Origin of the sequence: Pseudomonas nitroreducens (genome assembly GCF_024170165.1) — a bacterium.
Lineage (GTDB): Bacteria > Pseudomonadota > Gammaproteobacteria > Pseudomonadales > Pseudomonadaceae > Pseudomonas > Pseudomonas nitroreducens_C.
In genome coordinates this window covers 1-55,057 of record NZ_JALJXP010000003.1, presented here as the reverse complement: position 1 = coordinate 55,057, position 55,057 = coordinate 1, and the positions used below count along the sequence as shown (strand labels likewise).

The window sequence follows — 55,057 nt, the reverse complement described above, 5'->3', positions numbered from 1 at the left end:
GACGTCAAGGCCAAGCGCCTGGACGTCGGCTTCCGCGCCGCCGCCAGCCAGGCCATCGTCGCCTTCGACGACTGCCTGGTGCTGGTGCCCGAGCTGCAGGTCCTCGCCCGCGAGCTGCCGGAGTTGCTGCGTGGCTTCGCCAAGCCGCAGTCGCTGGGCCACGTCGAGCTGTTCCACGGTACTGCCAGCGCGCTGTTGTTGCGGCATATCGAACCTTTGTCCGATAGCGACCGCGCGCGACTGCTGGAATTCTGTTCGGCACGGGATGTGCAGCTGTGGTTGCAGGGTGACGGTGAACCGACGCTTTGCTCCGATGCTGCAGAAAACAGTGGGAACCGCGAGCTCGGCTTCCGGCTCGAAGCCTGGAATCTGACCCTGGCCTACCGCCCCGGCGACTTCGTTCAGGTGAACGAGCCGGTGAACGAGGCAATGGTTGCCCAGGCGCTGGACTGGCTGAAGCCGGGCAGCGACGAGCGCGTGCTGGACCTGTTCTGTGGCCTGGGCAACTTTGCCCTGCCGCTGGCGCGCCAGGTGCGTGAAGTGGTCGGCGTGGAAGGCGTGCAGACCATGGTCGAGCGCGCCGCCGCCAACGCCCGGGCCAACGGCCTGGTCAATACCCGGTTCCATCAGGCGGACCTGACGAAACCGCTTGCCGACGCCCTCTGGGCGGCGGAGGATTTCACCGCCGTGCTGCTCGACCCTCCGCGTGACGGAGCCTTCGAACCGGCACGGCAGATGCGTTCACTGGGCGCGGAGCGGGTACTCTATGTGTCCTGCAACCCGGCGACCCTGGCGCGCGATGCTGGCGAGCTGGCCCGACAGGGCTATCGTCTGAAGCGCGCCGGCATTCTCGACATGTTCCCGCAGACGGCCCATGTCGAGGCCATGGCTTTGTTCGAGGCAGGCTAGGACGGCCTGCGCAATCCGACCGGCCCAAGCAATAAGAAAGGCCGGCGCAGTGAGCGGTGTGTTGTGGCGCACCGTGGGGAAGGGTAGACACGATGGTACAGGTGAGAGCGCACCAGCCGGTCAATACCGACGGCAGCATCAATCTCGAGGCCTGGCTGGACCACGTCCAGACCCTGGTCCCGGGCCTGGATCGCAAGGTCCTGCTGGAAGCCTGCGAGTTCGCTCGCGAGGTGGAGGACAGGGCTGTCAGCACCGCTGACAACTCCTGGGCGGACGGCACTTCCAGCTTCCAGACGGGCCTGGAGATCGCCGAGATCCTGGCGGACCTCAAGCTCGACCAGGAATCGCTGGTCGCTGCGGTGATCTACCGTGGCGTGCGCGAGGGCAAGGTCAAGCTCGAGGACGTGGCGCAGCGCTTCGGCCCGGTGGTCGCCAAGCTGATCGAAGGCGTGCTGCGCATGGCCGCGATCAGTACCAGCCTCAGCCCGCGGCAATCCCTGGTGCTCGGCACCCAGGCGCAGATCGAGAACCTGCGCAAGATGCTGGTCGCCATGGTCGACGACGTACGCGTCGCACTGATCAAGCTGGCCGAGCGAACCTGCGCGATCCGCGCGGTGAAGAACGCCGACGATGAAAAGCGCATGCGCGTCGCCCGCGAGGTGTTCGATATCTACGCGCCGCTGGCTCACCGTCTGGGCATCGGCCACATCAAGTGGGAGCTGGAGGACCTGTCCTTCCGCTACCTCGAGCCCGACCAGTACAAGCAGATCGCCAAGCTGCTGCACGAGCGCCGGCTGGACCGCGAGCAGTACATCGCCACCGTGATGCAGCAGCTCAAGGACGCCCTGGCCGCCACCGGCATCAAGGCGGACCTTTCCGGTCGCGCCAAGCACATCTATTCCATCTGGCGGAAGATGCAGCGCAAGGGCCTGGACTTCAGCCAGATCTACGACGTGCGCGCCGTGCGCGTGCTGGTGCCGGAAATGCGCGACTGCTACACCGCGCTGGGCATCGTGCACACCTTGTGGCGGCACATCCCCAAGGAGTTCGACGACTACATCGCCAACCCCAAGGAAAACGGCTACCGCTCGCTGCACACCGCGGTGATCGGGCCCGAGGGCAAGGTGCTGGAAGTGCAGATCCGCACCCACGCCATGCACGAGGAAGCCGAACTCGGCGTCTGCGCGCACTGGCGCTACAAGGGCACCGACGTCAAGGCCAGCTCCAACCACTACGAAGAGAAGATTTCCTGGCTGCGCCAGGTGCTCGAGTGGCACGAGGAGCTGGGCGATATCGGCGGCCTGGCCGAGCAGTTGCGGGTGGATATCGAACCCGACCGGGTCTACGTCTTCACCCCGGACGGCCACGCCATCGACCTGCCCAAGGGCTCCACGCCACTGGACTTCGCCTACCGCGTGCACACCGAGGTCGGCCACAACTGCCGCGGCGCCAAGATCAACGGCCGCATCGTGCCGCTGAACTACAGCCTGCAGACCGGCGAGCAGGTGGAAATCATCACCGGCAAGCAGAGCGGGCCGAGCCGTGACTGGCTGAACCAGAACCTGGGCTACGTCACCACGTCGCGGGCGCGGGCGAAGATCGTCCACTGGTTCAAGCTGCAGGCGCGTGACCAGAACGTCGCCGCCGGCAAGGCCATGCTCGAACGCGAGCTGGGCCGCCTGGCGCTGCCGCCGGTGGACTTCGAGAAGCTCGCCGAGAAGGCCAACTACAAGACCGGTGAAGACCTCTTCGCCGCACTGGGCGCCGGCGACCTGCGGCTGGCCCATGTGGTCAACTACGCGCAGCAGCTGGTGGAGCCCGAGCGCGGCACCGAGCAGCTCGAGCTCATCCCGCGCAAGCCGAGCAAGATCGGCCACGGCAAGCGCGGCGATATCCAGATCCAGGGCGTCGGCAACCTGCTCACGCAGATGGCCGGTTGCTGCCAGCCGCTGCCGGGCGACCCGATCGTCGGCTACATCACCCTCGGCCGCGGCGTCACCATCCACCGCCAGGACTGCGCCACCGCGCTGCAACTGGCCGGCCGCGAGCCGGAGCGGATCATCCAGGTCAGTTGGGGGCCGGTACCGGTCAGCACCTATCCGGTGGATATCGTCATCCGTGCTTACGACCGTTCCGGCCTGCTGCGCGACGTCTCGCAGATGCTGCTCAACGAACGCATCAACGTGCTGGCGGTGAACACCCGTTCCGACAAGGAAGACAACACCGCGATCATGCGCCTGACCATCGAGATCCCCGGTCTCGACTCTTTGGGCCGCCTGCTCGCACGCATCTCGCAGCTGCCCAACATCATCGAGGCGCGGCGCGATCGCGGTGCAGGTGCCAAGGATGCATAAACTCGAAGACCTGCTGTACCTGATGGCCCGGCTGCGTGACCCGCAGCACGGCTGTCCCTGGGACCTGAAGCAGAGCTACGCGACCATCGTTCCGTACACCCTCGAGGAAGCCTACGAAGTCGCCGATGCCATCGAGCGCGGCGACTTCGACCACCTGCGCGAGGAACTGGGCGACCTGCTTTTCCAGGTCGTCTACTACGCGCAGCTGGCGCGCGAGGAGGGGCGCTTCGAGTTCGACGCGGTGGTCGATGGGATCACCACCAAGCTGATCCGCCGCCACCCTCATGTGTTCCCCGACGGCGACCTGTACGGCGAGTCCGACCCGGCCAAGCTCGCGGAAGCGGCAGTGAAGCAGCGCTGGGAAGAACTCAAGGCCGAGGAGCGCGCCGCCAAGGCCGCCGAGCCGGTGCAGCTGTCTTTGCTGGACGACGTGCCGAATGCCCTGCCGGCGCTGAGCCGCGCCGCCAAGCTGCAGAAGCGCGCTGCCCAGGTCGGCTTCGACTGGGCCGACGCCTTGCCGGTGGTGGACAAGGTTCGCGAGGAGCTGGACGAGGTGCTTGAAGCCATGGCCGGCGGCGACACCGAGGCCCAGGCCGAGGAGGTGGGCGACCTGCTGTTCGTGGTGGTCAACCTGGCGCGCAAGCTCAAGGTCGATCCGGAAACCGCCCTGCGCGCCGCCAACGCCAAGTTCGAGCGGCGTTTCCGCTATATCGAGACGGCACTGCGAGATCAGGGGCGCACGCTGGAAGACAGCAACCTGGAAGAAATGGACGAGCTCTGGGGCGCCGCCAAGCGCGACGAGAAGAACCCGCTCAGCTGTGGATAACTTCTCTCTCCCATAAAAAAGCCCCGCGATTGCGGGGCTTTTTGTTGGCTCTTCGTAGGAGCGGCGCCGGAGCTTACTTGTAGGAGCGGGGGATCAGCCGAACAGCCAGCGCAGGACCAGCACCAGCAACAGAATCGCAAGCACCGGCCGGCCGATGCGGTAGGCCTTGGGGTAGGCGCGCTTGAACACCTTCACCTTGCTACCCACGGCATCGCCCAGGCGAATCAGCACCGAGTAGGCCTGGTTGATCCCGCCGACGCGCTCGCCCTCGACGTTCTGCGGCGCCGTGGCGCGCCCGAGGAAGGCGCTGACTCGGCGGTTGATGCGGGTCAGCAGAGGTGACTTGAGCGGACGCTCGATATCGCAGAAGAGGATCAGGCGCGATTCGTCCGTCTCGTTCTTTACCCAGTGGACGAAGGTCTCGTCGAACATCACGTCCTGGCCGTCGCGCCAGGCGTAGGGCTGGCCGTCGACGAAGATGCGGCACTCGTCGGAGTTCGGTGTGGCCAGGCCCAGGTGATAGCGCAGCGAGCCGCCGTAGGGGTCACGGTGCTTGTTCAGGTGGCTGCGCGGCGGCAGGCGGGTGAACATTGCGCCCTTGACGTTGGGGATGCTGCTGACCAGTTCCACGGTCTTCGGGCAGAGCTGCTGCGCCGAGGGCAGGGGACCGTCGTACCAGGTCAGGTAGAAGCGCGTCCAGCCCTTCTTGAAGAAGGAGCCGAAGCCCGCCTCGTTGTTGTTCAGGGCGTCGCGGATGTAGCCCTCGTCGAACAGCTGCTCGGCTTCCTCGCGGATCATCTGCCAGTTGTCGCGCAACTTGTCGAGTTCGGGGAAGCGCTCGCGGTCCAGGTAGGGCTTGGAAGGCACGCTGGAGTTCAGGTACATCAGCGAGTTGTACGGGGCGAACCAGGCGGAGTGGTTCACCACCTGGCGCAGGAAGGGCAGCCGCACCTTGCCGCGCAGGTGCACGTAGAGGATGGCGACGAGGAAGATGGCCAGTACCGCGAGAATGATGAGCTTCAGCATGGAGGTAACGAGTCCGCTCCAGATGAGTGATTTCGAGCCAGGCACTTGCGCTGCGCTGGCACAGGCCCGAGGATTATACCCCCTGAGGACGATCCCGCCGCACCTATGCGTTGGTCTGGGAGTTGTCCTGCATCACTATGGGCTGTTGGAGAGCCTTGATTCATGAGCATGTCATTGCGTGATCAGTTGCTGAAAGCCGGCCTGGTCAACGAGAAGCAGGCCAAGCAGGCCGGCAAGCAGAAACAGAAGCAGCAGCGCCTGGAACACAAGAACCAGGTGGCCAAGGACGACAGCCAGCGTCAGGCGGCCCTGCAGGCGCAGGCCGAGAAGCAGGCCCGCGACGCCGAGCTGAACCGCCAGCAGCAGGAAAAGGCCGAGAAGAAGGCCAAGACCGCACAGATCAAGCAACTGATCGAAGGCACGCGCCTGCCGAAGCTGGAGTCGGACGACTACTACAACTTCGTCGACAACAAGAAGGTCAAGCGTATCGCGGTCAACGACATGATTCGCGACAAGCTCAGTCGTGGCAGCCTGGCCATCGTCAGCTACGACGGTCGCTACGAGATCGTGCCGCGCGACGCCGCGCTGCGCATCCAGGAGCGCGACGAGCGCCGCATCATCGTTCTCAGCGAGCCCAGCGGCGAGCCGGACGAGGACGATCCGTACAAGGATTACGTGGTGCCCGACGACCTCATGTGGTGAGGTCGTTGCGGCCGCTCAGCCGGTCGCATGCAGCTCTACCCTTCCGAACAGCGCCTGCGCCGACAAGGGCGTAATGGCGTGCAGACGGTCCAGCCGGAGTTCCCGGCTGGCATCGTCCACCCGCACCTCGAGAAACTCCTCCAGCATCCCGCCTGCGCTCCTTCGCGTCTGCGTGGTGAAGGCCTGGGCGTCGAACGCTAGGCCGTCACGCAACTCGATACGCAGCCAGTAGCGGTAGAGGCAGGCGATCTCCATGTAGTCATGGAGATCGCAGTGCAGTGGCTGGTAGTCGCTCATGCCGCCCGGCCTTATTTCAGGTCGGCCAGGGCGGCGCCGAAGTTCAAGTGCAACACCTGCCCATCGACCACCAGCGCCGGTACGGATTTCACCCCGGCGGCCTCGGCTTCGGCCACGCGCGGCGACTGTTCGCCCAGGTGCACGACTTCGATATCGCGGTTCAGCAGTGGCAGCAGTGCACGCTCGGCTTCGACGCAGACGGGGCAACCGGCATGGTAGTAAACGGCTTTGCTCATGGTCTTTCTCCTGAATAGTTATGTATCGATTCGATACCATTTCAGTCTGCGGTCGAAAAGAACCTTCTGTCAAACTGGTTTTTGATCGATACTATCTATCGGAGGGATCAGCCCATGACCGATACGACCCTGTACGACTACCTCGAGCGCCTCGCCAGCCTGATGCGCGCCTGGGCGCGCGAGCAGCCGCTGATGGCCGATCTGCAGCCGATCCAGTTGAGCGCGCTGAACTACCTGGGGCGCTGCAACCGCTATTCGAATACGCCGCTGGGGGTGACGGATTTCCTCGGGCTGACCAAGGGCACGGTATCGCAGTCGCTCAAGGCGCTGGAGGCCAAGGGGCTGATCGAGAAGCGCCCCGATGCCCAGGACCGTCGCAGTGTGCATCTGGAGCTGACGCAGGAGGGCAGGGGGCTGATTGATGCGCTGGTGCCGCCCGCTTTCCTGCGCCGCGCCGAAGAGGCATTGGGAGCGCGCAGCGAGTTGCTGGTCGAGCTGTTGCGTGAGCTGCTGACGACCGTGCAGCGCCAGGAGAACGTGCCGGGGTTCGGCCTGTGCCGCACCTGTCGCTTCCACCGGAAACTGGATGATGGCGCGCTCTGTGGGCTGACGGGGGAAAGGCTGGAAGCGCGCGAGGGCGAGTTGATCTGCCGCGAGCATGCAGAGCCCGCCGACGTGGCGTGAGCCGAGGCCGCGACAGCGGCTTATGCAGGGGGCCGCAGGCCAAATCACGGGCAAGAAAAAGCCGGGCAATCGCCCGGCTTTTTCATTGCGCAGTGCGACTATCAGAAGCGATAGGTCATCTGCGCGGTCAGGCCGTGGGCGCTGTTGTCGTACTTGGCGCTGTACGCCGGCTGCAGTTGCAGGCCAGCCAGTTCCTGGCCGTCCGGCTGGTTCACGCTGGCAGTGGATTCCCACAGGTAGGCGTAAGCCACGTCGAAGGTCATGTCGGCGTTGGGGGAGTAGCCGGCACCCAGGGTGAAGATCTTGCGATCGCCCACCGGGATACGCACGGTACGGTGCTCGTTGGTGGTCGGCGACGGATCGTAGGCGAAGCCGGTGCGCAGGACCCACTGGTCGTTGAACTGGTAGGAAGTGCCGATCGCGGCGGACCAGGTGTCGTGCCAGCTCAGGTCTTCGCCGATGGTGTCGAACGAGGAGATCGGGGCGCCGGTGTTCTGCACCTCGATGGACTTCAGACGGCTCCAGCGCGTCCAGGTGGTGCCACCGTAGACGGTCCAGCGATCATCCAGCTTCTGGGTGATGGACAGGTCCAGGGACTCGGGCAGGGTAATGTCCAGGCTGGCGTCCATGCGCGAGTCGAACAGGCCGCCCGGCGAGTTGGACACGTTGGTGTGGCCTTCCAGTTCGTACTTCACCTTGGAGTGGTAGGTGGCGCCGATGGAGGTGCTGTCGGTCGGGGTGATCAGCAGGCCGACGTTGAAACCGGTAGCGGTGTCGTCGCCCTTGATGCTGATCTTGGTGTCGCCGCCGTTACCACCCAGGGCGCTGTTCAGGCCGCCGGTGTTCAGGTAGTTCTCCAGCTTGCCGTCGATGCGGTTGATGGTCGGACCGAAGCCGACAGCTACCACGTCGTTGAACTTGTAGCTGATGGTCGGCTGGACGGTGATCACCTGGACCTTGCTGTAGGAGCCGTGGGAACGGCCCTGGAAGCCACTTTCGTAGTCGTTGATGATGCCGTAGGGCACGTAGACGCCCAGGCCGACGCTGACCTTGTCGTCCAGCGGGGTGGAGAAGTAGCCGAAGGGAACGGCAGCAACCGGGACGGAGTCGCCCTTGTTGGAGCCCGAGGCAGAGCTGTGGGCGTCGCTGATGTCGTCCTTGGCGGACACCACGGCCAGACCGCCGCTGACTTCAGTTCGCTTGAGCTTGGAAATGCCGGCAGGGTTGCCGTAGATGGTGCTGGCGTCCAATGCCGAGGAAGCGCGGCCCGCGTAGGCGGTACCGGCGCCGCTGGCGCTCTGCTCGTTGATGGCGATGCCGTTGGCAAGCACCTGAGCGGAGGCAGCGCTGATGGTCAGTGCGAGGGTGGTCTTAAGCCATGTTGTTTTCATTGTAAGAGCAACTCCTGTGTTTATCGGCGCGCAAGCTACCAAGATTCCCGGGTCTTGGGTAGTGGTCGGCAGGCGCTCTACCTTGGGCTTCGGGGCTCAAACGAGCGTTCCATCTGAATGATGTCCGTTCGTCGCTGTATGTAAATAAATTCTGACCGATTAGTCACTATTGAAATGAGAAATATTCAGGCTACTCGGCTGAAATTCCCGACGTAGCTGTGCCAGGCGTCGACGAAGTCGTGGAGGCGTCCGTGAGGGTGGAAAACCTGGCGCCAGACGCGGGCCAGCTCCATGGGGTCATCCGTCAGCGGCAGGGGCAGGTGTTCCGCCTCCACCAGCATCCAGGCGATGGCGGTGCTGTAGCGCAGGTTGACCGTGAGTTCCAGGTGCGGTGCGTCGAGGAACGCATGCTGGCTGGCCAGCCCTCGTACGCGGCTGGCCAGCTCGGGGTCCAGCGCCAGGAATCCATCCCAGAGCGTCTGGTGTCGCTGTTCACCAATGCGATACAGCCCGTGGCCATGGCTGTCATCGAGGGCGCTCCCCAGCGCCGACTGACAGGCCGCTGCCCCCAGCAGCAGCGATTCGGCCGCGACACTGTGACGCCCCAGATAGTGCAGGGTAGGGCGGATCACATACTGGCAAAGATCGTTCGCGGCGATTCCCATGACATCCTCGTCATCAATGACCGGCGGGGCTGGGCGTCTTGGCAGCTTCTGATGATTATCCTCGGCCCCGCCGGAAGCGGACTTAGCCGCTCGAATTGAAGTGTAGTGCGATGAAGATGATGTAAAGGTCTGTTTTTAAACTGTTTGGTCGGCGCAGCTTTCCTTCATATTCCTTCTGGCGATTAGATGCTCGGTGGTAACTCCGGCATCGCAGAGAGCTTTTCCTCGGCCTCTTCGTGGCCCTGGTCCGCCGCCTTCTGGTACCAGGCACGGGCCTGCGCGGGGTTCTTCGCCACGCCCCGACCCTTGGCATAGCTTTGGCCCACTTCGTACTCGGCATCCACGTCGCCCTGCTTCGCCGACAGCAGATAAAGGGCGAAAGCCTTCTTGTAGCTGCGGGTCACGCCGGTGCCGTTCTCGTACATGATCGCCAGGTTGTACTGGGCATCCTTGTCGCCCTGGTCGACAGCCTTCTGGTACCAGTACACCGCCTTGGCCGAATCCTGCTCCACGCCATCGCCGTTGTCATAGGCGTTGCCGAGGTTGTACTGGGCGCAGGCGTGGCCCTGCTGGGCAGCCTTGGCGTACCAGTAGGCGGCCTTTTCGTAGTCCTGGTCGTATTCGTCGCTGCCGGAGTCGTACTCCAGGCCGAGGCTGTACTGCGCGCTGGCGTGGCCCGCCTTGGCGGCTTTCACCAGATCCTCGCCATAGAGGTCTGACCACTCGTCCTGAATGGCGCAGGGGGTCGCTTCCAGTTCGGCGGCTTGGGTGGGGATGGCACTGCACAATCCCAGCAACAGGCTGGCGAGCAGGGTTTGGCGGATGCGCGAGGGCATGGGTTCACTCCTTTGAAGAATGGGCACGAGTCTGACCGATGCCCTGACACCTATCCATAGGAACGGAAGGCAACGGTGTGCAGCGCCTTCCGTTTTTGTCGCCGGAGCGAGGAGATCAGTCGCCCTTGGCCACCGGGCGGCGGGCATCGGTGATCCATTCGCTCCAGGACCCGGCATACAGACGACCCAGCGGGTAGCCGGCCAGGCTCAGGGCGAACAGGTTGTGGCAGGCGGTGACGCCGGAGCCGCAGTAGGCCACCAGATCCTCGGCGGGGCGTCCGCGCAGCAGGCCGGCAAAGCGCTGGTGCAGGTGTTCCGGGCGCAGGAAACGGCCGTCGTTGCCGAGGTTGTCGGTGAAGGCTGCGCACTGGGCGCCGGGGATGTGCCCGGCGACCGGGTCGATGGGTTCCACTTCGCCACGGAAGCGTGGCAGACCGCGGGCGTCGATCAACGGCAGTTCGGCGTCGCCAAGTTTCGCCGCCAGTTCGCCGGCGCTGATCAGCAGGCTGTTGTCCGGCTCGCCCTTGAAATCGCCCGGGCGCAGCGGCGTCTCAGCGGTCGTCAGGCGCAGGCCCGCGTTGCGCCAGGCGGTCAGGCCGCCATCGAGCAGGTACACCCCCTCGCTCTTGCCCAGCCACAGCAGCAACCACCAGGCGCGGGCGGCGAAGGCGCCAGGACCGTCGTCATACAGCACCACTTCACTATCGGCGTTCAGGCCCCAGGCACGCAGGTGCTCCTGCAGATGCTGCGGATCGGGCAGCGGATGGCGACCCGTGACGCCCGGAATCACCGGGGAGGAAAGGTCCCGGTTGAGGTCGGCGAAGTGCGCGCCGGGGATGTGGTTCTCCTGGTAGTTGCTTGCGCCATAGGCCGGGTCCTCGAGGGCGAAGCGGCAGTCGAGCAGGACGAGATTGGGGTCATCGAGGCGGGCGGCCAGTTGCTCGGGCGTGAGCAGGCGGGCTTGGGTCATGGGCGCGTTCCTGTGTCGTGACGGGGCTGAGGCGCATCATAAGGCTTGTACGATGAAAAGTTGGTGGGAGTTGGCGAACATGCACGACCAGCAATCGGCACCGCGCAAGGCGGGCCCACTGCGCGTCGCCCTGGTGGGACTGGCGACCGTTCTGATCACCCTGGGCTACAGCGTCCGGGTCCTGGCGCTGGGCGCCATCGGCCGGCTGCGCCGCGCCAGGGTCGACGGCTTCACCCGCGACTGGTCCGGCAGCCTGCTGCGCCTGACCGGCGCGCGCCTGAGCCGTTACGGCGAGGTGCCGGACTTCGGCGATGGCCGTCGCTACATGATCCTCTGCACCCATTCCAGCTTCTACGACATTCCGGCGATCTTCGTGACTCTGCCCGGCTCGATCCGCATGCTGGCCAAGCGCGAGCTGTTCGCCGTGCCGGTATGGGGCGCGGCAATGCGGGCAGCGGAGTTCCCGTCCATCGACCGGCACAACCGCCACCAGGCCATGGCCGACCTGGCGAAAGCGCGGGAAATGATGGAGAGCGGCATCGTGCTCTGGGCCGCGCCCGAAGGTACGCGCTCCAAGGACGGCAAGCTGCAGCCGTTCAAGAAGGGCTGCTTCCGCCTGGCCCAGCAGACCGACGCGATCATCGTCCCGGTGGCAATCCGCGGCATCCAGCAATTGCTGCCCGCTGGCGGGCTGAAGCTGAATCTCGGCATGCCGGTGGAAGTGCATGTCGGCACGCCGATCGACTCCACGCAATTCACCGACAGTGGCGTCGATACGCTGATGAGCGAAGTGCGCGAGCGCATGCTGGAGCTGCTCGAACCCTCAGCGACGCCCGCACCGACGCCTGCCGTGAAGGAGCAGACGCCGGCCTGAGGCGTTACTGAGTCCGGAGCCCTCAGCGGATAGGGAGCCGACCGATGCGGTCATTCTCCAGGCTGCCCAGGTAAAGCACGCCGTTCACCGACTTCACCGAGGTCACCATGCGCAGGTGCTGGCCGCTGGTGTCATGCAGGCTGCGCACGATCTCGCCTTTCTCGTTCACCTGGATCACCAGGCCGTAGGGCACCGGCTTGGGCAGGACGGCCCGTGGCAGTTTGGTGAGCTGGCGTTTCAGCCAGGGCATCTGCTGGATCATGTCGGCGTCGGCCTTGCGCGGCGAGGGCAGGGCAACCCAGAAGGTGCCGCTGCGGTCACTGGCGAGGTTGTCCGGCAGGCCCGGCAGGTTGTCGACGAACACATCATGCTGCCCAGCCTTATCGCCCTTGAGCCAGTAGCGGGTGATGCGGTAGCGGTAGGTCTCGTTGACCAGCACGAAGTCCTCATGCTGCGACAGCGCCACGCCGTTGGCGAAGTACAGGTCCTTGAGCAGCGTCTCGGTCTTGCCGGTGGCCGGGTCATAGCGCAGCAGGCGGCCGTGGGGGCGGGCTTCTAGCAGGTCGAGGATGTAATCGGGCTGGTGGAAGCGGCTGGACGCGTCGCTGAAATAGATGCGCCCGTCGCTGGCGATGTCCAGGTCGTCGGTGAAGGCGAAGGGAACGCCGTCGGCCGAGTCGGTCAGCACACGGATCCTGCCCTGCGGGTCGACTTCCAGCAGGCCCTTCCAGGCGTCGGCGACGATCAGGTTGCCGCTCTTGTCGAACGCCAGGCCCAGCGGGCGGCCGCCGGTCTCGACGAAGGTTTCGGCCTTGCCGTCGGCGCCGATCCGCACGATGCGCCCGTCATCCAGCCCGGCGAACACCCGGCCCTGGCTGTCCACGGCGGTGTCTTCGGGGCCGACGATCTGGCCCTGGGCGAGGAGTTCAGCTTTCATCAGGGTGTCATTGGGTTCCATCACCCCGGTCATCGCTGGCGCCTTGGGCGGGGTCCAGGCCAGTGGGTCGATGGGGCTGGGCGTGAGCGCCAGGTAGACCGCAACGGCTACCACCAGCAGGACGACCAGTCCGAGAAGTTTTTTCATGCGCGAGCTGCCTTGTTGTTGTTGTGGGCGGGGCAAAGCGTAGAAGTTGCCATGCAGTCATCACAGACCGATGGCCGAGTGGAATGCTCGCACATCATGCATCTCTATATAATGCGCGCACCGAAACGAAGGAGATGTTCGTGACCGTCCTCGACATACAGTGGATTCGCGACGATGCCACCCTGGAGCGCAAGTGCCAGGACTGGAAAGAACTGCCGTACCTCGCGCTCGATACCGAGTTCATGCGTGTCGATACCTTCTACCCGGCCGCCGGGCTGGTGCAGGTGGGCGACGGCAGCGGCGTGTGGCTGATCGACCCGCTGCTGATCCGCGACTGGTCGCCGTTCGCTGCCGTGCTGGAATCGCCGGTGGTGGTCAAGGTGTTCCATGCCTGCGGCGAGGACCTGGAAGTCTTCCAGCGCCTGACCGGCAGCCTGCCGCAGCCGCTGTTCGACACCCAACTGGCCGCCGCCTACCTGGGCATGCCGCATTCCATGGGCTACTCCAAGCTGGTGCTGGAAATCCTCGGCCTCGATCTGCCCAAGGACGAAACCCGCTCCGACTGGCTGCAGCGCCCGCTGACCGACATGCAGGTGCGCTACGCTGCCGAGGACGTGCAGCACCTGGCCGAGGTCTACGTGAAGCTGGCGCCGCGCCTGAGCGACGAGAAGCTGCAATGGCTGCTGGCCGATGGCACCGACCTGACCAGCAACCAGAGCCGCGTCAGCGACCCGCAGCAGGCCTACCTCGACGTCAAGCTGGCGTGGAAGCTGGGGCGTCAGCAACTGGCCGTGCTGCGCGAGCTGTGCGTCTGGCGCGAGGAACAGGCGCGGTTGCGCAACAAGCCGCGCAACCACATTCTGCGCGAGCACACACTGTGGCCGCTGGCGCGCTTCCAGCCGGCCGACAAGGTCGCCCTGGCGCGCATCGACGACATGCACCCGCGCACCGTGCGCCAGGACGGCGACACCCTGATCGCCCTGATGGCCCACGCGGCCAAGCTGCCTGAAGCCGTCTGGCCGCAGACCCTGCCCGAGCCGCTGCCCAGGGAGATCACCCCGGTGCTGAAGAAGCTGCGCGAAGTCGGCCAGAAGCAAGCCGAGCGCCTGGAGATGGCGCCCGAGCTGATGCTGCGCAAGAAGATCCTCGAAGCCCTGCTCAAGACCGGCTGGCCCAACGGTCCCTACCAACTGCCCGATTCGCTGCAAGGCTGGCGTCGCGAGCTGATGGGGCAGGCCCTGCTCGACAGCCTGGCTGCCCAGACACCCGAATAACGCGGCCCACTCTGTTTAGTGGCCCACTGCAAAACGCGGAAGGCACCGATATGAAACGCATCTGCTCCATCTACAAGAGTCCGCGCAAGAACGAGATGTACCTGTACGTCGACAAGCGCGAAGCCCTCAGTCGCGTGCCCGAGGCGCTGCTCGCCGCGTTCGGCGCGCCCAAGCACACCTTCGACCTGGTGCTGAGCCCCGAGCGACAGCTGGCCCGCGAAGACATCAACGTGGTGCTGGAAAACATCGAGAAACAAGGTTTCCACCTGCAGATGCCGCCGGCGGAAGATGAGTACATCGAGCACCTTCCCGAGGAATTGCTGCGGCGGAACGACCCGGTCTGATTCCGACCGGTTCGTCACCTCCTTCAGGCCGCGTATTCGCCCAGTGCTGGCACTGTGCAAATACGCGGCCTGAGCGCATTATGCAGGGGTGAAAAGGGTTCAACGGAGCGGAACGCTTGGTCTCTGGCTGTGTCTATAGCCGCCTGACTTCCCTAGAACTGACGACGATTTCCCCAGGGAAGATCCCTTGAAGCGAGTCCAGATGCGCCAGCCGGTAATGCTCCACCGTTCGAAGCGAAAGGCCTGACCATGCGCCTGCTCGTACTCGATCGCGAACACGCCCTCTATGCCGCCCTGCTGATGGCGGCCGAACCCCGGTTGACGGTGATCTCCGGCAACAACCCCGACACCCTGGTGGAAGCGGCGGCCGAATGCCCGGTGTGGCTCGGCGAGCCGAACCTGGCTGCGCAATTGTTGCGCCAGGGCGTACACCCGGTGTGGATCCAGTCCAGCTGGGCCGGCATCACCCCGCTGCTGGCGGACGACCTCCCCAAGGATTACGCCCTGACCCGTGCCGTCGGCATCTTCGGCCAGGTCATGACCGAGTACCTGCTCACCTACATGCTTGCCCACGAACGCCAGTTCCTCGGCCGCCTGGCCAGCCAGGTCGGCGTGCAGTGGGACGACCGCGCGCCCGGCAGCCTGAGTGGCCGGCAGATTCTCATCGTCGGCACCGGCGAGATCGGCCAGGCGGTGGCGCACATGCTGGCGCCCTTCGGCGTGGAGTTGGTTGGCGTGGCGAAGAACCCGCGTTCGCTGGTGCCCTTCGGCCGCATGGGCGGGCTGGATGACCTGCCGCGTCTGGCCGAGACCGCCGACTACGTGATCAACCTGCTGCCCGACACGCCGGAAACCGCGGATATCTTCAACCTCGCGCTGTTCCAGCGGATGAAGCCCACCGCGCTCTTCCTCAATGCTGGCCGCGGCACCTCCGTGGTGGACGAGGACCTGGTCGCGGCGCTGGAAGCCAACCAGCTGGCCGGCGCGGTGATCGACGTCTGCCGCCAGGAGCCGCTGCCGGCTTCGCACCCGTTCTGGCACACGCCGCGCCTGCTGCTCACCGGGCATACCGCTGCGCCGACGCTGCCGAGCCTGCTGATCGACCTGTTTCGCGACAACCTCACGCGCTTCTGGGCCGGCCAGGCCATGCGCGGCGAGGTGGATTTCTCCCGCGGTTACTGACCGCTGCGGACATGAAAAAGGCCCCATCCGGGGCCTTTTTTCTTTGGCTTTCCTGTAGGAGCGAGCTCGCTCGCGAACTGCTCAACTCCGTGCCATGCAGGTTCGCGAGCAAGCTCGCTCCTACAGAGGGCCGTCAGAGCGAGAAATCACCTTCGGCCACGATCTCTGCCAGCGGGCGGCGGGCATTGGGCACTTCGCGGGCCTGCAGGCTTTCGGAAAGGATCGTCTTGTCACCGAGCTTGCCGATGGCGATCACCGCGTGGATTTCATGGTCTGCCGGCACCTTCAGCTCGCTGCGCGCCAGTTCGCGATCGAAGCCGGCCATGCCGTGGGTGTGCCAGCCTGCCAGGCTTGCCTGCAGGGCGAGGAAGCCCCAGGCCGAACCGGTGTCGAAGCTGTGCCACAGCGCGGGCTTTTCCTCGCTGGAGCCGGGCGGGGCGAAGGTGGTCTTGGACAGCACGACGACCAGCGCCGAAGCGTGCTGCGCCCAGCCGCGGTTGAACTCGCCCAGCAGGTTCAGGTAGCGCTGCCAGTTCGGCGTGTCACGCAGGGCGAAGAGAAAGCGCCAGGGCTGCGAATTGAAGGACGACGGCGCCCAGCGCGCGGCTTCGATGAAGCTCAGCAGGGTCTCCTGGGGAATGGTTTCGCCATTGAAGGCGCGGGGCGACCAGCGATTGATGAACTGAGGGTCGATCGGGTGCTCGGAAACGCGAGGGTTGGCGCTCATGGTGGCTCCTTGAAGGGCGTGGAATCTGCCGATGGTGCCGTGGTCGGCCGGGCATCGCGGTGGGATCGGGCGGTTGGCGGGCCTCGCGGCGCTGGCAGAAGGCAGGCGGAGCGGGCCCGTGGGGCGATCAAACTAACCAGCGCCGCACGCTCTGGCAAGCGCTGCGCGGTCAATGGTCGCCTGCGCTTGGCCTGCGCGCACGACGGGCTTAGACTTTGCGCCCCGTGAAATTGCCCCTGACTAAAAAATGGCCGCCAAAGTCGAACCCTTCTGGAAACGCAAGACCCTCGACCAGCTCGATCAGCAAGAGTGGGAATCGCTGTGCGACGGCTGCGGCCTGTGCTGTCTGCAGAAGCTGGAAGACGAGGACGACGGCGCCGTCTATTACACGCGTATCGCCTGCAAGCTGCTGGACCTGAAGACCTGCCGCTGCACCGATTACGCCAACCGCCGCGCCAGCGTGCCGGACTGCATCCAGCTCACCCCGGCCCAGGCCGATGAATTCCGCTGGCTGCCGCCAACCTGCGGCTATCGTCTGGTGTCCGAGGGCAAGGACCTGCCGCTGTGGCATCACCTGGTCTGCGGCGATCCGGACGCGGTGCACCATGAGCGCATCTCGCAGTCCGGGCGCATGCTCGCCGAGGGTTCGGTACCTGAAGACGACTGGGAAGAGCACCTGATCTTCCGCGCCGGCTGATCCCAGCGCCGGCGGGTTCCGTCGGCGGCACACCCCGTGGCATGCTGCGCGTCTTCCGTCCCGGAGCCGCGCCATGCCCAGCCTCGAAAGCCTCAGCCTGTTCTTCATCGCCACCCTCGCGCTCAACCTCACGCCCGGCCCGGACATGCTCTACGTCGCCTCGCGCTCGGCTGCCCAGGGGACGGCGGCGGGGCTGATGTCGACCTTGGGGATCGGCGCCGGCTGCGTGGTGCACATGCTGGCCGCGGCATTCGGGTTGTCGGCGCTGCTGATGATGTCCAGCGTGGCCTTCGGCGTGCTCAAGTGGCTGGGCGCGCTCTACCTGGTCTGGCTCGGTGTGCAGCTGATCCGCGGCGCCTGGCGTGAACAGAAACGCACCGAGCTGGAGCCCGCGCGCCTGAGCCGGGTGTTCCTGCAGGGCATGCTGGTCAATGTGTTCAACCCCAAGGTGGCGCTGTTCTTCCTCGCCTTCCTGCCGCAGTTCGTGCCCGCCGGCAGCCCGAACTTCGTGGTGCAGATCCTCTGCCTCGGCCTGCTGTTCAACCTCGGCGGCTGCCTGGTGAATGCCGTGGTGTCGCTGGTCGCCGGGCGGGTCGGCAACCGCGTGGGCAGCAACCCGACCTGGCGGCGCTGGCAGCAGACGGCCTCGGGCGGGCTGATCGTGGCCATGGGCGTCGGCCTGGCTGTCAGCAGCCGACGCTGAGGGCATTCAGGCCGGCGTGCGCAGCCAGTAGCAGGCTTCCTCGCCGGTCAGCGGCGCCTCGTCATCCGGTAGCTCCACGCGTTTTTCCCACAGCGGGAACCAGCGGTCGTCCTTCACGTCATCGATAGTGACCGGGCGCACCTTGGCGCGGAAGCGCCTTTCGCAGGCGCCCCACTGCACGTAGTTGACCTGCGCCTCGATCAGGCTCACGGCGTTGGCGCCGCCGCGCGCGTCGGGGAAGCAGAGCTGCAGGTGGTCGTCTTCCCAGAAGCAGATCTCGCAGATTTCGTACGACCCCGGAGGGTCGCCGAAACTGAAGTAGCCGCAGCAGGGGCAGGTGTAGAGCATCAGGCGTTGCCTTCGATGCCCAGCACCTTGAACAGGAAGGCGTATTCCAGCGCCACGTCCTTCAGGCCCTGGTAGCGGCCACTCATGCCGCCGTGGCCGGCGCCCAGGTCGGTCTTGAGCAGCAGCAGGTTTTCGTCGGTCTTGCTGACGCGAAGCTTGGCCACCCACTTGGCGGCCTCCCAGTACTGCACGCGGCTGTCGTTGTAGCCGGCCACCACCAGCAGGGCAGGGTAGTCCTGCGCGCTGACGTTCTCGTAGGGTGCATAGGCGCGGATGCGGGCGTAGACCTCAGGCTCTTGCGGGTTGCCCCACTCGTCGTATTCGGTGACGGTCAGCGGCAGGTCGGGGTTGAGCATGCTGTTGAGCACGTCGACGAAGGGCACTTCGGCGATGGCCGCGGCGAACAGCTGCGGGCGCTGGTTGAGCACCGCGCCGATCAGCAGGCCGCCGGCGCTGCCGCCGCTGATCGCCAGCTGTGCCGGAGTGCTGTAGCCGTGGCCCAGCAGGTGTTCGGCGCAGGCGATGAAGTCGCTGAAGGTGTTCTGCTTGTGCTCCAGCTTGCCGGCGCGGTACCAGGCTTCGCCCAGTTCGCCGCCGCCACGCACGTGGGCGATGGCGAAGACGAAGCCGCGCTCCAGCAGGCTCAGGCGGGCATGGGAGAACCAGGGGTCGAGGCTCTCGCCGTAGGCGCCGTAGCCATAGAGGTAGAGCGGCGCCGGCTTGCCGCGGGCGATGTCTTCGAGCACATCGCGGCGGCCGACCAGGCTGATCGGCACCTGCACGCCGTCGGCGGTGTCGGCCCAGAGGCGGCGGCTTTCATAGGCGTCGGCGTCGAACGGACCTTCCACCGGGGTCTGCTTGAGGACCTTCTGTTCGCCGCTGGCGAGGTCCAGCTGGCGGATCTGCGCAGGGCGATTGAGGGCCTCGTAGCGCAGGCGGATCACCGCGCTGTCGAACTCCAGGCTGTCCTGCACGTAGAGGTTGTAGGCGGCGTCCGGCAGGTCGACACGGTGCGCCGGCTGGCCATGCGGGTGAACTTCGACGATCGGCAGGCCGCCTTCGCGCAGGCTCAGGGTCAGGGCGCTGGCGCTCAGGGTCAGGCCTTCGAGCATCACGTCGTCGCGGTGCGCGATCAGTTCGATCCAGTGCGTGCGGGTCGGCTGCGCTTCGCTGGCCTGGTAAAGGGCGAAGTTGATGCCGGTCTGGTTGCTGCGGATCAGCCAGGCCCAGTCGCCGTTCAGACGGCCATGGTCCGGGTAGTACTCGTGGCCTTCCTCGCGCGGCGCCAGGCAGACGAACTCGCCCTCGGGGGTATTGGCGTCCAGCACCCAGGCTTCGCTGGTGGTCTTGCTGTTCAGCAGCAGCACCAGTTGGCGCTCGGAGCTGGCGCGGTAGCAGTTGAGGAAGAAGCGCCCGTCCGGCTCCTCGAAGATCAGCTGCGCGCCGGATTCGCCCAGGCGGTGGCGATAGAGCTTGTGCGGGCGGTGGGTATCGTCCAGCTCGCCGAAGAACAGGGTATGGTTGTCGTTGGCCCAGGTCAGGCTGCCGTCGCAGTCGTCGAAGGGCAGGGTGGTCACGCTGCCGTCAGCTAGTTCCTTCACGTAGAGGGTGTAGATCTCATCGCCGCTGGTATCCAGGCTGTAGGCGAGTTTCGAATGATCCGGACTGATACTGAAGGCGCCGACCGATAGGAAGCCATCGCCAGCCAGCTCGTTCGGGTCCAGCAGCAACTGCTCGGCGCTCTCCTCGACAGTCAGCGAACCATCGGCCGGGCGCGGGCTGCGGTAGTGCCGCGGGTACTCGTCGCCGGCGGTGGTGCGCTGGTAGTAGAGCCAGGGGCCCCAGGGGGTGGGCAGCGACAGGTCGGTCTCGCGGATACGGCCCTTGATTTCCTGGAACAGGGTTTCACGCAGTTTCGTCTGAGGAAGAAGTCTATCTTCCAGGTAGGCATTTTCTGCTTTCAGGTAGTCGAGGACATCCTCGGCGTCGCGGTTTTCCAGCCAGGCGTACGGATCGGCGGCGGCTTCGCGGCGGGCGATGGGGGGCTGGCGGTCGGTCATGGTGGCTCCTGGGCAACGGCATGGATGACGCCCGGCTGCGCACCCATGGGGAAAAGCAGCTATCATACGCACCCCTCTGCCGACACCGCACGTACGCACGCGCATGAACGAACACGATTACACGCTTGCCTGGGGCGCCTATATCGCCGCCGGCCTTGGCCTGACCCTGGTCTGGTTCCTGATGACCGGCTGGATGTGGCGCTGGCTGCGCGAACCCCTGCGGGTGATCGTCATCGTCCTGCTGTTCACCCCGACCCCGGTGGACCCGGCGAACAACCTGTACGCCCCGGCGATCGCCATCACCGCGCTGGACGTGGTGTTCAAGGTCGGCAACAACGCCTGGCGCGCCGTCTCCGACCTTGCCCTGGTGCTGCTCGCCGCGTTCGGCCTGTACCTGCTGTTCGTGCTGATCCGCTGGCCGCTGGAGCGCTCGCTGAAGAAGCGCCGCCAGGACAAGGAAGCGGACGACGAGCCGACCCTGCGCCAACTGATGCAGCCGGAACTGGTGGAAGGCGTGAACTCCCACCCCAGTGAGCGGCACGACAATCGTGCGCGGATCGAACCGCGCCTGTAGACCGACCTTGCGTCCTGCCCCGCACGCGTCCAGCATGAACTGAACGGCCTTTCGAGGAGTTCCCATGGACTGCGTGTTCTGTGCCATCGCGGCCGGTCGCGTGCCGGCCCGTATCCTCTACGAAGACGACCATTTCATCGTGCTGCTGGACATCTATCCGCTGCGTCCCGCACACCTGCTGCTGGTAGCCCGCGAGCACGCGACCTTCCTGCACCAGCTTTCCGAGGAAGCCCAGCAGGACCTGATCCCACTGGCCGAGCGTATGGAGCGCGTGCTGCGTCGTGCCGGCTACGGGCGGGTCGGCATCAACCTGCTGGTGAACGATGGCCCCGCGGCCAACCAGCACGTCGAACATTTTCATCTGCACCTTATCCCGCGTGAGCTGAACGACCTGCCGGCCCTGCTGCTGCGCGTGCTCACGCGGTTCCTGCCGCTGGGGCGGAAAAGGATGCAGAATCGCCTGGAACGCGAGCTGCATCAGCTGCGCGAGGCACTGATGGAGGAGAACTGATTCATGTGCGAGTTGCTCGGCATGAGCGCCAACGTTCCGACGGACATCGTCTTCAGCTTCACCGGGCTGATGCAGCGCGGCGGCGGCACCGGCCCGCACCGCGACGGCTGGGGCATCGCATTCTATGAAGGGCGCGGTGTGCGGCTGTTCCAGGACCCATCCGCAAGCGTCGACTCGGAAGTCGCGCGGCTGGTGCAACGCTACCCGATCAAGAGCGAAGCAGTGATCGGCCACATCCGCCAGGCCAACGTCGGCAAGGTCTGCCTGGCCAACACCCACCCTTTCGTGCGCGAAATGGGCGGGCGCTACTGGACCTTCGCCCACAACGGCCAGCTCGCCGACTTCCATCCCGAGCCCGGTCTCTACCGCGCGGTGGGCGACACCGACAGCGAAGCGGCCTTCTGCGACCTGCTCAACCGCGTGCGCCGCGCCTTCCCCGAGCCCGTGCCAGTGGAGGTGCTGCTGCCCACCCTGGTCACTGCCTGCGCCTCCTACCGCGAGAAGGGCGTGTTCAACTGCCTGCTCAGTGACGGCGACTGGCTGTTCACCTTCTGCAGCACCAAGCTGGCCTGGATCACCCGCCGCGCGCCATTCGGCCCGGCACGCCTGCGTGACGCCGACGTCACGGTGGACTTCCAGTCGGAAACCACGCCCAACGACGTGGTGACGGTGATCGCCACCGAGCCGCTGACCGACAACGAAAACTGGACCCGGATGCAGGGCGGCGAATGGATGCTCTGGTGGCGTGGCGAGATCGTCACCCAGGGCCGCATCTGATCGGGACGTGAAGCATTCCCGGCATGCCGGTGCGGCAAACGGGAGAATCCGGCGTTGCCTTGCACATCCATAAGAACGAAGGGGAAAAGAATGCTGCGCAGCTACGTACGCATGGTGCTGTTTGCGCTGGGGCTGATGGTCGCGGTCCAGGTGCCGGGCTTCATCAAGGATTACGCGCAACGCGTCGATGCCCATCGCATCGAGGCCGCCCAGGCGCTGCAGGGCTTCAAGGACACATCGGGGCAGTTCTTCAAGGGCGACCTGAGTGCCCTGGTGGCGCATTACCGTGGTAGTGCCGACCCGGTCTTCCAGCGCGACGCCGACAACATCGAACGCCTGATGCGCCGTGCCCAGCTGTTCGAGAACGAATGGCAGGCCCTGCAGGGCACCTGGTACCAGCGCGCGCTGCACATGGTGGCGGCGCCGAACCATGAATTGTTGCAGGAAACCTACCAGAACTACCGCTATCAGGTGGTGCTGGAGCCCGAGGCCATTGGCTGGGCGCTGGCCGGAGGCCTGCTGCTGGCGTGGGTCGCCGAGGTGCTGATGGCTTCGGTGGCGGCGCTGGTCGGCCTGGGAGACAACCGTCGCGCTTCGCGGAGGCACTGGAACTGAGTATCCACCTGCAGGAACGGGCGCTTTTGGGAAAAGCGTCAGGTGGGCTCCTGCAGGGTAACCGAGAACTCAGGGTCGCCCCCCGACCGCCACCACAGGCTCGCGGGGTTGGGCCAAGACGGCCGGGAGGCGATGTGCGGTGAGCGCTCAGCCCTGGCTGGTGCTGCCGCCCCATTCCAGGAAGCGGACCTTGTGGGTCTCGCCGTTGTGATCCTGGTAGACCATGTAGGCTGGCACGATGCCGACCTTGCCGGAGTTGTCGGTACGGTGCAGAACCTTGTCGACGTCCAGGGACATGCCGTAGTGGTATTCGGTGACCGGCAGTTCGGCGCCGGGGTTCTTGATTGCGTCCTGGGCAAAAGCCATTGGGGCGAGGCTGGAGATGACAGCCGACACGACAGAGGCAAGCTTCATTCTTTATTCCCTCGATAAAACGCTCGGTGAGGGCCCGCTGGGGCCCTGAATGGGTTTGAAAGCCCCACCGGGGAGCACTGGCATCGATGATGTCTGTCCTGGGGTCCAGACAGGACAGGGGACGATGCTGCAGGCGTCCATCAGGTGGCGGGGCACGGGAGAGATATTCCTCCTCGGGCTGCCCGCCGGGAAATTGATGTGCTTGCTAATGAAAATTGATGGAGGTGATGCGGCGCTCTGTCGCAGGCCTGCGCTCAGGACGGCACGCTAGGGCTGCCAGTCGCGCCAGTGCTCGCAATCACCCTGGCAGCGACCGGGGCAGGCACAGCCGGTGCGGCTGCGCCCCGTGGCTTTTTCCATGCGCCGGGCGACCTCGTCGTCATCGGCGAAGGGCAGCATGCTGGCCTCCTCGATGCCGCGCTCGCGGTGCGCCCGCAGGCACCAGCCGACGCCGACGTACAGCGCCAGCAGCGCGCCCAGCCCGAGCCAGAGTGTCATCTCAGGCCATCCGCTCGGCGACGCGCATCGCCTCCGGGCGCGCCTGGCGCACGGTCATCCAGGTGTTCCAGGCCATCAGCAGCATGCCGCCGAGGAACAGCATGCCGCCGCTCATGCGCACCACGAAGCCGGGGTGGCTGGCCTGCAGCGCTTCGACGAAGGAATAGGTGAGCGTGCCGTCGGCGTTCACCGCCCGCCACATCAGGCCCTGGGTGATGCCATTGACCCACATCGAGGCGATGTAGAGCACCGTGCCGATGGTGGCCAGCCAGAAGTGTGCGTTGATCAGACCGATGCTGTGCATCTGTTCGCGACCGAAGACCTTGGGAATCAGGTGGTAGAGCGAGCCGATGGAAATCATCGCCACCCAGCCCAGTGCGCCAGCATGGACGTGGCCGATGGTCCAGTCAGTGTAGTGAGACAGGGCGTTGACGGTCTTGATCGCCATCATCGGACCTTCGAAAGTCGACATGCCGTAGAACGCCAGCGACACCACCAGGAAGCGCAGGATCGGGTCGGTGCGCAACTTATGCCAGGCGCCGGACAGCGTCATCATGCCGTTGATCATGCCGCCCCAGCTCGGAGCCAGCAGGATCAGCGACATCACCATGCCGAGCGACTGCGCCCAGTCGGGCAGGGCGGTGTAGTGCAGGTGGTGCGGGCCGGCCCAGATATACAGGGTGATCAGCGCCCAGAAGTGGACGATGGACAGCCGGTACGAATACACCGGGCGCCCGGCCTGCTTGGGCACGAAGTAATACATCATCCCGAGGAAGCCGGTGGTGAGGAAGAAGCCTACCGCGTTGTGCCCGTACCACCACTGCACCATGGCATCGGTGGCGCCGGAGTACACCGGGTAGGACTTGAACCAGTCCACCGGAATGGCCAGGTGGTTGACGATGTGCAGCATCGCCGTGACCAGGATGAAGGCGGCGAAGAACCAGTTGCCCACATAGATGTGCGGGGTCTTGCGCTTCAACAGCGTGCCGAAGAACACCACCGCGTAGGCGACCCAGACGATGGCCATCCACACGGCGCCGGTGAATTCGATCTCGGCGTATTCCTTGGTGGTGGTGTAGCCCAGCGGCAGGCTGATCATCATGGTCACGATCAGCGCCTGCCAGCCCCAGAAGGTGAAGGCGGCGAGGCTATCGGAAAACAGTCGCGTCTGGCAGGTGCGCTGCACCGTGTAGTAGCTGGTGGCGAACAGCGCACAGCCGCCGAAGGCGAAGATCACCAGGCTGGTGTGCAACGGGCGCAGGCGCCCGAAACTGGTCCAGGGCAGGTCCAGGTTCAGTTGCGGCCAGACCAGTTGGGAGGCGATCAGCACCCCCATGGCCATGCCGACCACGCCCCACACCACCGTCATGATGGCGAACTGGCGGACCACCTTGTAGTTGTACGCCTGCTCCGTGCTTCTCGTGTTCATGCTCGATTCCCGCTTGTGACAGAACGTCCGGGCGCCATGGACTGCAAATCCGGCGCGCTTCGGTGAGCGGGCAATCTAGGAAAATGCGCGAGCAGGAAACAGATTCAGATAGGCCGTGCAAATACGGATCAGCGGCCTGCAGCGCGGAATCAGGCGATGTCCAGGCGACCTGCGAGGAAATGCCGCAGGCGTTCCTGCAGGTAGTCCACGGCCTCGTCATGGGCGAGGTATTCGCTGACCCGCATCAGGCGCCAGTACTGGCCTTCGTCGCCGAAGCGGATGGCCTCGAACTCGGCCTGTTCCAGGCGCGCCACCAGGAACCACGCCCAGGGCGCCGGACCGTGGGTGGCGGGGTAGCGACGTTGCCATTCGATGCGCTGTTCGTCCAGGCGCAGGGCGAACTCTTCCTCCAGTTCGCGCAGCGCGCATTGGGCCGGGGTTTCGCCACCTTCGCGGCCGCCGCCGGGGAAATCCCAGCAGCCGGGGTAGGGGATACCGGCCTTGTCGTCGCGCTTGTAGACCACCAGTTGGCCGGCATGGAACAGCGCGAGTTTGGCGCCGGTAAAGTCGTCTTCTGGCTGCATGGCTTCATTCCCCCTGTAACTCGACTAGTCTTTCCCGACTGCGGACGGTGCTTTGCTGCCCGCGAGCGCGTATGATGCGCGACCTTTTTTATTCGTTGCATGCCACACCGGGAGGTGCCCAGATGACCGACACGCACGAAAACCTTGAAGAACTTACCCCAGCCCCGGCCGGCGAGAAACTGCAGAAAGTCCTCGCGCGCATGGGCGTCGGCTCGCGCCGCGACGTCGAGGCCTGGATCGAAGAAGGCCGCGTCAAGGTCAATGGCGCCGTGGCCACCCTTGGCCAGCGCGTGGGCGACCGCGACGCCATCGCCGTCGATGACCGCCTGCTCAAGCGCGAGAAGATCGAAGAGCACGTCCGTCGCGTGCTGATCTACAACAAGCCCGAAGGCGAAGTCTGCACCCGCGACGATCCGGAAGGCCGACCGACCGTGTTCGACCGCCTGCCGCGCCTGCGCAGCGGCCGCTGGATCAACGTCGGCCGCCTGGACATCAACACCACCGGCCTGCTGATGTTCACCACCGACGGTGAGCTGGCCAACCGCCTGATGCACCCGTCCTACGAGATGGACCGCGAGTACGCCGTGCGCGTGCGCGGTGAAGTCGACGAAGAGATGATCGAACGCCTGAAAGCCGGCGTGATGCTCGAAGACGGGCCGGCCAAGTTCAGCGACATCCAGGAAGCTCCGGGTGGCGAAGGCTTCAACCACTGGTACCACGTGGTGGTGATGGAAGGCCGTAACCGCGAAGTCCGCCGCCTGTGGGAATCCCAGGGCGTGGTGGTCAGCCGCCTGAAGCGCGTGCGTTTCGGACCGGTGTTCCTGACCTCCGAGCTGACCATGGGTCGCTACCGCGAGATGGGTCAGCGCGAGCTGGACATCCTCAGCGAGGAAGTCGGCCTGACGCCGATCGCCCTGCCGGCGGTCTCCACCAAGACCAAGGAGAAGGTCGAGCGCCAGGAGCGCAAGCTCGGCAAAAAGCTGGCGCCCAGCGAGCGTCCGGGCCGTGGCTCGCGTACCCGCACCGAGCGTGCCGAAGGCGAACGTCCGCAGCGTGCTCCGCGTCCGGCGGCTGGTGAGCGCCCGGCTCGTGGTCCGCGCGATTCCGACGAGCGTCCGGCCCGCGCCCCGCGTGGTGACGCCGCTGACAGCCGCGCTCCGCGCCAGTCCCGTGAGGGTGCTGGTGAGCGTCCGGCGCGCGCCCCGCGTGGCGACTCCGCCGACAGCCGCGCCCCGCGCAAGCCGCGTGACGCAGGTGGTGATCGTCCAGCCCGTGCTCCGCGTGATGCGGGCGATCGTCCGGCCCGTGGCCCGCGCAGCGACGCCGGCGAAGGCCGCGCTCCGCGCAAACCGCGTGACGCCGGTGGTGATCGTCCTGCTCGCGCTCCGCGTGACGCTGGTGATCGTCCCACCCGTGGCCCGCGCAGCGATGCCGGCGAAAGCCGTGCTCCGCGCAAGGCGCCGAGCGACCGTCCGGCTCGCGAGAAAGGCGCCCCGCTGGCCGAGCGTCCCGGCAAGCCGGTCGCCCGCAAGCCGATCGCCAAGCGTCGTCCGCAAGCTGCCGGTGACGGCATGCGTCCGGGTTTCAAGCGCTAAGCGACTGCGGTAAATGAAAAAGGGCTCCTCGGAGCCCTTTTTTATTGCCTGCGATTTGCCGGTATAGGGCTTTGGGTAGGAGCGAGCTTGCTCGCGAACCCGCTTGACGCCAGGGCAGCCGGGAAATCCGTTCGCGAGCAAGCTCGCTCCTACAGGGACTGTGCTCGCCGGCGAGAAGGGCGGGGAACTGGAGCGGCAGCCGCTGAATCAGCTGGCGCAGGCCAGCCGGTTGCGCCCGTCGCGCTTGGCTTCGTAGAGGGCGCTGTCGGCACGACGCAGCAGGTCGTCCACTGACTCGCCGCCACTGAGCGTTGCGCAGCCCAGGCTGATCGACAGCGGCAAGCGCTTGCCGCCGGCGGCCAGGTTCAGCTCCTCCACGGCAGCGCGAAGCCGTTCGCCCACCTGCACGGCGGAGACGCCAGGGGTGTTGGAGAGCAGGACGAGGAATTCCTCGCCGCCGAAGCGGAACACCATGTCGACGTTGCGCAGGCTGTTCTTCAGCGCCGTGGCCACGGCGCGCAAGGCGTCGTCGCCGACGCTGTGGCCGTGCTCGTCGTTGATCTGCTTGAAGTGGTCCAGGTCGAGCATGAGGATCGACAGCGGCAGCAGGTGCCGCCGCGCTACCTCGACCTCGCGGCCCAGGGTCTGGTCCATGGCGATGCGGTTGCCGGTGCCCGTCAGCGCATCGCGCAGCGCCGACTGCACGGCGGCACGGTAGAGCAGGGCGTTGCGCAGCGGGTAGAGCAGGCAGGCCATCAGCGATTCAAGCTGCGCCAGCTCGGCCTCGGCGAAGCGCCGGGCGCGGCGGAAACTGATTTCGCCGAGGTATTCGCTGGCGTGGGTCAGGCGGTAGTCGGCGCTGTTCCTGGCCGCGTCGCCGAACTCCAGGCGCAGGTCGGCGCCGGCATGGGCGTAGGCCATGTACTCCACTGGCAGCATCTGCTGGATCTCGCGGAAGAACACCGCCAGGATGCGCTCGGCCTCCAGGCTCACCTGCAGTTGCAGGTTCAGCTGCTGGCGCAGTTCCAGCAGGTCCAGTGGACGCCGCGAAAGGGGGCGGGTGTCTTGGCTGGCGGCGCGCTGGAGCTTGGCAGCATCGAAATCGATGGTGTTGGACTGCTTGGGAGGAACCATGGCGGTGACCATTTTTACGGCGTTTGCGAAGGACAGAGCGATTTCCGTGCCAGGGCGCGGAAAGGCCTGAAAAGACGCCGTATTGACCGACCGATGGCGGGCAGGGTTCCCGAGGGGGGAAGGTTTCGCCAGAAGTCTGGCGAAATAGTGGCACTTTGCCGGGTGGTGGCTTGGGGTGGAGCCGGAAAATTGGCGGAAAGCGGCGTCGTTGCTGGGCTGCAGGCCGACGCCGCTGGTACGTCAGTGCCGGGTTGTCAGGGCGATATCAGTCCTGGGCGTTGAAGGCCTGGCCGTTTACGCCCTGGCTGTCCGGGCCCATGAGGTAGAGGTAGACCGGCATGATCTCTTCCGGCGCCGGATTGTTGTAGGCGTTCTCGCCTGGGTAGGCGTGGGCGCGCATGGCGGTCCGGGTGGCGCCGGGGTTGACGCTGTTGGCGCGAACGCTGGTGATGTCTTCGCACTCGTCCGCCAGTACCTGCATCAGGCCCTCGGTGGCGAACTTCGACACCGCGTAGGCGCCCCAGTAGGCGCGGCCCTTGCGGCCGACGCTGCTGGAGGTGAAGACCACCGAGGCGTCCTCGGAGAGCTTGAGCAGCGGCAGCAGCGTGTGGGTGAGGCTGAACATGGCGTTGACATTCACCTGCATGACGCGGGTGAAGTTGTCGGTGGAGATCTGCTCGATGGGCGAGCGCAGGCCAAGAATCGAGGCGTTGTGCAGCAGGCCGTCGAGCTTGCCGAACTCCTTCTCGATCATCGCTGCCAGCTCGTCGTACTGGTGCGGCAGAGTGGTTTCCAGGTTCAGCGGGATCACCACCGGCTCCGGATGGCCCGCAGCGACGATCAGGTCATAGACCTCGTTGAGGAAGTCCTCGGTCTTGCCCAGCAGCAGCACGGTGGCGCCGTGGGCGGCGTAGGTCAGCGCAGCGGCCCGGCCGATGCCACGACCGGCGCCGGTGACCAGGATCACGCGGCCCTTGAGCAGGTCGGGGCGGGCGGAATAGTCGAACATGGTTTCTCCTTGGCGGAGCCCGTCAGTGCGACGGGCGACGGGCTCGCGGGGATAGGGCTCAGCAGGAGCAGAGTGCGCGATCGAGAACGGCGAGCAGCTCGCGGGGAGCATCGACGATCACGTCGGCGCCCCAGTGCGCGGGGTTGTCGTCCGGGTGGATATAGCCGTAGCGCACGGCGGCGGTCTTGGTCCCGGCGGCGCGGCCCGACTCGATGTCGCGCAGGTCGTCACCGATGAACAGCACTTCGGACGGATCGACCTTCAGCTGGCTGCAGGCCAGCAGGAGCATTTCCGGGTCCGGCTTGCTCCTGGTCACATGGTCCGGGCAGACCAGCACGGCGGAACGTTCGGCCAGGCCCAGCTGCTCCATGATCGGCGCGGCGAAGCGCACCGGCTTGTTGGTCACCACGCCCCAGATCAGGCGCGAACGCTCGATGCTCTCCAGCAGTTCAGCCATGCCGTCGTACGGGCGGGTGAAGACGGCGCAATGCTCCTGGTAGCGGTCGAGGAACTCCTGGCGCAGGGCCTCGAAGCCGGGGGCTTCGGGGTCCATGTCGAAGGTCGCGGCAACCATGGCGCGGGCGCCGCCGGAGACCACGTCCTGGATGCGCTGGTCATCGATTGGCGCGCGGCCGTGGGCCTTGAGCATCGCCTGGCACACGGCGATGAAATCCGGCGCGGTGTCCAGCAGGGTGCCGTCCATGTCGAAGAGAACCGCTCTGAGCATGCGATTCACTCCTCGCGCAGGGTCTGGATCATGTAGTTGACGTCGACATCGTTGGCCAGCTTGTAGTGCTTGGTCAGCGGGTTGTAGGTCAGGCCGATGATGTCCTTGACCGCCAGGCCCGCGTCGCGCGACCAGGCGCCCAGCTCGGAGGGGCGGATGAACTTCTTGAAGTCGTGGGTGCCGCGCGGCAGCAGGCGCATCACGTATTCGGCGCCGACGATGGCGAACAGGTAGGCCTTCGGGTTGCGGTTGATGGTGGAGAAGAACACCTGGCCGCCGGGCTTGACCATCCTGTAGCAGGCACGGATGACCGAGGCCGGGTCCGGCACGTGCTCGAGCATCTCCAGGCAGGTCACCACGTCGAACTGCTCGGGCATCTCCTCGGCCAGGTCTTCGGCGGTGATGCGGCGGTATTCCACCGGCACGCCGGACTCCAGCTGGTGCAGCTGGGCGACCGCCAGGGGCGCTTCGCCCATGTCGATGCCGGTAACGGTGGCGCCGCGCTGGGCCATGGCTTCGCTGAGGATGCCGCCGCCGCAGCCGACGTCGAGCACCTTCTTGCCGGCGAGGCTGACGCGCTCGTCGATCCAGTTGACCCGCAGCGGGTTGATGTCGTGCAGGGGCTTGAACTCGCTTTCGCGGTCCCACCAGCGGTGGGCGAGGGCCTCGAATTTGGCGATCTCGGCGTGGTCGACGTTGCTCATGGTGTCCCTATTGATCAAAAAGCTGGAAACGAAGGCTGACTATGATGCCAGCTTCGTTCACTGGATGGGGCGCGGCATGACAGATTGTCGCAGCGTGGGCTTGTCTGCCGGGGGTGTGGCGCTCGGTCGTTGGTTGTGAAACTGGCGTGGTCGGCGTGACGTAGGGGCATCGGCGTTGGGCGTCGCCCTCTCCCTGAAGGGAGAGGGGACCGGATCGGCGTGGCTTTTGCTGCTGGAGCTTCGCTTGATGCCGTGGTGTACGGAAGCGCAGAACCTTCAGGGTAATCGGACGGCTCCCTCTCCCTTCAGGGAGAGGGCTGGGGAGAGGGGCTCCTCCCGACCGGCTCTCAAGTCCCGGCAATCTTCCTACCCCACTCGCCAGCGACGGCGATCAGGCGCTCTTCGTCCAGGCGGGTGAGCTTGCCGTCTTCCAGCAACTGCTTGCCGCCGACCCAGACGTGGCGCACGCAGTCTCGGCCGCTGGCGTAGATGACCTGCGAAACCGGCTCGTACACCGGCTGCTGGGCCAGCCCTGACAGGTCGAACGCGGTGATGTCGGCGGACTTGCCCAGCTCCAGGCTGCCGGTCTCCTGTTCCATGCCCAGCGCGCGGGCGCCGTTCAGGGTGGCCATGCGCAGGGCGCGGTGGGCATCCAGCGCGGTGGCCTGGCCGGCCACGGCCTTGGCCAGCAGGGCGGCGGTGCGGGTTTCGCCGAGCAGGTCCAGATCATTGTTGCTGGCGGCGCCGTCGGTGCCGATGGCAACGTTGACGCCGGCCTGCCACAGCCGTTCCACCGGGCAGAAGCCGCTGGCCAGCTTGAGGTTGGATTCCGGGCAGTGCACCACCGAGCTGTTGGTTTCCACCAGCATGGCCAGGTCCTCGTCGTTCACCTGGGTCATGTGCACGGCCTGGAAGCGCGGGCCGAGCAGGCCGAGGCGATGCAGGCGGGCCAGCGGCCGTTCGGCGTGCTTCTCCAGCGCCTGCTGGACCTCGAAGGCGGTCTCGTGGACGTGCATATGGATGCCGGCGTCCAGTTCCTCGGCGAGCATCAGGATGGTTTCCAGCTTGTCGTCGCTGACCGTGTAGGGTGCGTGCGGGCCGAAGGCGACCTTGATGCGCGGGTGATGCTTGAGGTCGTCGCGCAGCGCCAGGCCCTGGCGGATCGCCTCGTCGGCGTCGCGGGCGCCGGGGATCGGGAAGTCCAGCACTGGCACGCTGATCTGCGCGCGCACACCGGCCTTGTGCACCGCCTCGCAGGCGACCGGGGGGAAGAAGTACATGTCCGAGAAACAGGTGATGCCGCCCTTGAGCTGCTCGGCAATGGCCAGTTCGGTGCCGTCACGGACGAAGTCCTCGCTGACCCACTTGGTTTCCGCCGGCCAGATGTGCTCCTGCAGCCAGGTCATCAGCGCCAGGTCATCCGCCAGGCCGCGGAACAGGCTCATCGCCGCGTGGCCATGGGCGTTGATCAGGCCGGGGGCGAGCAGCATGCCCGGCAGCTCGCGGGTTTCCGCCGCCGTGTAGCGCAGCGCCTCGGTGCGCGGGGCGAGGAGGGCGATGCGGCCGTCGCGAATGCCCAGGCCATGGCCCTGCAGGACAATGCCGGCGGGCTCGACAGGGACGATCCAGGTGGGGAAGAGCAGCAGGTCGAGCGGGGCTTTTTCGGTCGGCATGAAGCGCATCCTGGGCGCGTGGATAAAGGCGCCGAGTATAGCCGAGCAGCGGGGCTTCAGGCTGGGTATACTCCGCCGTTTCCCGGTGTTTCCGGGGTGATTTCCGTGGTGCCGGAGCGGCCTGCGATTCCATTGAAATGAAGAGGTGTTCCATGCGTGAGCGACTGTTGGCGGCCGAACGGGTCACGGCCATTGATTGGCGCAAGGGCACACTCCGTCTGCTGGACCAGCGCCTGCTGCCGCTGGAGGAAACCTGGCTGTCCTACGAGACCGCTGAAGGCGTAGCTGACGCCATCCGCCAGATGGTCGTGCGCGGCGCGCCGGCCATCGGCATCGCTGCCGCCTATGGCCTGGTGCTGGGCCTGCGTGCCCGCGTAGCTGTCGGTGGCGACTGGCGCGCGGCGCTGGAGGAAGACTTCACCGTGCTGGCCGAGTCGCGTCCGACCGCGGTCAACCTGTTCTGGGCGCTGAACCGCATGCGCGACCGCCTGGAGCGCCTGAAACCGGGCGAGGACCCGCTGCCGCTGCTGGAAGCCGAGGCCATGGCGATCCATGAAAGCGACCGTGAGGCGAACCTGACCATGGCCCAGCTGGGTGTGGACCTGATCCGCAAGCACCACGGCGGCCCGCAGAAGATCCTCACCCACTGCAATACCGGCGCCCTGGCCACCGGCGGTTTCGGTACCGCGCTGGGTGTGCTGCGCGCGGCGCACCTGGAAGGGCTGATCGAGCGTGTCTACGCCGACGAGACCCGGCCCTGGCTGCAGGGCGCCCGGCTGACCGCCTGGGAACTGGCCAACGAAGGCGTGCCGGTCACCCTGAACGTGGACGCGGCCGCCGCGCACCTGATGAAGACCGAGAGCATCACCTGGGTCATCGTCGGCGCCGACCGCATCACCGCCAACGGCGACGTCGCCAACAAGATCGGCACCTACCAGCTGGCGGTTACCGCCATGCACCACGGTGTGCGCTTCATGGTGGTGGCGCCCAGTTCGACCATCGACATGGGGCTGGAAAGCGGCGAGGACATCCCGATCGAGGAGCGTGACGGTCGCGAACTCCTGGAAATCGGCGGCAAACGTGTCGCTGCTGACGTCGAAGCCTTCAATCCGGTGTTCGATGTGACTCCGGCGGACCTGATCGATGCCATCGTGACCGAGCGCGGCGTCGTCGAGCGTCCGGACACCGAGCGGATGGCCCAGTTGATGAGCCGCAAGCGCCTGCACTGACGGGGCCTGCGGCAATTCATCGAGGGGCTTGGCCGAGGGTAGGGTTTGACCCTGGCTTGTGGTAAGCTCCGACGGTTCTTGATGGGGCATTTTTTCGGCCCCCACAGCATCGCGGATCAACGGCCAAGTCGTTGATTTGTAGAGAGTCGGTGGCGCTTTGATGGCGCACCGCGCTCCGCCGGGCTCAGGACGGGCTTGGCGGAGTCCCATTTGAAAAAGGAACCAGGCTTCTCATGGGCGAACTGGCCAAAGAAATCCTCCCGGTCAACATCGAAGACGAACTCCGACAGTCCTACCTCGATTACGCCATGAGCGTGATCGTCGGTCGTGCCCTGCCCGATGCGCGCGACGGCTTGAAGCCCGTGCATCGCCGCGTCCTGTACGCCATGAGCGAACTGGGCAACGACTGGAACAAGCCCTACAAGAAGTCCGCCCGTGTGGTCGGCGACGTGATCGGTAAGTACCACCCGCACGGCGACACCGCGGTGTACGACACCATCGTCCGCATGGCCCAGCCGTTTTCGCTGCGCTACATGCTGGTCGACGGCCAGGGCAACTTCGGTTCGGTGGACGGCGACAACGCCGCGGCCATGCGATACACCGAAGTGCGCATGTCCAAACTCGCCCATGAGCTGCTGGCGGACCTGGACAAGGAAACCGTCGACTGGGTGCCCAACTACGACGGCACCGAGCAGATCCCGGCGGTCATGCCGACCAAGATCCCGAACCTGCTGGTCAACGGTTCCAGCGGCATTGCCGTGGGCATGGCGACCAACATTCCGCCGCACAACCTCACCGAGGTGATCGACGGCTGTCTGGCGCTGATGGACAACCCCGAGCTGTCCATCGATGACCTGATGCAGTACATCCCCGGTCCGGACTTCCCGACCGCAGGCATCATCAACGGCCGTGCGGGCATCATCGAGGCCTATCGCACCGGTCGTGGCCGCGTCTATATCCGTGCCCGCGCCACCATCGAGGACATGGAGAAGGGCGGCAACCGCCAGCAGATCATCATCACCGAGCTGCCCTACCAGCTGAACAAGGCCCGCCTGATCGAGAAGATCGCCGAGCTGGTGAAAGAGAAGAAGATCGAAGGCATCACCGAGCTGCGCGACGAGTCCGACAAGGATGGCATGCGCGTGGTCATCGAGCTGCGCCGCGGCGAAGTGGGCGAGGTCGTGCTGAACAACCTCTACGCCCAGACCCAGCTGCAGAGCGTCTTCGGTATCAACGTGGTAGCCCTGGTCGATGGCCAGCCGCGCACGATGAACCTCAAGGACATGCTCGAGGTGTTCATCCGTCACCGCCGTGAAGTGGTGACCCGCCGCACCGTCTACGAGCTGCGCAAGGCCCGCGAGCGCGGCCACATCCTCGAAGGTCAGGCCGTTGCCCTGTCGAACATCGACCCGGTGATCGAACTGATCAAGACCTCGCCGACCCCGGCCGAGGCCAAGGAACGCCTGATCGCCACCGGCTGGGAATCCAGCGCCGTGGAAGCGATGGTCGAGCGCGCCGGCGCCGATGCCTGCCGTCCGGAAGACCTGGACCCGCAGTACGGCCTGCGTGACGGCAAGTACTTCCTGTCGCCGGAACAGGCCCAGGCCATCCTGGAACTGCGCCTGCACCGCCTGACCGGCCTGGAGCACGAGAAGCTCCTGTCCGAGTACCAGGAAATCCTCACCCTGATCGGCGAACTGATCCGCATCCTGACCAGCCCCGAGCGCCTGATGGAAGTCATCCGCGAGGAGCTGGAGAAGGTCAAGGCCGAGTTCGGCGACGCCCGCCGCACCGAGATCGTCGCGTCGCAGATGGACCTGACCATCGCCGACCTGATCACCGAAGAAGAGCGCGTGGTGACCATCTCCCACGGCGGCTATGCCAAGTCCCAGCCGCTGGCCGCCTACGAGGCGCAGCGTCGTGGTGGCAAGGGCAAGTCGGCCAGTGGCGTGAAGGACGAGGACTACATCGAACACCTGCTGGTCGCCAACAGCCACGCCACCCTGCTGCTGTTCTCCAGCAAGGGCAAGGTCTACTGGCTGCGCACCTTCGAGATCCCGGAAGCCTCGCGTACCGCCCGTGGTCGTCCGCTGGTGAACCTGCTGCCGCTGGACGAAGGCGAGCGCATCACCGCGATGCTGCAGATCGACCTGGAAGCCGTGCGCGCCCAGTTCGCCGGCGACGAGAACGATGACGACGACGTGGTCGCCGAGCAGGTCGCCGAAGTGGTGGAAGCCGAAGAGGCCGAAGAAGGCGACGACGCCGATTTCAGCCAGGACGAGCCGACCGGCGCGTACATCTTCATGGCCACCATGAAAGGCACCGTGAAGAAGACCCCGCTGATCCAGTTCACCAAGCCGCGCTCCAACGGCCTGATCGCCCTGAAACTGGAAGAGGGTGACTCGCTGATCGCCGCCGCCATCACCGACGGCTCGAAGGACGTGATGATGTTCTCCGACGCCGGCAAGGTGATCCGCTTCAAGGAAAGCAAGGTGCGCATCATGGGCCGTAACGCCCGTGGCGTGCGCGGCATGCGCCTGGCCGAGGGCCAGCGCATCATTTCCATGCTGATCCCCGAGTGCCGCGAAGCGCAGATCCTCAGCGCCTCCGAGCGTGGCTACGGCAAGCGCACCCCGCTGGCCGACTACCCGCGTCGCGGTCGTGGTGGCCAGGGCGTGATCGCCATGGTGATCAACGAGCGTAACGGCAACCTGGTCGGCGCCGTACAGGTGCTGGACGGCGAGGAAATCATGCTGATTTCCGACCAGGGCACCCTGGTGCGTACCCGTGTCGACGAAGTCCGCGGCGCTGGCCGTAACACCCAGGGCGTGATCCTCATCAAGCTGGCCGCCGACGAGACCGTCGTGGGCCTGGAGCGGGTGCAGGAGCCGACCGTGGTGGAAGGCGAAGACGACGTCATCGACGGCGAGATCGTCGAAGGCGAAGTGTCCGACGAGAACCAAGAAGCAGGCGAAGCTGCGGCTGAAGAAGCCCCGCAGGCCAGCGAAGACTGATAGCGAGAGTGGATGTGAGCAAGCGAGCCTATAACTTCTGCGCCGGTCCCGCGGCGCTTCCCACCGAGGTGCTGGAGCGCGCCCGCGCCGAGCTGCTGGATTGGCAGGGCAAGGGCCTGTCGGTCATGGAAATGAGCCACCGTAGCGACGACTACGTGGCCATCGCCGAGAAGGCCGAGCAGGACCTGCGCGACCTGATGGGCGTGCCGTCGAACTACAAGGTGCTGTTCCTGCAGGGCGGCGCCAGCCAGCAGTTCGCCGAGATCCCGCTGAACCTGCTGCCCGAAGACGGCGTGGCGGACTACGTGGAAACCGGCATCTGGTCGAAGAAGGCCATCGAAGAGGCTCGCCGCTACGGCAACGTCAACGTGGCTGCCAGCGCATCCCAGTACGACTACTTCGCCATCCCCGGGCAGAACGAATGGAACCTGTCCAGGGACGCCGCCTACCTGCACTACGCGTCCAACGAGACCATCGGCGGTCTGGAATTCGACTGGATTCCGGAAGTCGGTGACGTCCCGCTGGTGGTGGACATGTCCTCGGACATCCTCTCGCGCCCGACCGACGTGTCGAAGTTCGGCCTGATCTACGCCGGCGCGCAGAAGAACATCGGCCCGTCCGGGCTGGTCGTGGTCATCGTTCGCGAAGACCTGCTGGGCCGCGCCCGCAGCATCTGCCCGACCATGCTCAACTACAAGGTCGCCGCCGATAACGGCTCCATGTACAACACCCCGGCTACCTACTCCTGGTACCTCTCCGGCCTGGTCTTCGAATGGCTGAAGGAGCAGGGCGGCGTCGACGCCATGGAGCAGCGCAACCGTGCCAAGAAGGACATGCTGTACGGCTTCATCGACAACAGCGACTTCTACACCAACCCGATCCAGCCCAGCGCCCGTTCCTGGATGAACGTGCCGTTCCGCCTGGCCGACGAGAAGCTCGACAAGGCCTTCCTCGAAGGCGCCGACGCGCGCGGCCTGCTCAACCTGAAAGGCCACCGTTCGGTGGGCGGCATGCGTGCCTCCATCTATAACGCCCTGGGCCTGGACGCCATCGAAGCCCTGGTCGGCTACATGGCCGAGTTCGAGAAGGAGCACGGCTGATGAGCGACGCTGACCAGCTCAAGGCTTTGCGCGTACGCATCGACAGCCTCGACGAGAAGATCCTCGAGCTGATCAGCGAACGCGCCCGCTGCGCCACCGACGTGGCGCGGGTGAAGATGGCTGCCCTGCCCGAAGGCGAGAAGCCGGTGTTCTACCGGCCCGAGCGCGAGGCCTGGGTGCTCAAGCACATCATGGAGCTGAACAAGGGCCCGCTGGACAACGAGGAAGTCGCTCGTCTGTTCCGCGAGATCATGTCCTCCTGCCTGGCCCTGGAGCAGCCGCTGAAAGTGGCCTACCTCGGCCCGGAAGGCACCTTCACCCAGGCCGCGGCGCTCAAGCACTTCGGCCATGCGGTGATCAGCACGCCGATGGCGGCCATCGACGAAGTGTTCCGCGAAGTCGCCGCCGGTGCGGTGAACTTCGGCGTGGTGCCGGTGGAGAACTCCACCGAGGGCGCGGTCAACCACACCCTCGACAGCTTCCTCGAGCACGACATGGTGATCTGCGGCGAGGTCGAGCTGCGCATCCACCACCACCTGCTGGTGGGCGAGAACACCAAGACCAGCAACATCACCCGCATCTATTCCCACGCCCAGTCCCTGGCCCAGTGCCGCAAGTGGCTGGACGCGCACTACCCGAACGTCGAGCGCGTGGCGGTTTCGAGCAACGCCGACGCCGCCAAGCGGGTGAAGAGCGAGTGGAACAGCGCGGCGATTGCCGGCGACATGGCGGCCAGCCTGTACGGCCTGGACAAGCTGCACGAGAAGATCGAGGACCGCCCGGACAACTCCACGCGCTTCCTCATGATCGGCAACCAGGAAGTACCGCCCACCGGCGACGACAAGACTTCCATCATCGTCTCCATGCGCAACAAGCCGGGTGCGCTGCACGAGCTGCTGGTGCCGTTCCACAACAACGGCATCGACCTGACCCGCATCGAGACCCGTCCGTCGCGCAGCGGCAAGTGGACCTACGTGTTCTTCATCGACTTCGTCGGCCACCACAAGGACCCGCTGATCAAGGACGTGCTGGAAAAGATCAACAGCGAAGCCGTTGCCCTGAAGGTGCTGGGCTCGTACCCGAAGGCCGTACTCTGATGCCCAAACGCCGCAATATTCGCTGGCAGTCGCTGGCGATCGATTGTGATGACCGTTCCCGTATCAAGGGCCAGCGTTCGTGCCTGATATGGCTGACGGGACTCAGCGGTTCGGGGAAGTCGACGCTGGCCGATGCGCTGGATCATCGGCTGCACGCAGCAAAGCGGCATACGTACCTGCTCGATGGCGATAATCTTCGCCACGGGCTGAACCGCGATCTGGGCTTCAGTGCCGCGGATCGCAGCGAGAACATCCGTCGGGTCGGAGAGGTCGGTGCGCTTATGGTGGATGCGGGGCTGATCGCCATTGCCGCCTTCATCTCGCCGTTCCGGGCTGATCGTGAGCTTGTTCGCGCGCTGTTGCCTGATCGTTTCGTCGAGGTTCATGTCTCCACTCCTTTGAGTGTGTGCGAAGACCGCGACCCCAAGGGGCTTTATCGCAAGGCGCGCGCCGGTGAGCTCAAACAGTTCACCGGTATCGACTCGCCGTTCGAATCGCCCGTGGCCGCCGAACTGACCATCGACACTTCCAAGCTGTCGGTCGAGGAAGCTGTCGACCGCATCTGCAATTACATGGTGACCGCCGGCTACATCGACGCCTTCTGAGCGGCCCCACTCGAGAGAGATGCCCCATGAGCTGTGATTTCCTTGCCCTGGCCCAGCCGGGCGTGCAGAAACTTTCCCCCTATGTGCCGGGCAAGCCGGTCGATGAACTGGCCCGCGAGCTGAAGCTCGACCCCGCAGGCATCGTCAAGCTGGCCAGCAACGAGAATCCGCTGGGCCCCAGCCCGAAGGTCCTCGACGCCATCCGTGCCGAGCTGGCCGAGCTGACCCGCTACCCCGATGGCAACGGTTTCGAACTGAAGAGCCGCCTGGCCGCCCGCTGCAGCGTCGAGACCACGCAGGTCACCCTGGGCAATGGCTCCAACGACATCCTCGACCTGGTGGCCCGCGCCTACCTGGCTCCCGGACTGAACGCCGTGTTCAGCCAGTACGCCTTCGCCGTCTACCCGATCTCCACCCAGGCGGTCGGCGCTCAGGGCAAGGTCGTGCCGGCGAAAGACTGGGGCCATGACCTGGAAGCCATGCTGGCGGCCATCGACGCCAATACCCGCGTGGTCTTCATCGCCAACCCGAACAACCCCACCGGCACCTGGTTCGGCCCGGACGCGCTGGAGCGCTTCCTGTCGAAGGTTCCGGAGAGCGTCCTGGTGGTGCTCGACGAGGCCTACATCGAGTACGCCGAAGGCGAAGAGCTGCCGGATGGCCTGAAGTACCTGGGGCGCTACCCGAACCTGCTGGTCTCGCGCACCTTCTCCAAGGCCTATGGCCTGGCGTCGCTGCGTGTCGGCTACGCAATCTCCTCGGCGCAGGTCGCCGATGTGCTCAACCGCGTGCGCCAGCCGTTCAACGTCAACAGCCTGGCCCTGACCGCCGCCTGCGCCGCGCTGGATGACGCGCAGTACCTGGCCGAAGGCAAGCGCATCAACGACGAAGGCATGGCCCAGCTGGAAAACGGCCTGCGCGCGCTGGACCTGCAATGGATTCCCTCCAAGGGCAACTTCATCGCCGTGGACCTCAAGCGCGATGCCGGCCCGGTCTACCAGGCCCTGCTCGCCGAGGGCGTGATCGTCCGGCCGGTGGGCGGCTACGGCATGCCCCAGCACCTGCGCATCTCCATCGGCCTGCCGGCCGAGAACGCCCGCTTCCTCGAAGCGCTGGCCAAGGTGCTCGCCCGTGCCTGATGTCCAGCCGCACAAGCTGCGCCGCCTGGTGGTGGTGGGGCTCGGCCTGATTGGCGGCTCCTTCGCCAAGGGTATTCGTGAGAAGGGCTTGTTCGAGGAAGTGGTCGGTGTCGACCGCGATCCGCAGACCCGTCGTCTGGCGGTGGAACTGGGCGTGGTCGACCGCTGCGAGGAAAGCCTCGCCGCCGGTTGCCGCGAGGCTGACGTGATCCAGCTCGCCGTGCCGATCCTGGCCATGGAGAAGGTCCTCGGCGAGCTCGCCACCCTCGACATCGGCAACGCGATCCTCACTGATGTTGGCAGCGCCAAGGGCAACGTGGTGCGTGCGGCGAAAGCGGTGTTCGGCGGCATGCCGGCGCGCTTCGTGCCCGGCCATCCCATCGCCGGCTCCGAGCAGAGCGGGGTGGAAGCGGCGAACGCAAAACTGTTCCGCCGTCATAAAGTCATCCTCACTCCGCTGGATAATGCCGACGCGGACGCGATCCAGTGCGTCGAAAGCCTCTGGCGCGAGCTGGGTGCGGATGTCGAGCAGATGGCCGTCGAACACCACGACGAAGTCCTCGCCGCCACCAGCCATCTGCCGCACCTGCTGGCCTTCACGCTGGTCGACTCGCTGGCCAAACGCAGCGAGAATCTGGAGATCTTCCGCTACGCCGCTGGTGGTTTCCGCGACTTTACGCGGATCGCCGGCAGCGACCCGGTGATGTGGCACGACATCTTCCTCGCCAACCGCGAGGCGGTGCTGCGCATCCTCGATGTATTCCGTGACGACCTCGATGATCTGCGCGAGGCCGTCGATAAAGGGGACGGGCAACAACTGATGGGCGTCTTCACCCGCGCCCGGGTTGCCCGCGAGCATTTCAGCAAAATCCTGGCCCGCCGGGCCTATGTGGACGCCATGCACAACAATGACCTGATTTTCCTGGCCCAGCCGGGTGGCCGCCTCTCCGGACGTGTTCGCGTACCGGGCGACAAGTCCATTTCCCATCGCTCGATCATGCTCGGCTCCCTCGCCGAGGGCACGACCGAGGTGCAAGGCTTCCTCGAGGGTGAAGACGCCCTTGCCACCATCCAGGCGTTCCGCGACATGGGCGTGGTCATCGAAGGCCCGCACCACGGCCGCGTGACCGTTCACGGTGTCGGCCTGCACGGCCTGAAGACCCCGCCCGGCCCGATTTACCTGGGCAACTCCGGCACTTCGATGCGCCTGCTCAGCGGCCTGCTCGCCGCCCAGCCATTCGATACCACCCTGACCGGCGATGCCTCGCTGTCCAAGCGCCCGATGAACCGTGTCGCCAAGCCGCTGCGCGAAATGGGCGCGGTGATCGAGACCGGCCCCGAAGGCCGTCCGCCGCTGACCATCCGTGGCGGCCAGAAACTCACCGGCATGCACTACGACATGCCGATGGCCAGCGCTCAGGTGAAGTCCTGCCTGCTGCTCGCCGGCCTCTATGCCGCGGGTGAAACCTCCACCACCGAACCGGCGCCGACCCGCGACCACACCGAGCGCATGCTGCGCGGCTTCGGCTACCCGGTCGACGTCGAAGGCGCCACGGCCCGTGTCGAGTCCGGCCACAAGCTCAGCGCCACTTCGATCGAGGTCCCGGCCGATATTTCCTCGGCGGCCTTCTTCCTGGTCGCCGCGAGCATCGCCGAAGGGTCCGACCTGACCCTGGAGCACGTCGGCATCAACCCGACTCGCACCGGCGTCATCGACATCCTCAAGCTCATGGGCGCCGACATCACCCTGGAAAACCAGCGTGAAGTGGGCGGTGAGCCGGTTGCCGACATTCGTGTGCGTTCGGCCAAGCTCAAAGGCATCGACATCCCCGAAGACCTGGTGCCGCTGGCCATCGACGAGTTCCCGGTGCTCTTCGTCGCTGCCGCCAATGCCGAAGGCCGCACCGTCCTGCGTGGGGCAGAAGAGCTGCGGGTGAAGGAATCCGACCGTATCCAGGTCATGGCCGACGGCCTGCTGGCCCTGGGCGTGAAGTGCGAGCCGACCCCGGACGGCATCATCATCGACGGTGGCAGCTACGGCGGCGGTGAAGTCTGGAGCCACGGCGACCACCGTATCGCCATGTCCTTCAGCGTGGCGTCCCTGCGTGCCGGCGCGCCGATCCGCATCCACGACTGCGCCAACGTCGCCACTTCCTTCCCGAACTTCCTCGGGTTGGCGTCCGGCGCCGGCATCCGTGTCGCCGAGGAGAAGAACTGATGAATGGCGAATGGCCGGTCCTCGCCATCGACGGCCCCAGCGGTTCGGGCAAGGGCACCGTCGCCGGTCTGCTGGCCAAGCGCCTGGGCTGGAATCTGCTGGACTCCGGTGCGCTGTATCGCCTGCTGGCGTTCGCCGCCGGTAACCACGGCATCGACCTGACCAACGAGGAAGCCCTCAAGGTCCTGGCCGCTCACCTGGATGTGCAGTTCACCCACGCCAAGGGCGGGCAGGGCCAGCACATCATCCTCGAAGGCGAAGACGTCACCGATGTGATCCGTACCGAGCAGGTCGGCGCCGGCGCCTCGCAGGTCGCCGCGTTGCCGGCGGTACGTGATGCGCTGCTGCAGCGCCAGCGCGCCTTCCTCGAAGCGCCGGGCCTGGTGGCCGACGGTCGTGACATGGGCACCGTGGTCTTCCCCGGCGCCCCGCTGAAGATCTTCCTCACCGCTTCCGCCGAGGAGCGCGCCCGTCGCCGCTACCTGCAGCTCAAGGGCAAGGGCATCGACAGCGACCAGGCACAGCTCGCCGAGGAAATCAGCGCCCGCGACGAGCGTGACAGCCAGCGTGCCGTCGCTCCGCTCAAGCCCGCCGAAGGCGCCATCCTGGTGGACTCCACCTCGATGAGCATCGACGAAGTGGTGGACAGCATCCTCGCCGAGGTTTCGCGTCTGGGCCTGGCCGACTAGTCGATCGGGAAACGAAAATCCCCGGCCGTGCCGGGGATTTTTCTTTTTGGGTAAGGATGTCCGCAGGAGGGATCTGACGGGCGGTTCTCCCAATTTCCGAGGCTGGGCGAAAATAAACGCTTGAGGCTGGAGTCGCGAAGCGTGTTGGAAGCCGGGGTGCCGATTGACGCAATCGGGATCCGTTGCTACCATTCCAGACCTTATATCGGGAGGGTTTCGCCCACATTGAGCGAAACGTTCCCCCAAAATCTGAATGTGGAGCATCCGTATTTCGCGGATGCAACAGGGGGCCGGCGGGATACCAGTCTTGATCCCGCTGGCTTCTTTTTCATCACTTGACCGTGTCTGCTGGTGGCGCGGAATCGGGCTTACAAGCCTTTGACTACAGGTATAGACATGAGCGAAAGCTTCGCAGAACTCTTTGAAGAAAGTCTGAAATCCCTCGACATGCAGCCGGGTGCAATCATCACCGGCATCGTGGTCGACATCGATGGTGACTGGGTCACCGTCCATGCCGGTCTGAAATCCGAGGGCGTCATCCCGGTCGAGCAGTTCTACAACGAACAGGGCGAGCTGACCATCAATGTGGGTGACGAAGTCCACGTTGCGCTGGACGCGGTAGAAGATGGCTTTGGTGAAACCAAGCTGTCCCGCGAAAAAGCCAAGCGTGCCGAGAGCTGGATCGTTCTGGAAGCTGCTTTCTCTGCCGACGAAGTGGTCAAAGGCGTCATCAACGGCAAGGTCAAGGGTGGCTTCACCGTCGACGTCAACGGCATCCGCGCGTTCCTGCCGGGTTCGCTGGTCGACGTGCGTCCGGTGCGTGACACCACTCACCTGGAAGGCAAAGAGCTCGAGTTCAAGGTCATCAAGCTGGACCAGAAGCGCAACAACGTTGTCGTTTCCCGTCGCAGCGTCCTGGAAGCCGAAAACAGCGCCGAGCGCGAAGCTCTGCTGGAATCGCTGCAGGAAGGCCAGCAGGTCAAAGGTATCGTCAAGAACCTCACCGACTACGGTGCGTTCGTTGACCTGGGCGGCGTCGATGGTCTGCTGCACATCACCGACATGGCCTGGAAGCGTATCAAGCATCCGTCGGAAATCGTCAACGTTGGCGACGAGATCGATGTCAAGGTTCTGAAGTTCGACCGCGAGCGCAACCGCGTATCCCTGGGCCTGAAGCAACTGGGCGAAGACCCATGGGTTGCCATCAAGGCTCGTTACCCGGAAGGCACCCGCGTTACCGCGCGCGTCACCAACCTCACCGACTACGGCTGCTTCGCCGAGCTGGAAGAGGGCGTGGAAGGCCTGGTACACGTCTCCGAAATGGACTGGACCAACAAGAACATCCACCCGTCGAAAGTCGTTCAGGTTGGCGACGAAGTGGAAGTTCAGGTTCTGGACATCGACGAAGAGCGTCGTCGTATCTCCCTGGGCATCAAGCAGTGCAAGTCCAACCCGTGGGAAGACTTCTCCGGCCGCTTCAACAAGGGCGACAAGATCTCCGGCACCATCAAGTCGATCACCGATTTCGGTATCTTCATCGGCCTGGAAGGCGGCATCGACGGTCTGGTTCACCTGTCCGACATCTCCTGGAACGAAGTTGGCGAAGAAGCCGTTCGCCGCTTCAAGAAGGGCGACGAGCTGGAAACCGTCATCCTCTCCGTTGATCCGGAGCGCGAGCGCATCTCCCTGGGCATCAAGCAGCTGGAAGACGATCCGTTCTCCAACTACGCCTCGCTCAACGAGAAAGGCACCATCGTTCGCGGCACCGTGAAAGAAGTCGACGCCAAAGGCGCTGTCATCAGCCTGGGCGGCGAAATCGAAGGCGTTCTGAAAGCCTCCGAAATCAGCCGTGACCGCGTTGAAGACGCTCGCAACGTTCTGAAAGAAGGCGAAGAAGTCGAAGCCAAGATCATCAGCATCGACCGTAAGAGCCGCGTCATCTCCCTCTCCATCAAGTCGAAAGACGTTGATGACGAGAAAGATGCGATGAAAGAACTGCGCACCAAGCAAGACGTAGAAAACACTGGTCCGACCACCATCGGTGATCTGATCCGTGCTCAGATGGAGAACCAGGGCTAATCCCTGATTCACCATCCAAGGAAAAGGGCGACTTCGGTCGCCCTTTTTCGTTTCTGCCTTTTGCAGGGCGCGGGCGCGCAGTGCTTTCTCTACGCTGAGACTGGCGCTATGTTGCCTGCCCCGTTCCGGTCGCCCTTTCCATGCCTTATCTGCTTTTCGTCACCGTCCTCTGGGCGTTCTCCTTCAGCCTGATCGGCGAATACCTCGCCGGGCAGGTCGACAGCTATTTTGCCGTGCTGACCCGCGTGGTACTGGCCGGCCTGGTGTTCCTGCCGCTGACTCGCTGGCGCGGTGTCGAACCGCGCTTCATCGCCGGCGTGATGCTGGCGGGCGCGCTGCAGTTCGGCATTACCTATGTCTGCCTGTACCAGAGTTTCCGTGTGCTGACGGTGCCGGAAGTGCTGCTGTTCACCGTGCTGACGCCGCTGCATGTGGCACTGATCGATGACGCGCTGAACCGCCGCTTCAACGCCTGGGCGCTGCTGGCGGCGGCCGTGGCGGTGCTGGGCGCGGGGATCATTCGCTACGACGGCGTCAGCGGCGACTACATCCAGGGGTTCCTGCTGCTGCAACTGGCCAACGCGACCTTCGCCGCGGGGCAGGTGTTCTACAAGCACCTGGTGCAGCGCTATCCCTCGGAGATCCCGCAATACCGTCGCTTCGGCTACTTCTTCGTCGGTGCGCTGCTGATCGCCTTGCCGGGCTGGCTGCTGTTCGGCAATCCGCAGAAGCTGCCAACGACCGACCTGCAATGGGGCGTGCTGGTGTGGATGGGCCTGCTGGCCACCGCGCTGGGGCAGTTCTGGTGGAACAAGGGGGGCACCCTGGTGGATGCCGGCACCCTGGCGGTGATGAATAATCTGCACGTGCCCGTGGGGCTGCTGATCAACCTGCTGATCTGGAACGAGGCCGCTGATCTTCCGCGCCTGGCGCTGGGTGGTGCGGTGATCGTCGCGTCGCTGGGCGTCAACCATTTCGGCCTGCGCCGTCATAAGGAGCGCCTCGCATGAACATCTCCGGGCGTGGCGTAGCGCTGTCCCTGGCGTCTTCCGTGCTGTTCGTGACCCTGCCGGGATACATCCACTCGCTGGAGCCGCTGACCAGCATCCAGGTGATTGCGCACCGGGTGGTCTGGTCGATTCCCATGGTTCTGCTGCTGGTGCTGTTCACCCGTCAGGGCGGCGTGCTGCGCGACGCGGGCCGGCGCCTGTTGCGTGAGCCGTGGTTGCTGGCGTGCTTCCCGCTGACGGCGGCGATGATGCTGATCCAGTGGGGCGTGTTCATCTGGGCACCCATGGTCGGGCGCACGCTCGAGCTGTCGCTGGGCTACTTCCTGCTGCCACTGACCATGGTGCTTTGCGGCCGGGTGTTCTACGGCGAGCGCCTGACCACGCTGCAGGGCATCGCCGTGGCCTTTGCGCTGGCAGGCGTGCTGCACGAGCTGTGGCTGACCCGAGCATTCTCCTGGTTCACCCTGATCACGGCGCTGGGCTATCCGCCGTACTTCATGCTGCGCCGCAAGATGGCGGTGGATTCGCTGTCGGGCTTCGTCTTCGAGATGATCGTGCTGCTGCCGTTCGCCCTGGCGACCCTGTGGATAACCGATTGCGGCAAGGTGCTGGAGGAGGTGCCGCGCCTGTGGGCGTTGCTGCCGATCCTGGGGCTGATCAGTGCGCTGGCGTTCGGCGCGATGATGGCCGCCAGCCGGCTGCTGCCCATGGGGCTGTTCGGGATTCTGAGTTACGTCGAGCCGGTGCTGCTGTTCGCCATCGCCGTGCTGTTCCTGGGCGAGGCGTTCAGCCCGGCGCAGATCTGGACCTACGGGCCGATCTGGATCGCCGTGTTGCTGACCGGTTGGGATAGCGCGCGACTGCTGCGCCGACAGGCGCGTCGCGGCCTGTAAGCGAAGGGAGAGGAGCGGGACAAGCGCTCTCCCGCCAGGGGAGAGCGCTCGACGTCAGTCGAAGCGACCGCCGACGTCGGCCTTGGCCAGGGTTTCCGGCAGGATGCGGCGGGCAGCGGTGTAGTGCTTCTTCCAGTAGTCGCCACCCAGGTCGGAGACGCGGACCTTCTGGCCACGGCGCGGCGCGTGGACGAACTGGTTGTCGCCGACGTAAATGCCCACGTGGTCGACATTGCGGCGGTTGTGGATGCGGAAGAACACCAGGTCGCCGGGCTGCAGGTCATCACGCGCCACTTTCGAGTTGCCGCGCATGCTGAACATCTGCTGCGCGGTACGCGGCAGGTCGACTTCGTCGACGTTCTGGAACACGTAGTTCACCAGGCCGCTGCAATCGAAGCCGCGCTTGGGCGACGTGCCGCCCCAGCGGTAAGGCGTACCGATCATGCTGTAGGCACGCTGGGTAACCTGGTGCGCCTCGCTCTTGGTCTGCTGGACCGGCTGCTTGGCGTTGAAGGTCAGCAGGGCGCTGCCCTGGACCGGGACGCGGAGGTCAACCGGGGCGGGTTGATAGGTGCGCGTGATCTTGTAGGAGGCGGTAGCCTCGGTGGCGACCAAGAAAGTCGCCAAGCCTATGGAAAGGCATGTCAAAAGGGTACTTCGCATTCGGCATGTCTTCTTGCTGGTTGATATCGCCCAGACTCCGCTGGATCGCCATGGTTGTCGGCGTGGTTTCCCTTGGTCCGCTCAAAAATTCCACGCATTCTGAACGACTTTTCATGACAGTTCGTACCGTCTGTCGATTCTGACTTTTCCCTTGTGACTTGTAGGACGCGGCGTGACATGTGCTCCGACGCATCAGTCATGGCCTGACCTTATAGCCGGAAGCCCTATACAGCGGGGCTCTCGGCCTGACGGCGGAAAACTGACGGAGTACTAGCCAGAAGCCAGTCGCTTAAGGCTTCTTAAGGAAAAACCCGACGAAATGCAGGTATTTGAGCCGAACGAATCAGCCCAGATGGGCCAGCAGAGCGGGAAGAACCTGCTCGCGCAGCAGCGGGGCGAGGTTGTGCGGGTAGTCGCCGGCAGGGTCCAGCCAGGCCAGTTCTTCCAGCTCGGCGGCGGGCTGGACGGTGTGGGGCAGGGCGGCGACGTAGACCTGCGCGTCCACGCGCATGTCCGGCTCGTTGGCCGCCTTGGCCTGGAAGTGGCCGAGCGGGGTCAGCGCGGAAGTTGTCAGGTGCAGGTCGAGCTCTTCGCCCAGTTCACGCAGCAGGGCCTGGACCGATGTTTCGCCGGGCTCGTGCTTGCCGCCGGGCAGCATGAAGGCCTGGGTGCCACGCTTGCGTACCAGCAGCAGGCGTCCGGCTTCATCCAGCAGGCAGGCGGCAGCGATACGAATGGTGGCGGTCATGGCGAGGGCGTTTCCTTGAGAACCTGGTAGCGCATCTGCACGATGCCGCTGGGGAAGCTGCGCTGCTCCAGCAGCTGCAGGCGTTGCTCGAGGCCGATGCTGAACAGGGGAATGCCGGCGCCGAGCAGGTGCGGAATAATGCTGACGATCACTTCGTCGAGCAAGCCTCCGGCGAGGAAATTGCCCGCCAGGCTGCCGCCGCCCACCAGCCAGATGCGCTCGCAGCCGCGTGCTTCCAGCGAGGCGATCGCGTCGACCGGCGCGTAGTGCTCCAGCTCGACTTGCGGTGCGGCCTTGGACAGGTGGTTGGAGCGGGTCATCACCAGCGCAGGCTTGTCCGGATAGGGCCACTGTTCTTGCTTCAGGCAGAACAGGTAGGTGGCGCGGCCCATGAGCAGCCCGTCGATGCCGGCATAGAAGGCGTTGTAACCATGGTCGTCGGCTTCGCTGCCGTAGCCTTCGAGCCAGTCGACGCTGCCGTCGGGGCGGGCGATGTAGCCGTCGAGGCTGGCTGACACGTAATAAATGAGAGTCGATGGCACCTGTATTCTCCTTTTTGTCAGGCCCATCAGAGCATGGCATCGCCTTTGGTCCGCCGCCGCTACGTTTGTCGGGTTATTGACGCGGCGGGGTGTGCGCCGCGGTTGGCGGCAATATTTCCAGCGCGCCGGCTCGGCAAACATTAAGCTATGCAGCTATTTGGTCTTTACGTGATATCGAGGTCTGCCTTGTTCTCCCAATTCGCCCTCCACGAACGCCTGCTCAAGGCGCTCGATTCGTTGTCCTTCACCGAGCCGACCCCGGTCCAGGCCGCGGCCATTCCGAAGGCCCTGGAGGGGCGCGACCTGCGGGTGACGGCGCAGACCGGCAGTGGCAAGACCGCCGCCTTCCTGCTGCCGCTGCTCAACCGCCTGCTCGCCGAGGAGAAGCCCAAGAGCGGCGCCCGCGCGCTGATCCTGCTGCCGACCCGCGAGCTGGCCCAGCAGACCCTCAAGGAAGTCGAGCGCTTCGCCCAGTTCACCTACATCAAGGCCTGCCTCATCACCGGCGGCGAGGACTTCAAGGTGCAGGGTGCGCGTCTGCGCAAGAACCCGGAGATCATCATCGGCACCCCGGGTCGCCTGAACGAGCAGTTCAACGCCGGCAACCTGCCGCTGGGCGACGTCGAAGTGCTGATCCTCGACGAAGCCGACCGCATGCTCGACATGGGCTTCTCCGAGGACGTGCTCAAGCTCGCCGCGCAGTGCCCGACCGAGCGCCAGACCCTGCTGTTCTCCGCCACCAGCGGCAGCGGCCTGCACGAGATGGTCGAGAAGGTTCTGCGCGAGCCTGAGGTCCTGCAGCTCAACCGCGTCAGCGAGCTGAACGAGGATGTCAGCCAGCAGGTGATCCTGACCGACCACGTTGGCCACAAGGAACAGCTGCTGCAGTGGCTGCTGGCCAACGAGACCTACGAGAAGGCCATCGTCTTCACCAACACCCGCGTCGCCGCCGACCGTCTGACCGGCCGCCTGATCGCTGCCGGCCACAAGGTCTTCGTGCTGCATGGCGAGAAGGACCAGAAGGACCGCAAGCTGGCCATCGAGCGCCTGAAGCAGGGGGCGGTGAAGATCCTCGTCGCCACCGACGTGGCCGCACGCGGCCTGGACGTCGACGGCCTGGACCTGGTGATCAACTTCGACATCCCGCGTCGCGGCGACGAGTACGTGCACCGCATCGGCCGTACCGGTCGTGCAGGCGCCGCGGGTGCGGCGATCTCGCTGGTGGGCCATGGCGACTGGAACCTGATGTCGAGCATCGAGCGCTACCTCAAGCTGCGCTTCGAGCTGCGGGTCATCAACGAGCTGAAGGCCACTTACAAGGGGCCGAAGAAGGTCAAGGCTTCCGGCAAGGCGGCCGGCACCAAGAAGAAAAAGGACGATGCGAAGAAGGCCGGTGGCAAGGCGGCGGCGAAGAAGAAACCCGCTGCCAAGCGCAAGGCAGGTCCGTCGAAGGTCGTGAGCCAGGATGGCCTGGCGCCGCTCAAGCGCAAGAAGCCGGCGGCGGAATAAGCCTTCGTCTCCTCTGAAACGCCTCCCCTCACCGGGAGGCGTTTTTGTTTGTGCGCCGCTAGCCGAGGGTCTCCGGCGGCGCCTCGTAGCTGCCTGATTCGTAGCTCACGCCGTGACGGATCACCGGCGGGGCGTCACCCACATGCAGGCTGGTGACGTTGTCGATGATGGTCTTGTCCTCCAGGGTGAGGCGGTCGAGCATGCGCAGGTGGCCGATCCAGTTGTCCACCAGGAACAGTTCCTGCCAGACCTCCGGGTTGCTCACATCCCGGTACAGCGCCCAGCGTTCCGCGCCGTTGCGCAGGCGCAGGCGGCGTAGCGGTTTGGCGGAGCGGACGAAGTCACGGGTGCGCTCGGCGGGGATCCGGTACTCGATGGAGACCAGCACCGAGCCGCGCTCGGGGTTGAACACGAAGGTCGGCTGCCCGGGCATGCCGCCCGGTGCGCGGGCGATGCTGGTCGAATCCAGCTCCGGCAGCCGGGAGTTGTAGAGCAGCGCCACCGAAACCAGCAGCAGGCAACCGGCGGCAATCAGCGCGCCCTGCACCCCCATGGTTTCGGCGAAATGCCCCCAGAGGAAGGAGCCGGCTGCCAGGCCGCCGTAGATCGCGGTCTGGTACAGCGCCAGGGCGCGGGCCTTGACCCAGTCGGGCACGAGGATCTGTACGGCGGAGTTGTAGGTGGCCACCGCGGCGATCCAGCAGGCGCCGCCCAGTACCAGCGCGGGGAAGATCACCCAGAGGTTGTCGACCCAGCCGAGGATGAGCATGACCACGGCAAGCGTGGCAGCGGCGAAGCTGATCAGCCGGCTGCTGCCCAGCCACTGCCGCGCCTTGCTCACCATGGTGCTGGCGACGATCGCCCCCAGACCCAGCGCGCCGAGCATGTAGCCGTATACCGAGGCGCTGCCGTCCGGGTTGCGGTGCGCCAGCAGTGGCAACAGCGCCCACACGGCGCTGGCGGAGAGGCCGAACACCGCTGAACGCAGCATCACCAGGCGGGTGACGCTGGAGTACTGGGTGAAGCGCAGGGCGGCGATCACGCCTTCGAAGATGTGTTCCGGCGGCAGGGTGCGCTTGGGCACGTCGCGGCGCCATTGCCAGATCGCCCAGATCAGCGCGGCGTAGCAGAGGCAGTTGAACAGGAACACCCAGGAAGCCCCGGTGGCCGACAGCAGCAGGCCGCCGATGGCCGGGCCGACGGCGCGGGCGACGTTGTAGTTGACGCTGTTGAGCAGCACCGCATCGCCGAGCATGCGCGGCGGCACCTGCTCGTTCACCGCGGCTTGCCAGGCGGGGATGGTGATCGAGCTGCCCAGCGACAGCCAGAGGATGGACACGATCAGCATCAATGGGTCGAGGTACCCCATGAACGCCAGCACCGTCACCAGCGCGGCGCCGGAGAGCTCCACCGTCAGGCCCACCAGCATGATCTTGCGGCGGTCGTGGTTGTCGGCCAGCACGCCGGACATGATTGACAGCAGGACCAGCGGCAACGCCGAGGCGACCTGGATCATCGCCACCATCAACGGGCTGGCGTGGGCCTCGGTGACCACCCAGGCGGCGGCGACCGATTGCGCCCAGGTACCCAGGTTGGCGAACAGGTTGCAGATCCAGATGATGCGGAACGCGGCGATGCTGAAGGGGGCGAGGACGCCGCTGCGGGGTTCGGCTGGATCGGGCTTGAGGGGAAGGTCTTGCTTGGGTGAAACGGACTGCAGCATGGGGACGCCCTTATTTCGAGTGGCCGGCACGCGCGCGCAACCGGTGCCTTTCCATGCCGGGCAAGTGTAGTGGCTGGGGCGGTTCGCGCCATTGATGATGGTCAGCGATGGCGTTATCGGTGACACGCGCTGGCAAGCTTCGACAGTGCCGGCGTGGCTCTGGATTGTTAGGCTGCGTCGGCATTTTCCGCATTGCACTGTCCAAGAAGAGCGAAGAGCCGATGAAGCGACTTTCCACCTGTCTGCCCACCTGCCTGCTGGCGGGCCTGCTGGCCCTGCCGCAAAGCCTCTGGGCCTGGTCCAATCACACCCTGGGCAGCTACGTCGCCCTGCAGCAATTGCCGGCAGTCGCCCAGGCGTCGGAGGTCGAGGTGGAGCCGCTGGAAAGCTTCCTCAGCCAGCAGCGTGCCGGCCTGGTGGCGCTGCTGGACGAGCAGGAGGCCTATGCCCGCGAGCACTTCCGCCAGTACCCGCCGCGCCCGGATGATCTGCGTCTGACCACAGACGGCCGCGATGACCTGCGCAAGGCCTTCCTCATGGCGTTGCGCCTGAATCCCGAGATCAAGCTGGCCACCGCCGTGCAGCCGCCGCCGGGCAGTGAGCTGCCGAGCGATTTGTTGCAGAAGCATGCAGCCCTGCAGCCGTCGGACGTGCTGGTGTTCCGCAATCTTTCCGGCTGGAACCAGTGGCGTTTCGTGCAGTTGCAGGCGGGGGAGAAGATCCCCGCGCTGGACGTGCTGGCCAGCGCCGCCGACGAGCCGGACTTCGGCCACGACATCAACCTGTTCAGCGACAACCCCGGCGAAGCCGGCCAGCGCTATGGCTTCGGCACCCAGCCGTTCGGCGATCCGCGCTACGAGTTCAGCTCCCAGGCGCCTTTCCACATGGGCTTCTATCACGAAGACGCGGTCATCTACGCCGGTGCGCCCTACCTGGAGCGCAACTGGCCGGAGTGGCGCGCCTACCAGTTCTATGGCCTGGCACGCTTCGCCTTCGAGAAGGGGCATCCGTACTGGGGCTACCGTTTCCTTGGCTGGGCGATGCACTACATCCAGGACATGACCCAGCCCTACCACTCGACGCCGCTGCCGGGCGAGACCACCGCCAGCATGCTGTGGACGGCGGGCAAGTCCATGGCCGGTTTCGATGCCGACAAGCAGGCGGCGATCCAGCGCGTGGCTGACCGGCATACGGGCGTGGAGCGTTATCAGGTGGACTGGCTGCGCGAGACGCTGCGCCTGGGCGGGCAGTCGCCGTTGCTGGCGGCCTATGCGGATGTGAGCACGGATGGCACTTATCCACCGTATTCGGCCCAGTACCTGCGCGAGGTGGTGGCGAGCGAGTCCCATGCTCATGCGGCGGCGTTCGATGCGGCGATCGGCCATTGGCTGGATAACGAGAAGGCGCCGGCGGGGGATTTCAGCGCGGGGAACTCACCGGAGCCGTTCCGCCACGATGAGGCGCTGGATGAACAGATTCTGCAATTGATCCGGCACTTCGGCGCGCACAGTCGCAATATCGCGAAGGCGGCCTTGCAGCCGTGACAGCCTGAGGCTGTAGGAGAAGAGGGTAGGCATTCCCGCCGGGGCTGCGTGGGCCGCGGCGGGAGTGCGCAAATTGCCTAGCCGCCGGAGCAGCCGTTGCCCCACACCTGGTATTCGACGGTGTGGCGCTGACCCTGAGTGTCTTCGTAGGTCATGCGTGCCGGCACGATGCCGCATTCGTTGGATACGTCGGTGGTCGAGATGACGTGGGCGACGTCCAGTTTCATGTCGTAGGTGTACTGCTCCACGGCCGCGCTTGGCGCCTGGTCGGCGGCGTTCACCTGCTCGGCCAGGGCGAGCGAAGAGAAGCCCAGCATGGCCAGGATGACTACAGCTTTCATGAATTTACCTGCCTTGTTCCCGGAGTCCGGACGTGACGGGTCCGTGACGTTCAGCTCATGGCTGCATCGGGAAGCGTTGGGGAATGATTTACGGGTCTTGGGTGGTGTTGCGGCGCGCGCTGTAACAGCACGGAAATAATAGGATTTGCCTGACCTTAGTCATATATCCAGGCGCCAACAAGACTTCGTACTCAGAGGCAATAATCCAGGCGTGGCGCGGGTTTCAGGGGTGGTGTTGCGGCAGGCTGTCGCAGGTTTGGCGGATTCGCGGCGGGGTTGCAGGATGCGTAGGAGCGGACTCCGTCCGCGATTGGTCCGCGGCGCGCCGGAGATCATCGCGGACGGAGTCTGCTTGAAGTGAAATTCTGCGCAAGGGGCCCCTCCCCCCCGGGGCCCGCGCCGCTGTATAGGCGGGGGGGGGGGTGGGGTAAAACACCGCAAAATAAACAAAAGAAAAGAATAAGAGAAATAAGAATAGGAC

The 55,057-nt window shown here is 65.3% G+C and carries 54 protein-coding genes (1 of these 54 cut by a window edge); 29 read left to right on the top strand and 25 right to left on the bottom strand.

Annotation, left to right across the window (positions count from 1 at the left end; translation table 11 throughout):
• From rlmD to mazG, 3 genes are all read left to right on the top strand, one after another.
• Positions 1-909 carry the 3' portion of a 23S rRNA (uracil(1939)-C(5))-methyltransferase RlmD gene (gene rlmD / locus J2T47_RS07245; RefSeq protein ID WP_253444044.1) on the top strand. It extends 462 nt beyond the left edge of the window, so only the last 909 of its 1,371 coding nucleotides appear in the window; its start codon lies beyond the left edge, outside the window; the stop codon is at positions 907-909.
• A 92-nt stretch (positions 910-1,001) separates the two neighbouring features.
• The gene (gene relA / locus J2T47_RS07240; RefSeq protein ID WP_253444041.1) at positions 1,002-3,263 is read left to right on the top strand and encodes a GTP diphosphokinase; all 2,262 of its coding nucleotides are present in this window, start codon (positions 1,002-1,004) and stop codon (positions 3,261-3,263) included.
• Positions 3,256-4,089, top strand: coding sequence for a nucleoside triphosphate pyrophosphohydrolase (mazG, locus tag J2T47_RS07235; RefSeq protein ID WP_253444038.1), 834 nt, complete (start codon positions 3,256-3,258; stop codon positions 4,087-4,089). The genes relA and mazG overlap by 8 nt, the downstream gene beginning before the upstream one ends.
• A 93-nt stretch (positions 4,090-4,182) precedes the next feature.
• On the opposite strand, the gene J2T47_RS07230 is transcribed toward mazG, so the two are convergent.
• Positions 4,183-5,115: an aspartyl/asparaginyl beta-hydroxylase domain-containing protein gene (locus tag J2T47_RS07230; protein ID WP_253444035.1), complete on the bottom strand. Its 933-nt coding sequence runs from the start codon at positions 5,113-5,115 to the stop codon at positions 4,183-4,185.
• Between the two features lie 162 nt (positions 5,116-5,277).
• Here J2T47_RS07230 and J2T47_RS07225 point away from each other — a divergent pair, with 162 nt between their 5' ends.
• The gene (locus J2T47_RS07225; RefSeq protein WP_253444032.1) at positions 5,278-5,817 is read left to right on the top strand and encodes a DUF2058 domain-containing protein; all 540 of its coding nucleotides are present in this window, start codon (positions 5,278-5,280) and stop codon (positions 5,815-5,817) included.
• Between the two features lie 15 nt (positions 5,818-5,832).
• On the opposite strand, the gene J2T47_RS07220 is transcribed toward J2T47_RS07225, so the two are convergent.
• Positions 5,833-6,114, bottom strand: coding sequence for a Rho-binding antiterminator (locus J2T47_RS07220; protein ID WP_253444029.1), 282 nt, complete (start codon positions 6,112-6,114; stop codon positions 5,833-5,835).
• Between the two features lie 11 nt (positions 6,115-6,125).
• Positions 6,126-6,350 carry a thioredoxin family protein gene (locus tag J2T47_RS07215; RefSeq protein ID WP_253444026.1) on the bottom strand — a complete coding sequence of 75 codons (225 nt, stop codon included), beginning with the start codon at positions 6,348-6,350 and terminating at the stop codon, positions 6,126-6,128.
• Between the two features lie 114 nt (positions 6,351-6,464).
• On the opposite strand from J2T47_RS07215, the gene J2T47_RS07210 reads away from it, so the two are divergent.
• Positions 6,465-7,034 (top strand): MarR family winged helix-turn-helix transcriptional regulator, encoded by a 570-nt coding sequence (locus J2T47_RS07210; protein ID WP_253444022.1) that lies wholly within the window; start codon positions 6,465-6,467, stop codon positions 7,032-7,034.
• A gap of 101 nt (positions 7,035-7,135) precedes the next feature.
• On the opposite strand, the gene J2T47_RS07205 is transcribed toward J2T47_RS07210, so the two are convergent.
• The 4 genes from J2T47_RS07205 to J2T47_RS07190 form a co-directional block, all read right to left on the bottom strand.
• Positions 7,136-8,425 (bottom strand): outer membrane protein transport protein, encoded by a 1,290-nt coding sequence (locus J2T47_RS07205; RefSeq protein ID WP_253444019.1) that lies wholly within the window; start codon positions 8,423-8,425, stop codon positions 7,136-7,138.
• Between the two features lie 185 nt (positions 8,426-8,610).
• Positions 8,611-9,090 carry a hypothetical protein gene (locus tag J2T47_RS07200; RefSeq protein ID WP_045212402.1) on the bottom strand — a complete coding sequence of 160 codons (480 nt, stop codon included), beginning with the start codon at positions 9,088-9,090 and terminating at the stop codon, positions 8,611-8,613.
• Between the two features lie 182 nt (positions 9,091-9,272).
• Positions 9,273-9,926, bottom strand: coding sequence for a tetratricopeptide repeat protein (locus J2T47_RS07195; protein WP_253444015.1), 654 nt, complete (start codon positions 9,924-9,926; stop codon positions 9,273-9,275).
• Between the two features lie 115 nt (positions 9,927-10,041).
• Complete coding sequence (locus J2T47_RS07190) at positions 10,042-10,896, bottom strand: sulfurtransferase (RefSeq protein ID WP_253444012.1); 855 nt, start codon at positions 10,894-10,896, stop codon at positions 10,042-10,044.
• 79 nt (positions 10,897-10,975) lie between these two features.
• On the opposite strand from J2T47_RS07190, the gene J2T47_RS07185 reads away from it, so the two are divergent.
• Positions 10,976-11,770, top strand: coding sequence for a lysophospholipid acyltransferase family protein (locus J2T47_RS07185; RefSeq protein ID WP_253444009.1), 795 nt, complete (start codon positions 10,976-10,978; stop codon positions 11,768-11,770).
• 22 nt (positions 11,771-11,792) lie between these two features.
• Here J2T47_RS07185 and J2T47_RS07180 read toward each other — a convergent pair whose 3' ends face one another.
• Positions 11,793-12,854, bottom strand: coding sequence for an SMP-30/gluconolactonase/LRE family protein (locus J2T47_RS07180; RefSeq protein ID WP_253444006.1), 1,062 nt, complete (start codon positions 12,852-12,854; stop codon positions 11,793-11,795).
• Positions 12,855-12,988: 134 nt separating this feature from the next.
• On the opposite strand from J2T47_RS07180, the gene rnd reads away from it, so the two are divergent.
• From rnd to J2T47_RS07165, 3 genes are all read left to right on the top strand, one after another.
• Positions 12,989-14,128, top strand: a complete 1,140-nt coding sequence (gene rnd, locus J2T47_RS07175; RefSeq protein WP_253444003.1) for a ribonuclease D — start codon at positions 12,989-12,991, stop codon at positions 14,126-14,128.
• 50 nt (positions 14,129-14,178) lie between these two features.
• Entirely contained in the window at positions 14,179-14,472 is a 294-nt protein-coding gene (locus J2T47_RS07170) for a YcgL domain-containing protein (RefSeq protein ID WP_024766453.1), read from the top strand.
• Between the two features lie 249 nt (positions 14,473-14,721).
• Entirely contained in the window at positions 14,722-15,654 is a 933-nt protein-coding gene (locus J2T47_RS07165) for a D-2-hydroxyacid dehydrogenase (RefSeq protein ID WP_253443999.1), read from the top strand.
• A gap of 133 nt (positions 15,655-15,787) precedes the next feature.
• On the opposite strand, the gene J2T47_RS07160 is transcribed toward J2T47_RS07165, so the two are convergent.
• The gene (locus tag J2T47_RS07160) at positions 15,788-16,381 is read right to left on the bottom strand and encodes a nitroreductase family protein (protein ID WP_253443996.1); all 594 of its coding nucleotides are present in this window, start codon (positions 16,379-16,381) and stop codon (positions 15,788-15,790) included.
• Positions 16,382-16,628: 247 nt separating this feature from the next.
• Between J2T47_RS07160 and J2T47_RS07155 the strand changes: the two genes are divergently transcribed.
• Both J2T47_RS07155 and J2T47_RS07150 read left to right on the top strand, forming a co-directional pair.
• A complete protein-coding gene (locus tag J2T47_RS07155; RefSeq protein WP_253443993.1) occupies positions 16,629-17,078 on the top strand; it encodes a YcgN family cysteine cluster protein in 450 nt (149 codons plus the stop codon).
• A 73-nt stretch (positions 17,079-17,151) separates the two neighbouring features.
• Positions 17,152-17,781 carry a LysE family translocator gene (locus J2T47_RS07150; protein ID WP_253443989.1) on the top strand — a complete coding sequence of 210 codons (630 nt, stop codon included), beginning with the start codon at positions 17,152-17,154 and terminating at the stop codon, positions 17,779-17,781.
• A 6-nt stretch (positions 17,782-17,787) separates the two neighbouring features.
• Here J2T47_RS07150 and J2T47_RS07145 read toward each other — a convergent pair whose 3' ends face one another.
• On the bottom strand, positions 17,788-18,129 hold the full coding sequence (locus J2T47_RS07145) for a CPCC family cysteine-rich protein (RefSeq protein ID WP_253443986.1): 342 nt from the start codon (positions 18,127-18,129) through the stop codon (positions 17,788-17,790).
• Entirely contained in the window at positions 18,129-20,189 is a 2,061-nt protein-coding gene (locus J2T47_RS07140; protein WP_253443982.1) for a S9 family peptidase, read from the bottom strand. The genes J2T47_RS07145 and J2T47_RS07140 overlap by 1 nt, the downstream gene beginning before the upstream one ends.
• A 103-nt stretch (positions 20,190-20,292) precedes the next feature.
• Here J2T47_RS07140 and J2T47_RS07135 point away from each other — a divergent pair, with 103 nt between their 5' ends.
• From J2T47_RS07135 to J2T47_RS07120, 4 genes are all read left to right on the top strand, one after another.
• Positions 20,293-20,763, top strand: a complete 471-nt coding sequence (locus J2T47_RS07135) for an MFS transporter (protein WP_253443979.1) — start codon at positions 20,293-20,295, stop codon at positions 20,761-20,763.
• Between the two features lie 64 nt (positions 20,764-20,827).
• Positions 20,828-21,274, top strand: a complete 447-nt coding sequence (locus J2T47_RS07130) for an HIT family protein (RefSeq protein ID WP_253443976.1) — start codon at positions 20,828-20,830, stop codon at positions 21,272-21,274.
• A gap of 3 nt (positions 21,275-21,277) precedes the next feature.
• Complete coding sequence (locus J2T47_RS07125) at positions 21,278-22,051, top strand: class II glutamine amidotransferase (protein ID WP_253443974.1); 774 nt, start codon at positions 21,278-21,280, stop codon at positions 22,049-22,051.
• A gap of 90 nt (positions 22,052-22,141) precedes the next feature.
• Positions 22,142-22,666 carry a DUF2937 family protein gene (locus J2T47_RS07120; RefSeq protein ID WP_253443972.1) on the top strand — a complete coding sequence of 175 codons (525 nt, stop codon included), beginning with the start codon at positions 22,142-22,144 and terminating at the stop codon, positions 22,664-22,666.
• Positions 22,667-22,813: 147 nt separating this feature from the next.
• Here the strand turns inward: J2T47_RS07120 and J2T47_RS07115 are convergent, their stop codons facing one another.
• From J2T47_RS07115 to J2T47_RS07100, 4 genes are all read right to left on the bottom strand, one after another.
• Entirely contained in the window at positions 22,814-23,080 is a 267-nt protein-coding gene (locus tag J2T47_RS07115) for a DUF2790 domain-containing protein (protein ID WP_081517936.1), read from the bottom strand.
• Between the two features lie 267 nt (positions 23,081-23,347).
• Positions 23,348-23,578 carry a cbb3-type cytochrome c oxidase subunit 3 gene (locus J2T47_RS07110; RefSeq protein ID WP_253443970.1) on the bottom strand — a complete coding sequence of 77 codons (231 nt, stop codon included), beginning with the start codon at positions 23,576-23,578 and terminating at the stop codon, positions 23,348-23,350.
• Position 23,579: 1 nt separating this feature from the next.
• On the bottom strand, positions 23,580-25,007 hold the full coding sequence (gene ccoN / locus J2T47_RS07105) for a cytochrome-c oxidase, cbb3-type subunit I (RefSeq protein WP_253443968.1): 1,428 nt from the start codon (positions 25,005-25,007) through the stop codon (positions 23,580-23,582).
• A 149-nt stretch (positions 25,008-25,156) separates the two neighbouring features.
• On the bottom strand, positions 25,157-25,591 hold the full coding sequence (locus J2T47_RS07100) for an NUDIX hydrolase (protein WP_253443966.1): 435 nt from the start codon (positions 25,589-25,591) through the stop codon (positions 25,157-25,159).
• 122 nt (positions 25,592-25,713) lie between these two features.
• On the opposite strand from J2T47_RS07100, the gene rluB reads away from it, so the two are divergent.
• Positions 25,714-27,186 carry a 23S rRNA pseudouridine(2605) synthase RluB gene (rluB, locus tag J2T47_RS07095; RefSeq protein ID WP_437180961.1) on the top strand — a complete coding sequence of 491 codons (1,473 nt, stop codon included), beginning with the start codon at positions 25,714-25,716 and terminating at the stop codon, positions 27,184-27,186.
• A gap of 207 nt (positions 27,187-27,393) precedes the next feature.
• Here rluB and J2T47_RS07090 read toward each other — a convergent pair whose 3' ends face one another.
• From J2T47_RS07090 to J2T47_RS07070, 5 genes are all read right to left on the bottom strand, one after another.
• The gene (locus tag J2T47_RS07090; protein WP_253443964.1) at positions 27,394-28,320 is read right to left on the bottom strand and encodes a GGDEF domain-containing protein; all 927 of its coding nucleotides are present in this window, start codon (positions 28,318-28,320) and stop codon (positions 27,394-27,396) included.
• A 265-nt stretch (positions 28,321-28,585) separates the two neighbouring features.
• On the bottom strand, positions 28,586-29,329 hold the full coding sequence (locus J2T47_RS07085; RefSeq protein ID WP_253443961.1) for a YciK family oxidoreductase: 744 nt from the start codon (positions 29,327-29,329) through the stop codon (positions 28,586-28,588).
• Between the two features lie 58 nt (positions 29,330-29,387).
• Positions 29,388-30,065: an N-acetylmuramic acid 6-phosphate phosphatase MupP gene (gene mupP, locus J2T47_RS07080; RefSeq protein ID WP_253443957.1), complete on the bottom strand. Its 678-nt coding sequence runs from the start codon at positions 30,063-30,065 to the stop codon at positions 29,388-29,390.
• The gene (ubiG, locus tag J2T47_RS07075; protein WP_253443954.1) at positions 30,062-30,760 is read right to left on the bottom strand and encodes a bifunctional 2-polyprenyl-6-hydroxyphenol methylase/3-demethylubiquinol 3-O-methyltransferase UbiG; all 699 of its coding nucleotides are present in this window, start codon (positions 30,758-30,760) and stop codon (positions 30,062-30,064) included. Before ubiG ends, mupP begins: the two co-directional genes overlap by 4 nt.
• Positions 30,761-31,107: 347 nt before the next feature.
• Complete coding sequence (locus tag J2T47_RS07070) at positions 31,108-32,433, bottom strand: TRZ/ATZ family hydrolase (protein WP_253443951.1); 1,326 nt, start codon at positions 32,431-32,433, stop codon at positions 31,108-31,110.
• 152 nt (positions 32,434-32,585) lie between these two features.
• On the opposite strand from J2T47_RS07070, the gene mtnA reads away from it, so the two are divergent.
• From mtnA to rarD, 11 genes are all read left to right on the top strand, one after another.
• On the top strand, positions 32,586-33,662 hold the full coding sequence (mtnA, locus tag J2T47_RS07065; RefSeq protein ID WP_253443949.1) for an S-methyl-5-thioribose-1-phosphate isomerase: 1,077 nt from the start codon (positions 32,586-32,588) through the stop codon (positions 33,660-33,662).
• 233 nt (positions 33,663-33,895) lie between these two features.
• A complete protein-coding gene (gene gyrA / locus J2T47_RS07060; protein ID WP_253443946.1) occupies positions 33,896-36,676 on the top strand; it encodes a DNA gyrase subunit A in 2,781 nt (926 codons plus the stop codon).
• A gap of 14 nt (positions 36,677-36,690) precedes the next feature.
• Complete coding sequence (serC, locus tag J2T47_RS07055; protein WP_253443943.1) at positions 36,691-37,776, top strand: 3-phosphoserine/phosphohydroxythreonine transaminase; 1,086 nt, start codon at positions 36,691-36,693, stop codon at positions 37,774-37,776.
• On the top strand, positions 37,776-38,873 hold the full coding sequence (gene pheA / locus J2T47_RS07050) for a prephenate dehydratase (protein WP_015478144.1): 1,098 nt from the start codon (positions 37,776-37,778) through the stop codon (positions 38,871-38,873). The genes serC and pheA overlap by 1 nt, the downstream gene beginning before the upstream one ends.
• Complete coding sequence (gene cysC, locus J2T47_RS07045) at positions 38,873-39,478, top strand: adenylyl-sulfate kinase (protein WP_253443939.1); 606 nt, start codon at positions 38,873-38,875, stop codon at positions 39,476-39,478. The genes pheA and cysC overlap by 1 nt, the downstream gene beginning before the upstream one ends.
• Before the next feature lie 26 nt (positions 39,479-39,504).
• Positions 39,505-40,617 (top strand): histidinol-phosphate transaminase, encoded by a 1,113-nt coding sequence (hisC, locus tag J2T47_RS07040; protein WP_253443936.1) that lies wholly within the window; start codon positions 39,505-39,507, stop codon positions 40,615-40,617.
• Complete coding sequence (locus tag J2T47_RS07035) at positions 40,610-42,835, top strand: bifunctional prephenate dehydrogenase/3-phosphoshikimate 1-carboxyvinyltransferase (protein ID WP_192431903.1); 2,226 nt, start codon at positions 40,610-40,612, stop codon at positions 42,833-42,835. The genes hisC and J2T47_RS07035 overlap by 8 nt, the downstream gene beginning before the upstream one ends.
• On the top strand, positions 42,835-43,524 hold the full coding sequence (cmk, locus tag J2T47_RS07030) for a (d)CMP kinase (RefSeq protein WP_253443933.1): 690 nt from the start codon (positions 42,835-42,837) through the stop codon (positions 43,522-43,524). Before J2T47_RS07035 ends, cmk begins: the two co-directional genes overlap by 1 nt.
• Before the next feature lie 396 nt (positions 43,525-43,920).
• A complete protein-coding gene (rpsA, locus tag J2T47_RS07025) occupies positions 43,921-45,603 on the top strand; it encodes a 30S ribosomal protein S1 (protein ID WP_017517968.1) in 1,683 nt (560 codons plus the stop codon).
• Between the two features lie 140 nt (positions 45,604-45,743).
• On the top strand, positions 45,744-46,613 hold the full coding sequence (locus J2T47_RS07020) for a carboxylate/amino acid/amine transporter (RefSeq protein ID WP_253443930.1): 870 nt from the start codon (positions 45,744-45,746) through the stop codon (positions 46,611-46,613).
• Positions 46,610-47,506 (top strand): EamA family transporter RarD, encoded by an 897-nt coding sequence (gene rarD / locus J2T47_RS07015; protein ID WP_253443927.1) that lies wholly within the window; start codon positions 46,610-46,612, stop codon positions 47,504-47,506. The genes J2T47_RS07020 and rarD overlap by 4 nt, the downstream gene beginning before the upstream one ends.
• 54 nt (positions 47,507-47,560) lie before the next feature.
• Here rarD and J2T47_RS07010 read toward each other — a convergent pair whose 3' ends face one another.
• The 3 genes from J2T47_RS07010 to J2T47_RS07000 form a co-directional block, all read right to left on the bottom strand.
• Entirely contained in the window at positions 47,561-48,169 is a 609-nt protein-coding gene (locus J2T47_RS07010; RefSeq protein WP_253443924.1) for a C40 family peptidase, read from the bottom strand.
• 343 nt (positions 48,170-48,512) lie between these two features.
• Positions 48,513-48,917, bottom strand: a complete 405-nt coding sequence (locus tag J2T47_RS07005) for an NUDIX hydrolase (protein WP_253443921.1) — start codon at positions 48,915-48,917, stop codon at positions 48,513-48,515.
• A complete protein-coding gene (locus J2T47_RS07000) occupies positions 48,914-49,486 on the bottom strand; it encodes a dihydrofolate reductase family protein (protein WP_301295426.1) in 573 nt (190 codons plus the stop codon). Before J2T47_RS07000 ends, J2T47_RS07005 begins: the two co-directional genes overlap by 4 nt.
• 144 nt (positions 49,487-49,630) lie before the next feature.
• Here J2T47_RS07000 and J2T47_RS06995 point away from each other — a divergent pair, with 144 nt between their 5' ends.
• A complete protein-coding gene (locus J2T47_RS06995) occupies positions 49,631-50,968 on the top strand; it encodes a DEAD/DEAH box helicase (protein WP_253445089.1) in 1,338 nt (445 codons plus the stop codon).
• 58 nt (positions 50,969-51,026) lie between these two features.
• Here J2T47_RS06995 and J2T47_RS06990 read toward each other — a convergent pair whose 3' ends face one another.
• The gene (locus J2T47_RS06990) at positions 51,027-52,691 is read right to left on the bottom strand and encodes an MFS transporter (protein ID WP_253443915.1); all 1,665 of its coding nucleotides are present in this window, start codon (positions 52,689-52,691) and stop codon (positions 51,027-51,029) included.
• 221 nt (positions 52,692-52,912) lie between these two features.
• Here J2T47_RS06990 and J2T47_RS06985 point away from each other — a divergent pair, with 221 nt between their 5' ends.
• Positions 52,913-54,235, top strand: coding sequence for a phospholipase (locus J2T47_RS06985; protein ID WP_253443877.1), 1,323 nt, complete (start codon positions 52,913-52,915; stop codon positions 54,233-54,235).
• A 77-nt stretch (positions 54,236-54,312) separates the two neighbouring features.
• On the opposite strand, the gene J2T47_RS06980 is transcribed toward J2T47_RS06985, so the two are convergent.
• Complete coding sequence (locus J2T47_RS06980) at positions 54,313-54,576, bottom strand: DUF2790 domain-containing protein (RefSeq protein ID WP_024766324.1); 264 nt, start codon at positions 54,574-54,576, stop codon at positions 54,313-54,315.
• Positions 54,577-55,057 lie beyond the last annotated feature (481 nt).

Coding starts and splice junctions, on each gene's coding strand:
- pheA (WP_015478144.1), top strand. CDS start 37,776: ATGAGCGACGCTGACCAGCTCAAGGCTTTGCGCGTACGCATCGACAGC.
- J2T47_RS06985 (WP_253443877.1), top strand. CDS start 52,913: ATGAAGCGACTTTCCACCTGTCTGCCCACCTGCCTGCTGGCGGGCCTG.
- J2T47_RS07230 (WP_253444035.1), bottom strand. CDS start 5,115: ATGCTGAAGCTCATCATTCTCGCGGTACTGGCCATCTTCCTCGTCGCC.
- J2T47_RS07085 (WP_253443961.1), bottom strand. CDS start 29,329: ATGTTCGACTATTCCGCCCGCCCCGACCTGCTCAAGGGCCGCGTGATC.
- cmk (WP_253443933.1), top strand. CDS start 42,835: ATGAATGGCGAATGGCCGGTCCTCGCCATCGACGGCCCCAGCGGTTCG.
- J2T47_RS07180 (WP_253444006.1), bottom strand. CDS start 12,854: ATGAAAAAACTTCTCGGACTGGTCGTCCTGCTGGTGGTAGCCGTTGCG.
- J2T47_RS06990 (WP_253443915.1), bottom strand. CDS start 52,691: ATGCTGCAGTCCGTTTCACCCAAGCAAGACCTTCCCCTCAAGCCCGAT.
- J2T47_RS07190 (WP_253444012.1), bottom strand. CDS start 10,896: ATGACCCAAGCCCGCCTGCTCACGCCCGAGCAACTGGCCGCCCGCCTC.
- J2T47_RS07010 (WP_253443924.1), bottom strand. CDS start 48,169: ATGCGAAGTACCCTTTTGACATGCCTTTCCATAGGCTTGGCGACTTTC.
- rluB (WP_437180961.1), top strand. CDS start 25,714: ATGACCGACACGCACGAAAACCTTGAAGAACTTACCCCAGCCCCGGCC.
- J2T47_RS07215 (WP_253444026.1), bottom strand. CDS start 6,350: ATGAGCAAAGCCGTTTACTACCATGCCGGTTGCCCCGTCTGCGTCGAA.
- J2T47_RS07140 (WP_253443982.1), bottom strand. CDS start 20,189: ATGACCGACCGCCAGCCCCCCATCGCCCGCCGCGAAGCCGCCGCCGAT.
- mtnA (WP_253443949.1), top strand. CDS start 32,586: ATGCGTGAGCGACTGTTGGCGGCCGAACGGGTCACGGCCATTGATTGG.
- J2T47_RS07170 (WP_024766453.1), top strand. CDS start 14,179: ATGAAACGCATCTGCTCCATCTACAAGAGTCCGCGCAAGAACGAGATG.
- J2T47_RS07120 (WP_253443972.1), top strand. CDS start 22,142: ATGCTGCGCAGCTACGTACGCATGGTGCTGTTTGCGCTGGGGCTGATG.
- J2T47_RS07005 (WP_253443921.1), bottom strand. CDS start 48,917: ATGACCGCCACCATTCGTATCGCTGCCGCCTGCCTGCTGGATGAAGCC.
- J2T47_RS07205 (WP_253444019.1), bottom strand. CDS start 8,425: ATGAAAACAACATGGCTTAAGACCACCCTCGCACTGACCATCAGCGCT.
- J2T47_RS07165 (WP_253443999.1), top strand. CDS start 14,722: ATGCGCCTGCTCGTACTCGATCGCGAACACGCCCTCTATGCCGCCCTG.
- J2T47_RS07225 (WP_253444032.1), top strand. CDS start 5,278: ATGAGCATGTCATTGCGTGATCAGTTGCTGAAAGCCGGCCTGGTCAAC.
- gyrA (WP_253443946.1), top strand. CDS start 33,896: ATGGGCGAACTGGCCAAAGAAATCCTCCCGGTCAACATCGAAGACGAA.
- J2T47_RS07200 (WP_045212402.1), bottom strand. CDS start 9,090: ATGGGAATCGCCGCGAACGATCTTTGCCAGTATGTGATCCGCCCTACC.
- rnd (WP_253444003.1), top strand. CDS start 12,989: ATGTTCGTGACCGTCCTCGACATACAGTGGATTCGCGACGATGCCACC.
- J2T47_RS07125 (WP_253443974.1), top strand. CDS start 21,278: ATGTGCGAGTTGCTCGGCATGAGCGCCAACGTTCCGACGGACATCGTC.
- J2T47_RS07155 (WP_253443993.1), top strand. CDS start 16,629: ATGGCCGCCAAAGTCGAACCCTTCTGGAAACGCAAGACCCTCGACCAG.
- J2T47_RS07100 (WP_253443966.1), bottom strand. CDS start 25,591: ATGCAGCCAGAAGACGACTTTACCGGCGCCAAACTCGCGCTGTTCCAT.
- J2T47_RS07150 (WP_253443989.1), top strand. CDS start 17,152: ATGCCCAGCCTCGAAAGCCTCAGCCTGTTCTTCATCGCCACCCTCGCG.
- J2T47_RS07090 (WP_253443964.1), bottom strand. CDS start 28,320: ATGGTTCCTCCCAAGCAGTCCAACACCATCGATTTCGATGCTGCCAAG.
- mazG (WP_253444038.1), top strand. CDS start 3,256: ATGCATAAACTCGAAGACCTGCTGTACCTGATGGCCCGGCTGCGTGAC.
- rarD (WP_253443927.1), top strand. CDS start 46,610: ATGAACATCTCCGGGCGTGGCGTAGCGCTGTCCCTGGCGTCTTCCGTG.
- ccoN (WP_253443968.1), bottom strand. CDS start 25,007: ATGAACACGAGAAGCACGGAGCAGGCGTACAACTACAAGGTGGTCCGC.
- hisC (WP_253443936.1), top strand. CDS start 39,505: ATGAGCTGTGATTTCCTTGCCCTGGCCCAGCCGGGCGTGCAGAAACTT.
- J2T47_RS07185 (WP_253444009.1), top strand. CDS start 10,976: ATGCACGACCAGCAATCGGCACCGCGCAAGGCGGGCCCACTGCGCGTC.
- J2T47_RS07160 (WP_253443996.1), bottom strand. CDS start 16,381: ATGAGCGCCAACCCTCGCGTTTCCGAGCACCCGATCGACCCTCAGTTC.
- J2T47_RS07000 (WP_301295426.1), bottom strand. CDS start 49,486: ATGGGCCTGACAAAAAGGAGAATACAGGTGCCATCGACTCTCATTTAT.
- J2T47_RS07195 (WP_253444015.1), bottom strand. CDS start 9,926: ATGCCCTCGCGCATCCGCCAAACCCTGCTCGCCAGCCTGTTGCTGGGA.
- J2T47_RS07070 (WP_253443951.1), bottom strand. CDS start 32,433: ATGCCGACCGAAAAAGCCCCGCTCGACCTGCTGCTCTTCCCCACCTGG.
- ubiG (WP_253443954.1), bottom strand. CDS start 30,760: ATGAGCAACGTCGACCACGCCGAGATCGCCAAATTCGAGGCCCTCGCC.
- J2T47_RS07130 (WP_253443976.1), top strand. CDS start 20,828: ATGGACTGCGTGTTCTGTGCCATCGCGGCCGGTCGCGTGCCGGCCCGT.
- J2T47_RS07115 (WP_081517936.1), bottom strand. CDS start 23,080: ATGAAGCTTGCCTCTGTCGTGTCGGCTGTCATCTCCAGCCTCGCCCCA.
- J2T47_RS07145 (WP_253443986.1), bottom strand. CDS start 18,129: ATGCTCTACACCTGCCCCTGCTGCGGCTACTTCAGTTTCGGCGACCCT.
- rpsA (WP_017517968.1), top strand. CDS start 43,921: ATGAGCGAAAGCTTCGCAGAACTCTTTGAAGAAAGTCTGAAATCCCTC.
- J2T47_RS07220 (WP_253444029.1), bottom strand. CDS start 6,114: ATGAGCGACTACCAGCCACTGCACTGCGATCTCCATGACTACATGGAG.
- J2T47_RS06980 (WP_024766324.1), bottom strand. CDS start 54,576: ATGAAAGCTGTAGTCATCCTGGCCATGCTGGGCTTCTCTTCGCTCGCC.
- J2T47_RS07135 (WP_253443979.1), top strand. CDS start 20,293: ATGAACGAACACGATTACACGCTTGCCTGGGGCGCCTATATCGCCGCC.
- relA (WP_253444041.1), top strand. CDS start 1,002: ATGGTACAGGTGAGAGCGCACCAGCCGGTCAATACCGACGGCAGCATC.
- J2T47_RS07110 (WP_253443970.1), bottom strand. CDS start 23,578: ATGACACTCTGGCTCGGGCTGGGCGCGCTGCTGGCGCTGTACGTCGGC.
- cysC (WP_253443939.1), top strand. CDS start 38,873: ATGCCCAAACGCCGCAATATTCGCTGGCAGTCGCTGGCGATCGATTGT.
- J2T47_RS07210 (WP_253444022.1), top strand. CDS start 6,465: ATGACCGATACGACCCTGTACGACTACCTCGAGCGCCTCGCCAGCCTG.
- J2T47_RS07020 (WP_253443930.1), top strand. CDS start 45,744: ATGCCTTATCTGCTTTTCGTCACCGTCCTCTGGGCGTTCTCCTTCAGC.